This window comes from Micromonospora sp. ABR4_055 (assembly GCF_056160425.1).
Window position 1 is genome coordinate 1 of record NZ_JBSWXD010000037.1, and the last position, 44,445, is coordinate 44,445.

47 protein-coding genes and 1 pseudogene are annotated in these 44,445 nt (G+C 70.8%); 12 read left to right on the plus strand and 36 right to left on the minus strand.

What is annotated here, in order from left to right; genetic code table 11:
* Positions 1-505: cellulose binding domain-containing protein (locus ACXAHD_RS11390; protein ID WP_475050295.1), on the minus strand; the 505-nt coding region annotated here is incomplete at its 3' end.
* Between the two features lie 323 nt (positions 506-828).
* Between ACXAHD_RS11390 and ACXAHD_RS11395 the strand changes: the two genes are divergently transcribed.
* The 3 genes from ACXAHD_RS11395 (at position 829) to ACXAHD_RS11405 (ending at position 4,654) form a co-directional block, all read left to right on the plus strand.
* Complete coding sequence (locus ACXAHD_RS11395; protein WP_281554317.1) at positions 829-1,560, plus strand: DUF7873 family protein; 732 nt, start codon at positions 829-831, stop codon at positions 1,558-1,560.
* Between the two features lie 866 nt (positions 1,561-2,426).
* Positions 2,427-4,031, plus strand: coding sequence for a glycoside hydrolase domain-containing protein (locus tag ACXAHD_RS11400; RefSeq protein WP_475050298.1), 1,605 nt, complete (start codon positions 2,427-2,429; stop codon positions 4,029-4,031).
* Between the two features lie 14 nt (positions 4,032-4,045).
* Positions 4,046-4,654 (plus strand): hypothetical protein, encoded by a 609-nt coding sequence (locus ACXAHD_RS11405; protein ID WP_289212614.1) that lies wholly within the window; start codon positions 4,046-4,048, stop codon positions 4,652-4,654.
* Positions 4,655-4,730: 76 nt separating this feature from the next.
* On the opposite strand, the gene ACXAHD_RS11410 is transcribed toward ACXAHD_RS11405, so the two are convergent.
* On the minus strand, positions 4,731-5,378 hold the full coding sequence (locus ACXAHD_RS11410; RefSeq protein ID WP_281554314.1) for a DUF4360 domain-containing protein: 648 nt from the start codon (positions 5,376-5,378) through the stop codon (positions 4,731-4,733).
* 478 nt (positions 5,379-5,856) lie between these two features.
* Here ACXAHD_RS11410 and ACXAHD_RS11415 point away from each other — a divergent pair, with 478 nt between their 5' ends.
* Positions 5,857-6,507, plus strand: coding sequence for a DUF4360 domain-containing protein (locus tag ACXAHD_RS11415; protein WP_281554313.1), 651 nt, complete (start codon positions 5,857-5,859; stop codon positions 6,505-6,507).
* Positions 6,508-6,527: 20 nt separating this feature from the next.
* On the opposite strand, the gene ACXAHD_RS11420 is transcribed toward ACXAHD_RS11415, so the two are convergent.
* The gene (locus tag ACXAHD_RS11420) at positions 6,528-7,757 is read right to left on the minus strand and encodes a glycosyltransferase (RefSeq protein WP_281554312.1); all 1,230 of its coding nucleotides are present in this window, start codon (positions 7,755-7,757) and stop codon (positions 6,528-6,530) included.
* Positions 7,758-7,892: 135 nt separating this feature from the next.
* A complete protein-coding gene (locus tag ACXAHD_RS11425) occupies positions 7,893-8,342 on the minus strand; it encodes a type II toxin-antitoxin system PemK/MazF family toxin (RefSeq protein ID WP_475050335.1) in 450 nt (149 codons plus the stop codon).
* Positions 8,343-8,713: 371 nt separating this feature from the next.
* On the opposite strand from ACXAHD_RS11425, the gene ACXAHD_RS11430 reads away from it, so the two are divergent.
* Genes ACXAHD_RS11430 through ACXAHD_RS11450 form a run of 5 tightly spaced genes read left to right on the plus strand, consistent with a single transcriptional unit; the run spans position 8,714 to position 14,031 of the window.
* Positions 8,714-10,219: an ABC transporter substrate-binding protein gene (locus ACXAHD_RS11430; RefSeq protein WP_475050338.1), complete on the plus strand. Its 1,506-nt coding sequence runs from the start codon at positions 8,714-8,716 to the stop codon at positions 10,217-10,219.
* 9 nt (positions 10,220-10,228) lie between these two features.
* Positions 10,229-11,173: an ABC transporter permease gene (locus ACXAHD_RS11435; protein ID WP_281554309.1), complete on the plus strand. Its 945-nt coding sequence runs from the start codon at positions 10,229-10,231 to the stop codon at positions 11,171-11,173.
* Positions 11,170-12,030 carry an ABC transporter permease gene (locus tag ACXAHD_RS11440; RefSeq protein WP_281554308.1) on the plus strand — a complete coding sequence of 287 codons (861 nt, stop codon included), beginning with the start codon at positions 11,170-11,172 and terminating at the stop codon, positions 12,028-12,030. The genes ACXAHD_RS11435 and ACXAHD_RS11440 overlap by 4 nt, the downstream gene beginning before the upstream one ends.
* Positions 12,027-13,049, plus strand: coding sequence for an ABC transporter ATP-binding protein (locus ACXAHD_RS11445; protein ID WP_281554307.1), 1,023 nt, complete (start codon positions 12,027-12,029; stop codon positions 13,047-13,049). Before ACXAHD_RS11440 ends, ACXAHD_RS11445 begins: the two co-directional genes overlap by 4 nt.
* Complete coding sequence (locus tag ACXAHD_RS11450) at positions 13,042-14,031, plus strand: ABC transporter ATP-binding protein (RefSeq protein ID WP_421357035.1); 990 nt, start codon at positions 13,042-13,044, stop codon at positions 14,029-14,031. Before ACXAHD_RS11445 ends, ACXAHD_RS11450 begins: the two co-directional genes overlap by 8 nt.
* Before the next feature lies 1 nt (position 14,032).
* Here the strand turns inward: ACXAHD_RS11450 and ACXAHD_RS11455 are convergent, their stop codons facing one another.
* Positions 14,033-14,233 carry a DUF397 domain-containing protein gene (locus ACXAHD_RS11455; protein ID WP_281554306.1) on the minus strand — a complete coding sequence of 67 codons (201 nt, stop codon included), beginning with the start codon at positions 14,231-14,233 and terminating at the stop codon, positions 14,033-14,035.
* The gene (locus ACXAHD_RS11460) at positions 14,220-15,077 is read right to left on the minus strand and encodes a helix-turn-helix domain-containing protein (protein WP_281554305.1); all 858 of its coding nucleotides are present in this window, start codon (positions 15,075-15,077) and stop codon (positions 14,220-14,222) included. The genes ACXAHD_RS11455 and ACXAHD_RS11460 overlap by 14 nt, the downstream gene beginning before the upstream one ends.
* Before the next feature lie 166 nt (positions 15,078-15,243).
* Here ACXAHD_RS11460 and ACXAHD_RS11465 point away from each other — a divergent pair.
* Positions 15,244-15,474: pseudogene (locus ACXAHD_RS11465) on the plus strand (helix-turn-helix domain-containing protein); the annotation flags it as partial.
* Positions 15,475-15,903: a helix-turn-helix domain-containing protein gene (locus ACXAHD_RS11470; RefSeq protein WP_281554304.1), complete on the plus strand. Its 429-nt coding sequence runs from the start codon at positions 15,475-15,477 to the stop codon at positions 15,901-15,903.
* 31 nt (positions 15,904-15,934) lie between these two features.
* Here ACXAHD_RS11470 and ACXAHD_RS11475 read toward each other — a convergent pair whose 3' ends face one another.
* The 25 genes from ACXAHD_RS11475 to ACXAHD_RS11595 all read right to left on the minus strand — a co-directional run bounded on the left by ACXAHD_RS11475 (position 15,935) and on the right by ACXAHD_RS11595 (position 38,481).
* A complete protein-coding gene (locus ACXAHD_RS11475) occupies positions 15,935-17,107 on the minus strand; it encodes an acyl-CoA dehydrogenase family protein (protein ID WP_281554303.1) in 1,173 nt (390 codons plus the stop codon).
* Positions 17,097-17,894: a thioesterase family protein gene (locus ACXAHD_RS11480; protein WP_281554302.1), complete on the minus strand. Its 798-nt coding sequence runs from the start codon at positions 17,892-17,894 to the stop codon at positions 17,097-17,099. Before ACXAHD_RS11480 ends, ACXAHD_RS11475 begins: the two co-directional genes overlap by 11 nt.
* A 4-nt stretch (positions 17,895-17,898) precedes the next feature.
* Positions 17,899-18,489 (minus strand): hypothetical protein, encoded by a 591-nt coding sequence (locus tag ACXAHD_RS11485; protein ID WP_289206801.1) that lies wholly within the window; start codon positions 18,487-18,489, stop codon positions 17,899-17,901.
* Complete coding sequence (locus ACXAHD_RS11490; RefSeq protein ID WP_281554300.1) at positions 18,486-19,346, minus strand: HpcH/HpaI aldolase/citrate lyase family protein; 861 nt, start codon at positions 19,344-19,346, stop codon at positions 18,486-18,488. Before ACXAHD_RS11490 ends, ACXAHD_RS11485 begins: the two co-directional genes overlap by 4 nt.
* A complete protein-coding gene (locus ACXAHD_RS11495; protein ID WP_281554299.1) occupies positions 19,346-20,503 on the minus strand; it encodes an acyl-CoA dehydrogenase family protein in 1,158 nt (385 codons plus the stop codon). Before ACXAHD_RS11495 ends, ACXAHD_RS11490 begins: the two co-directional genes overlap by 1 nt.
* Before the next feature lie 26 nt (positions 20,504-20,529).
* On the minus strand, positions 20,530-20,994 hold the full coding sequence (locus ACXAHD_RS11500) for a Zn-ribbon domain-containing OB-fold protein (RefSeq protein WP_281554298.1): 465 nt from the start codon (positions 20,992-20,994) through the stop codon (positions 20,530-20,532).
* Positions 20,994-22,151, minus strand: a complete 1,158-nt coding sequence (locus tag ACXAHD_RS11505; RefSeq protein WP_475050307.1) for an acetyl-CoA acetyltransferase — start codon at positions 22,149-22,151, stop codon at positions 20,994-20,996. Before ACXAHD_RS11505 ends, ACXAHD_RS11500 begins: the two co-directional genes overlap by 1 nt.
* Positions 22,148-22,597 carry a MaoC/PaaZ C-terminal domain-containing protein gene (locus ACXAHD_RS11510; protein ID WP_281554296.1) on the minus strand — a complete coding sequence of 150 codons (450 nt, stop codon included), beginning with the start codon at positions 22,595-22,597 and terminating at the stop codon, positions 22,148-22,150. The genes ACXAHD_RS11505 and ACXAHD_RS11510 overlap by 4 nt, the downstream gene beginning before the upstream one ends.
* Positions 22,594-23,097, minus strand: a complete 504-nt coding sequence (locus tag ACXAHD_RS11515) for an FAS1-like dehydratase domain-containing protein (RefSeq protein WP_281554295.1) — start codon at positions 23,095-23,097, stop codon at positions 22,594-22,596. The genes ACXAHD_RS11510 and ACXAHD_RS11515 overlap by 4 nt, the downstream gene beginning before the upstream one ends.
* Complete coding sequence (locus ACXAHD_RS11520; protein ID WP_281554294.1) at positions 23,097-24,374, minus strand: RidA family protein; 1,278 nt, start codon at positions 24,372-24,374, stop codon at positions 23,097-23,099. Before ACXAHD_RS11520 ends, ACXAHD_RS11515 begins: the two co-directional genes overlap by 1 nt.
* A gap of 14 nt (positions 24,375-24,388) precedes the next feature.
* Entirely contained in the window at positions 24,389-25,747 is a 1,359-nt protein-coding gene (locus tag ACXAHD_RS11525) for an MmgE/PrpD family protein (RefSeq protein WP_281554293.1), read from the minus strand.
* A gap of 10 nt (positions 25,748-25,757) precedes the next feature.
* On the minus strand, positions 25,758-27,005 hold the full coding sequence (locus ACXAHD_RS11530) for a CaiB/BaiF CoA transferase family protein (RefSeq protein ID WP_475050314.1): 1,248 nt from the start codon (positions 27,003-27,005) through the stop codon (positions 25,758-25,760).
* On the minus strand, positions 27,002-28,039 hold the full coding sequence (locus tag ACXAHD_RS11535) for an LLM class flavin-dependent oxidoreductase (RefSeq protein ID WP_281554291.1): 1,038 nt from the start codon (positions 28,037-28,039) through the stop codon (positions 27,002-27,004). The genes ACXAHD_RS11530 and ACXAHD_RS11535 overlap by 4 nt, the downstream gene beginning before the upstream one ends.
* A complete protein-coding gene (locus ACXAHD_RS11540) occupies positions 28,036-28,569 on the minus strand; it encodes a MaoC family dehydratase (RefSeq protein WP_281554290.1) in 534 nt (177 codons plus the stop codon). The genes ACXAHD_RS11535 and ACXAHD_RS11540 overlap by 4 nt, the downstream gene beginning before the upstream one ends.
* Positions 28,570-28,729: 160 nt before the next feature.
* Entirely contained in the window at positions 28,730-29,506 is a 777-nt protein-coding gene (locus ACXAHD_RS11545; protein WP_281555537.1) for a FadR/GntR family transcriptional regulator, read from the minus strand.
* 94 nt (positions 29,507-29,600) lie between these two features.
* Complete coding sequence (locus tag ACXAHD_RS11550; RefSeq protein ID WP_281554289.1) at positions 29,601-30,527, minus strand: TIGR03564 family F420-dependent LLM class oxidoreductase; 927 nt, start codon at positions 30,525-30,527, stop codon at positions 29,601-29,603.
* Positions 30,528-30,535: 8 nt separating this feature from the next.
* Positions 30,536-31,306 (minus strand): enoyl-CoA hydratase/isomerase family protein, encoded by a 771-nt coding sequence (locus tag ACXAHD_RS11555; RefSeq protein WP_281554288.1) that lies wholly within the window; start codon positions 31,304-31,306, stop codon positions 30,536-30,538.
* On the minus strand, positions 31,303-31,842 hold the full coding sequence (locus ACXAHD_RS11560) for a MaoC/PaaZ C-terminal domain-containing protein (protein ID WP_281554287.1): 540 nt from the start codon (positions 31,840-31,842) through the stop codon (positions 31,303-31,305). Before ACXAHD_RS11560 ends, ACXAHD_RS11555 begins: the two co-directional genes overlap by 4 nt.
* Positions 31,839-32,660, minus strand: coding sequence for an ABC transporter ATP-binding protein (locus tag ACXAHD_RS11565; RefSeq protein WP_281554286.1), 822 nt, complete (start codon positions 32,658-32,660; stop codon positions 31,839-31,841). Before ACXAHD_RS11565 ends, ACXAHD_RS11560 begins: the two co-directional genes overlap by 4 nt.
* Positions 32,657-33,520: an ABC transporter permease gene (locus tag ACXAHD_RS11570; RefSeq protein WP_281554285.1), complete on the minus strand. Its 864-nt coding sequence runs from the start codon at positions 33,518-33,520 to the stop codon at positions 32,657-32,659. The genes ACXAHD_RS11565 and ACXAHD_RS11570 overlap by 4 nt, the downstream gene beginning before the upstream one ends.
* A 35-nt stretch (positions 33,521-33,555) precedes the next feature.
* Entirely contained in the window at positions 33,556-34,590 is a 1,035-nt protein-coding gene (locus ACXAHD_RS11575) for an ABC transporter substrate-binding protein (RefSeq protein WP_281554284.1), read from the minus strand.
* A gap of 250 nt (positions 34,591-34,840) precedes the next feature.
* Positions 34,841-36,376: a class I adenylate-forming enzyme family protein gene (locus tag ACXAHD_RS11580; protein ID WP_281554283.1), complete on the minus strand. Its 1,536-nt coding sequence runs from the start codon at positions 36,374-36,376 to the stop codon at positions 34,841-34,843.
* Entirely contained in the window at positions 36,373-36,810 is a 438-nt protein-coding gene (locus ACXAHD_RS11585; protein WP_281567382.1) for a hypothetical protein, read from the minus strand. Before ACXAHD_RS11585 ends, ACXAHD_RS11580 begins: the two co-directional genes overlap by 4 nt.
* The gene (locus ACXAHD_RS11590) at positions 36,803-37,609 is read right to left on the minus strand and encodes an enoyl-CoA hydratase/isomerase family protein (protein ID WP_281554281.1); all 807 of its coding nucleotides are present in this window, start codon (positions 37,607-37,609) and stop codon (positions 36,803-36,805) included. Before ACXAHD_RS11590 ends, ACXAHD_RS11585 begins: the two co-directional genes overlap by 8 nt.
* The gene (locus ACXAHD_RS11595; protein ID WP_281554280.1) at positions 37,606-38,481 is read right to left on the minus strand and encodes a cupin domain-containing protein; all 876 of its coding nucleotides are present in this window, start codon (positions 38,479-38,481) and stop codon (positions 37,606-37,608) included. Before ACXAHD_RS11595 ends, ACXAHD_RS11590 begins: the two co-directional genes overlap by 4 nt.
* Positions 38,482-38,730: 249 nt before the next feature.
* Between ACXAHD_RS11595 and ACXAHD_RS11600 the strand changes: the two genes are divergently transcribed.
* Complete coding sequence (locus ACXAHD_RS11600) at positions 38,731-39,936, plus strand: MFS transporter (RefSeq protein ID WP_281554279.1); 1,206 nt, start codon at positions 38,731-38,733, stop codon at positions 39,934-39,936.
* Positions 39,937-39,979: 43 nt separating this feature from the next.
* On the opposite strand, the gene ACXAHD_RS11605 is transcribed toward ACXAHD_RS11600, so the two are convergent.
* From ACXAHD_RS11605 to ACXAHD_RS11625, 5 genes are all read right to left on the minus strand, one after another.
* Complete coding sequence (locus tag ACXAHD_RS11605; protein WP_475050326.1) at positions 39,980-41,131, minus strand: NAD(P)H-dependent flavin oxidoreductase; 1,152 nt, start codon at positions 41,129-41,131, stop codon at positions 39,980-39,982.
* Entirely contained in the window at positions 41,128-41,952 is an 825-nt protein-coding gene (locus ACXAHD_RS11610; RefSeq protein ID WP_281554277.1) for an aspartate/glutamate racemase family protein, read from the minus strand. The genes ACXAHD_RS11605 and ACXAHD_RS11610 overlap by 4 nt, the downstream gene beginning before the upstream one ends.
* A 164-nt stretch (positions 41,953-42,116) precedes the next feature.
* Positions 42,117-43,478 (minus strand): RNA polymerase sigma factor, encoded by a 1,362-nt coding sequence (locus tag ACXAHD_RS11615; protein ID WP_281554276.1) that lies wholly within the window; start codon positions 43,476-43,478, stop codon positions 42,117-42,119.
* 7 nt (positions 43,479-43,485) lie between these two features.
* Entirely contained in the window at positions 43,486-43,839 is a 354-nt protein-coding gene (locus tag ACXAHD_RS11620; RefSeq protein ID WP_475050329.1) for a YciI family protein, read from the minus strand.
* Between the two features lie 103 nt (positions 43,840-43,942).
* The coding region (locus ACXAHD_RS11625) for a PadR family transcriptional regulator (protein ID WP_475050332.1) at positions 43,943-44,445 on the minus strand (503 nt) is incomplete at its 5' end.

Genomic DNA, 44,445 nt, shown 5'->3' on the forward strand with positions numbered 1-44,445 from the left:
GCGGCGCGGTGGTAGGCGGGGCGGTCGTCGGCGGCGCCGTGGTGGGCGGGGCGGTCGTCGGCGTGGTGCCACCGTTGCACGCCACCCCGTTCAGGGTGAACGCGGTAGGGCTGGAGTAGCTGCCGGTCCACCGCCCGTTGAAGCCGATCGAGGTGGACGACCCCGTGCCCAGGTTGCCGTTCCACGAGGCGTTCGTCGCGGTAATCGCGCCAGAGCTGCCGCTCCAGTTCGCCGACCAGCCCTGAGTCAGGGTCTGACCGGACGGCAGGGTGAAGCGCAGGCTCCAGCCGTTGACCGGATCCTGCCGATTGCTGATGGTGATGTTGGCGGTGAATCCGCCGGCGCCGGAGCCTTCGTTCCAGGTGTTGGCCTGGTAGGTGACGTTGCAGACAACTGCGGCGTGGGCAGCGGTGGTCGGGATGATCAAGGCTGCGGCGACCAGCGCGGTAGCGCCACCGACGGCCAGCAATTTACGGTGTACGGTGCGTTTCGGGACGGATGACATCGCATTCTCCTACAGATCCGCAGGGCTACCACCACGGGCCGGAGTGTCGACCTGGACCGGTTGCCGGCCGAATCCGCCGCGGACGGTGCGGCCGCACGGTCGAGGCCGGTGGACGTGGTGGGCTGGAGAGGAGTGCCCGGCGCCGGACGGTGGTCACCCGGCTGTCCCCTCGGTCTGAACGAGCCGCTCGCGTTGGCTCCCGGTGCGGCTGAGGCGAATTCTGGCACGTGAAGATGATCGATACAATCATCGGTTCAGCCGGCCTGGACGGACGGGGTGAAATCCGGTCGATCGGGTTGACATGGTCTGCGAGCATGATCGCCGTGACCAAGCTGAACCAGATCATCGCGGTGGAGAAGGGCGTCAAGAGCAAGTCCTTCGCGGAGTTGACCGAGGCGCACCACGTGGTGCAGAAGCAGCCGCTGTTGTCCGGCATCTCCCGCACCTACCAGCCGAAGGACGAGGAGGGTGAACAGTTCCCGCCCGAGTCGACCCGGGTGCAGGTGCACGCCGAGCAGGTGCTGCGGGACGTGGCAAAGACGCTGACCCGGCTGTTCGACGTGACCGCCACCAAGGACTGGGCGAACACCCGGGCCACCGCCGACGTGGTGGTTGACGGCCGGACCCTGGTCACCGCCGCGCCGGTGTCGTACCTGCTGTTCTTGGAGAAACAGTTGGTCGACCTGCACACCTTCGTCAAGAAACTGCCCGTGCTGGACGCAGCCGAGTCGTGGAACCGCGACGAATCAACCGACTCCTGGCGTACCGAACCGGTGCGTACGGTCAAGACGAAGAAAGTGCCCCGCAACCATGTCAAGGCCGAGGCGACCGACAAACACCCGGCGCAGGTCGAGGTCTACTACGAGGACGTACCGGTCGGCTACTGGACGACGGTGAAGTTCTCCGGTGCGCTGCCGGCCCGGCGGGTCAACGAGTTGCTGGACCGGATCGCTGCGCTGCAGACCGCGGTCAAGTTCGCCCGCGAGGAGGCCAACGGCGCCGAGGTCACCGACCAGCGCATCGGCGACGCGGTCTTCGGCTACCTGTTCGGGTAGTCGCAGAACACCTGCTGCCGGGTAGCATCACAGTCTCCCCCGGGCTGAAGCCCCGGGGGTGGCCGTCAGCCGGGTTAGCGCCGGCTGACGGCGGAGGAGCACCAAGCTGAAGCTGACGACGAATCTGACGAAGCGGTCCCAGTGCGGGTTCGAGTCCCGCCCCCGGCACCATCCACACCGGGGTGGCCCAACTGGCAGAGGCAGCCGCCACACATTCAGGCTCTCGCTCCACGCTCAGCATTCGCCGCCGGTCGTCAGGTCGAGAAGGGACGGACAGGGACAGCTGGATGCTGGTTCGAATCCAGCTCGCGCCTCCAACGCGGCGCGGTAGTTTAAGGGCAAAACCCGGCGTCATGAAGAGTGATCTGTCCCTTTTAAATGTGCTGACGGCAGCAAATGGGCGGCAGCCCAGAGGCCCGGAGACAGGACAGCTCTCCGGGCCTCGCCATGCCCGGACCGGTCTGGGTCGGTCACCGGTAGACCCAGCGGTGATAGGCGCCCAGATCGACGTTGCCGCCGCAGACGACCGCCACGACGCGCCGCCCAGCAAAGCGGTCGCGGTCCTCGAGCACGGCGGCGACGCCGAGTGCGGCTGACGGCTCGCCAGCCGAGCCGGCGTCCCAACGCGTCGCACCGGTACATCGGCGTATCGAGGAACACGGGGTCGATCACCCGGCGTGCGGCGTGAATCCGGTCGAGGTCGAGGCGTGTCCTGGGCACGCTGGGACGGTACCCGCAGCAGGACCCGGGGACCTTCCCCTCAGCTCACGTCCGGCCGACATGTTGATCGACGACAGACAATTTACAACCCGGTCGGTGCGCCGTATCGTCCTCTCCATCGGACGACAACACGGGGGATGTCTGAAATGGTCGATTCCGGCACGCCACGGACCAGCTTGGCGGACAGCCACGTACTCGCGGCCCAGCAGTGGGTCAACGCCACCTATGCCGGCGCGCCGGGATACCTCAGTTGCCCGGAGGACGGTCGCACCGGCTGGCCGACCGTGCTGTCGCTGACCCAGGGGCTGCAGTACGAGCTCGGTATCTCGCCGACGGTGCAGAACTTCGGGCCCGGCACTTTCGCCGCGGTCCGCACCCGCAACCGGCTGCCGGCCGAGGAGACCAACACCAACCTGGTCCGCATCTACAACGCCGCGCTGTGGTGCAAGGGCTACTGGGCCGCCACCGATCAAGGAGTCTGGACCACCGATTCGGAGGGCTCGTTCAGTCAGCTCTACACCGACGCCGGGCTCGCGTACGCCAGTCTGTCGGCCCGTCGGGCGATGTGGCCGCACGTCGCGCGGGCGATGCTGCGGATGGACCAGTTCCGTCTGGTGCCGCAGGGTGACAGCGTCATCCGGGGCATCCAGCAGCGGTTGAACTCACGCTACGTGGCCGGCGTCGGCATCCCGGCGATGAGCCTGGTGCCCTGCGACGGGTTCTACTCCCGGGACGTGCAGCAAGGGCTGATGATGGCCATCCAGTACGAGGTCGGCATCCCGCTGGGCTCGATCAACGGCAACTTCGGGCCGGGCACCCAGGCCGGGCTGCGTGGCGTCGGCTCCGGCCCACTCACCGGCGACCTGCGGCACCTGTTCCGGTCGGCCTGCTACGCCAACTCACCGACCATGCTGCCAGGCGACCCGCAGCTGCCGCTGGCGTACCAGCCGCAGGACATCGACACCGACGTGGAGACCGCCACCCACCTGGCGTGGCTGCGCGCCTTCCAGCGTTTCTCGCAGATCCCCGAGAGCGGCACCAACGACTACACCACCTGGGCCCAGCTGCTCGTCTCCTGCGGCGACACCGGCCGGCCCGCCACCGGCTGCGACTGCATCACCGAGATCACCGCGGCCCGTGGCGCACAGCTCGTCGCGGCCGGCTACCGGATCGTCGGGCGGTACCTCGACGAGCATCTGCCACCGTCGGACCCGTACTTTCTGGACAAGGCACTCAAGCCCGGCGAGCCGCAGACCATCCTGGACGCCGGGCTACGGTTCTTCCCGATCTTCCAGTACAACGGCACCCAGCTGGTCAACTTCACCTACCCGAAGGGGTACGACCAGGGGCGGATCGCCCATCAAAAGGCCGTAGCGCACCGGATTCCCGCCGGTACCTGCATCTACTTCGCCGTCGACTTCGACGCTCTGGACGTCGACATCGACAGCGGAGTCAAGCCGTACTTCCAAGGGGTGAAGGCGGCGCTCGCCGAGTTGGGCGGCCACTACCAGTTCGGAGTCTACGGCTCGCGCAACGTCTGCAGCCGCGTCTCGCAGGAGGTCGGCGCCCGGTGGTCGCTGGTTTCCGGGATGTCCTGGGGCTACTCCGGCAATCTCGGCTTCCCGCTGCCGGCGAACTGGTCGTTCAACCAGATCCGGGAGTACGAGTTCGCGCCCGGCTGGGGGCTGGACCACGACGTCTGGCGGGACGGAGCCGATCCGGGTGTCGCCGCGCTCGTAGCTGGCCAGTGAGTGAGGAGCCCGAGATGATCACCAGACGTATCCTGCTCGGCGGCGCTGTCGGCACCGGTGTGCTCGCCCTGACGCCCACTGGCGCCGCCCGCGCGACCGGTGCGGCCGAGGCGCGGAACGGAATCCACGAGGTATCCGCAACCGGCTGGCGGATCGATCCGGCCACCATCGGTGTCCACCGGATCGAGGGTTCCACCGCCTCGGTGGCGTTGCGTCACGGCCCCACCGCCGTGGTGCTGCTGCACGTCGCCCGCCGCTGGCACTACGAGATCGGCCCGGTCGACACCGGCGAAGGCGGCGGCGTCGCCGGTTACGTTGCCGACCGCGCGGAACACATCGCCTTCGAGTCCAACTATCTCTCCGGCACCGCGATCGCCCTGCACCCGACCGCCTATCCACTGGGCGGTAGCGAGCCACTGTGGCCGCATCAGGAGGCGGTCGTGCGGGACATTCTCGCCGACTGCGAGGGCACCGTGGCCTGGGGTGGTGACCTGTCGCCGGTGACCTCCTCGCACTTTCACATCACGGCCCGACCCGGTGACCGGGCCCTGACCCGGGTAGCCGCCCGGCTGGGATCCGGCGTCCATGTGCCGCGCCGGACACCAACGGTCGTCGCCGGGTAGGCCGGCGCCGACACGCCCGGCCGAGGGTGGCCGGTCGTGCCGGCCACCCTCTGTCCTCCGGTAGGGGTCAGTCAGTTCACGGGCAGGGCTGCCAGGCCAGGTGGTACATCGTCTCGATGCTGCCGTCCGTCGAGTCCATGGTCAGGAAGCTGACGTCCGTCGACGATCCCTTGCTCAGGCGCAACTCGGTGTTGATGTTGAGGTTGCGGATCTCGCCACACGGATGCCAGACCACGGAGGCGATCGGCACCTCGTCGCTCACCATCCAGTTGTCGTCCAGCGGAGCCGGAATCGGATGGCTGCTGAAGGTGCCCTGAGTCATTCCCTGGAAGTAGTAGTTGGCCCGCTGCGTGGCGATGGCACCTGGGCTGAGCAGCCCGTAGCCACGGTAGTCCACCTTCACGATCGCGAAGGTGTAGCCCGCCGGCGCGTGCACCAGCACGTTGAGCTGGCAGTTCCGGCGACCGTCGGTGACCGAGATACCCGGACCCGCCTGTACCAGGTAGTCGCTGTAGATGGTGGTGAAGGCGGTGTTGTCCGGCGAGACGGCGACGTCGGCGGTACCTGGTCGACAACCGGAACCCGCCATCGCGACGAGATCGATCACGACGTGGTCGTCCGGTGGGTCATCCAGGATCCCCTTGGCGGACGCGGGTGCACCCGAGATCAAAGATGAGGCGAGCAATGCAAGCACCACGCCGCCACGCGTCAGCAGTTTGCGCATGAAACCTCCTCCGTAGGGTGATGCGACGATGCGTGCGCAACAATCTACGTACAGCATTGATCGTTGTCAACGTAAATTCAATTGCTCGGAGTGGTTCCAGAAATTGATCGTACGCCATCTCGCCGCCAACCCGCCAACCGAACAGACGGAGTAGGCAGCGACCACGCAAGGCAGGCAAACCACCCATAACATGCCTAGAGGTCGATCAATTTGCCTCCAATGACTGACTAGTTGATCCCACCCAAACGGGCCCACCACGTGCGACCTGGGCGGAATCAATATCAACATATCGACGTTGGAAGATGCTTGCATGAATCGACGCTCATCGCTATCATCCTTTCGCAGGACGCCTGGCCGAAACACTCTGGACCCAATCCACCATGATCCACGGGTCCAGCAGACAAAGATCCACGGCCCGGTTGTTCTGCAAAGTCGTGTGTGCCCCAGCCGTCATAACCTGAGCCCCGAGGGGAACGGAATGAAAAGAAGCCTCACCGGCGCGAGACACGGAATGTTCGCCGCACTCGGCATGGTTCTCGCGCTGACCCTGACCGCTCCGGCCCATGCCTCCCCGGCGACGCCGAGTGCCGTGCCGGACAGCGACATCACCGTGGAGGTGGTGGCCGCCAGTGGTTCAGGCTGCGCGCCCGGCACGGCCAGGGTCGTCGCCAACTCCGACAACACCGGCTTCCGGATCCGCTACTACGATTTCCTCGCTACCGTCGGTGACGGGGCCGACCCGACGGACAGCCGGAAGAACTGCCAGCTCGGCGTGCTCGTCAAGGTGCCGGCGGGCTGGACCTTCGCGGTCGCCACCGCGGACTACCGAGGTCGGGCCCGGATCCCCAGTGGGGCGACCGGCCGACAGCGGACGAACTACTACTGGCAGGGCTCGTCCGACAACAGCCGTACCGACGCCACGTTCGGCGGACCATACAACGGCTTCTGGGCCACCGCGGATCACGCACCGGTGCTGGTGTACGTCCCCTGTGGGCAACAGCGGGTGCTGAACATCAACACCGAGCTGCGAGTGGACGCAGGCACCTCCAGCGGCCAGGCCAGCATGTCGATGATCACGACCGAGGGCAACGTCGACACCCTGTTCAACCTGGACTGGGTCAGGTGCTGACCACCTGATCCGCCGGCAGATCAGCGCCGGGCGCGGGCAGATCGATGCCCACGCCCGGCGCTGTCGCACGCGGTGCCGGACTCGGACCGGGAGCGAGCAGCGCCGGCGAACTGGTCAGCGCCAGCGCCGCCTCGGTGCGCGCGGAGAAAGCCGTCAACCGCCGCCGACCAGGGAAAGCCCTCCGCCCGGCGACGGGCCGCCGGGCGTCGCGCCGCCGCCGGTCGGCCGGCCAGTTCGCAGATCGCGTCCGCGTACTCCTGCCCGCCGCCGGCCACCGCCAGCCCGGCGTCACCGATCACCTCCGGTAGCGCGCTCTCCGCGGCGACCACCACCGGGGTGCCACTGGCCAGTGACTCCAGGGCCGCCAGGCCGAAGGTCTCCACCGGCCCGGGTGCGATCACCACGTCGGCGCTGGCCAGCAGCCGGGCGACCTCGTCGCGGTCGCCGACGTAGTTGGCGAAGTGCACGGTCAGCCCGGCCTCGACGGCGTGTGCGCGCAGACCCGCCTGACGAGGGCCGGTGCCGACTATCACCCCGACGGCGGGTACGCCCCGGTCGCGCAGCGCGGCCAGCGCCGCGAGGACCCGCTCGGGGCACTTCTCGGCGGACAGCCGGGCGCAGTGCAGCACCAGCAGTTCCCCGTCGGGCGTGTACTGCTCGCGTACCGTCTCGTCGTAGCGACGGGGATGGAACTGGTCGAGATCCACACCGAGCGGCACCCGGACCAGGTTGTCCGCCCCGATGCGGGCGAACTCGCGCGCGGCCCAGTCGGTGGTGCACACCACCCGGTCGTACGCGGCGGCGGTCGCCGCGTTGAGCCGATCGGCGATCCGCTCGGTCTGCTTCGCCGGGCCGGCGGATCGGGCACCGAACGGCAACCGCAACAGGCCGTCGAGCGTCTCGTGGGAGACCATCAACGCGGGTACGCCGTGCCGCCGCGCCCACTGCCCGGTCCACCGCAGCGTGGTGCGGTCGGAGACCTCCAGGCGATCCGGGGCGAGCTCGGCGAGCAACCGGCGTACCCGGGAGCGGCCCAGCAGCACCCGGTAGCCGCCGGTGCCGGGCACCACAGGACCAGCGACGGTGATCACCCGGCCCTGTGCCGTGTCCTCGTCCGCATCGGCCGCACCCGGCACCACCAGCACCGGCTCGTGGCCGGCGGCCAGGTAGCCGGTGCCGAGTTCCCGCAGCGCGGTCCGTAACCCACCGGAGCTGCCGGTGATGAAATTCGCCAGCCGAACGATCCTCATGATGCCGTCACCATCACCATCCGGCCAGCATGGCAACCGCCCGGTGGCGGGCAGGGCACGCTGTCGTGACGTGTCGGCGAACTGTCCCCGACGGCAATCTTCGTCGTCGCCGGCCACCGGCGGGCGGTGACCCGGTCAGGACCAGCCGTAACCGGCCCGCAACGCCTGGCACACCCGGTCGAACCGGCCCCGGTCGAGGATGGCACCCTCACGCCGGATGCTGTCCTCCCGCATGGTGAGCACCCGGTCGAGCCGGATCCAACTCGGCCGGCCGTCGTCACCCCAGGTGCCCAGCGACAGCCAGTGCCGCTGCCCGTCGCGGTCGGACTGGCTGGACAGCATCAGCCCGAACAGGGTACGGCTGCGCCGGCCCACCACCAGGACCGGGCGGTCCTTGCCCTGCCGGGGGTCCTCCTCGTACGACACCCAGGTCCAGACGATCTCGCCGGGATCGGCGTGCCCGTCCAGCTCGGGTGCGTACGACAGCTGTCGGCGCTGCAACGCGGCCACCTGCCGGCGCCGGGCCAGCTTTGCCGGTGTCGGGCTCCGTTGCGCCGGTACGCGTTGACCGGCCAGCCGGCCCACGGTCGCGGTGACGCCCTGCCACAGTCTTCCCACGACCGACGACCCTATCGTTACCTGTTACCACCGGCCCGCCCGGCGTGGCCACGGTCACCTGCGGACACGGTCACCTGCGGACGCAGTCACCTGCGGTCATCGAGTTGTGACCCCTGCAGCGATCGACTAGGGTCGGTGCACCGATCCGCAGCCAGTCGCGGCATCATCAGGCGGCACCACGCAGTTGGCGATGTGCACCAGCCCCGACGTGCACCATCCCGTCGACGCAACCCGGCCCGTCAAGCCCGTAACGGCGACAACGAGGTAGGAGACAGACGGTGAATCCCTCCCCAGCGTTCCCGTACCGGCGGCGATCCGCGCGTACCGCCCGGTCTGCCGTGCGCGCGACGAGCCTCGCCGCCGTCACGGCGCTCACGCTGGCCGCCTGCACGACCGGCGAATCCCTGGAGACCGACGACGGAGCCGGCACCCTGGTCGTGGCGATCTCCAGTGAACCCGACAGTCTGGACGTGCACGTCTCCACCGCCTCACCGACGTTCCTGGTGCTGGAAAACGTCTACGACACCCTCGTCGAGCCGGCCCCCGACCTCAGCTTCCAACCCGCCCTGGCCACCGAGTGGGAGGTCAGCGACGACCTGCTGACCTGGACCTTCCACCTGCGTGAGGGCGTCACCTGGCACAACGGACGCGAGTTCGTCGCCGACGACGTGGTGGCCAGCTTCGACCGGATCACCGACGCGGAGACCGCCGCGAACGCGTGGCGCTTCGAAACCGTCGACGAGGTACGCGCGGTCGACGACCGTACCGTCGAATTCGTCCTCACCCAGCCGACGCCGAACCTGCTGGCCAACGTCGGCGGGTTCAAGGGGATGGCGATCGTCGCACCCGAGCTGATCGACGGTGACGGGCTGACCACCAACGCGATCGGCACCGGGCCGTTCCGGTTCGTCAGCTACACCCCCGGCGACCGGATCATCCTGGAGGCCAACCAGGACTACTGGGGCGACGGACCGCACGTCGACCGGGTCGAGTTCCGGTTCATCTCCGAGCCGACGACCGCGCTGACCAACCTGCGCACCGGCGCGGTGCACCTGACAAACAACGTGCCGCCGCAGGAGGTCGCCACCCTGCGCGACGACCCGGCGGTCGAGCTGGGCCAACTGGCCAGCAACGACTACTGGTACTTCACCTGCAACTTCGACCGGGCGCCGTTCGACGACATCGACGTGCGGCGGGCGCTGTCCTTCGCCATCGACCGGGAGCAGGTCGCCCAGGCCGCGTACTTCGACGCCGCCACACCGGTGCAGTCGGCGATGCCGCCGGGCAACTTCTGGGCCACCGACTACGCCCCGTTCAGCTACGACCCGGACCAGGCCCGCGAGCTGCTCGCCGAGGCCGGCGTGACCGACCTGAGCATGGACCTGATGCTCACCAACGAGTTCCCACACACTCTTGCGGCCGCCGAGGTGCTCGCCAGCCAGTGGGGCGACGTCGGCGTCGACGTCGAGATCCGCACCCTGGACTTCGCCAGCTGGCTCGACGAGCAGGGCGCCGGCAGCTACGACTGCTACGTCCTGGGCTGGTTGAACAACCTCGACGGCGAGTACGCCTACTACGGCCAGCACCACTCGACCGGCTCGTTCAACTTCCACGGGTACGCCAACCCGCAGGTGGACCAGCTGCTCGACCAGGCACGGGCCACCGTCGCCGACGCGGACCGCAAGCCGCTGTACGACCAGGCCGCCCGGTTCATCATCGACGACGTCAGCTACGGCTACCTCTACAGTCCACAGGCCTCGCTGGCCTGGGTGCCGCAGGTGTCCGGGGTCGAGATGCACCCCGACGGCAAGACCCGGCTGCGCACCGTACGGCTCGGCGGCTGAGCCGGCGCGATGGCGCGCTTCCTGCTGTGGCGGGCACTGCAGGCGGTGATCGCGATGCTCGGGGTGAGCGTCGCGGTGTTCCTCATCGTGCATCTGGTGCCCGGCGACCCGATCCGGCTGGCCCTGGGCACCCGCTTCGACGAAAGCCTGTACCAGGCGATGCGGGCCCGGGCCGGGCTGGACCAGCCGATCGTCGTCCAGTACTTCCGGTGGCTGGGCCGGGCGCTCACCGGTGACCTGGGGGTCAGCTTCCGCAGCGGTGAGCCGGTGACCCTGCTGCTGCTGGCCCGGCTCGGCCCGACCAGCCTGCTCGCCGGTGCCGCGCTGACCGTCGCGCTGGCGATCGCCCTGCCGCTGGGGATCGTCTCGGCGATGCGCTCCGGATCGCTGATCGACCGGCTCGCCACCGCGTTCAGCCAGCTCTGGGTCTCGGTGCCGGATTTCTGGAGCGGGATCATGTACATCCTGCTCTTCGCCCTGGTGCTGGGCTGGCTGCCGGCGTCGGGCTACGTGTCGCCGTTGGACGATCCGGTGCGGGCGCTGCGGCACCTGGTGCTGCCGGCGCTGACCGTCGGGCTGATCTCCGGCTCGGTGCTGACCCGGTTCGTCCGCTCGGCGGTGCTGGAGGCGCTGCACCAGGACTACGCGCGTACCGCCCGGGCCAAGGGGCTGTCCCGCTGGCAGACGGTCCGCCGGCACGTGCTGCCCAACGCCTGGATCCCGATCGTCACCGCAGTCGGCCTGCAGCTCGGCTTCCTGCTCGGCGGCGTCGTCATCGTCGAGGTGATCTTCGAGTGGCCGGGGCTGGGCCGGCTGGCGTACGACGCGGTGGTGCGCCGCGACTACAGCCTGTTGCAGGGCGCGGTGCTGGCCGTCGCGCTGATGTTCCTCGTCGTCAACTTCCTGGTGGACCTGCTCTACAGCTACCTCGACCCCCGGGTGCGCCACCGGTGACCCGCCGACTGTTCACCCTGCTGCTGGGCAACCGGCTGGCACTGGCCGGGCTGCTGGTGCTCACCGGGCTGGCCGTGGTCGCCGCGTTCGGTCCGTGGCTGGCCCCGTACGACCCGAACGCCATCGACGTGCCCGGCCGGTTGGCCGCACCGTCGCCCGCCCATCCGTTCGGCACCGACAACCTGGGCCGCGACGTGCTCAGCCGGGTGCTGGTCGGTGCCCGGGTGTCGCTGCAGGTGGGGATGGTCGCGGTCGGCATCTCGCTCGCCGCCGGGTTGGCGATCGGCCTGGTCGCCGGCTACTACGCGGGCGCGGCCGACGCGGTGCTGATGCGCACCATGGACGTCCTGTTCGCGTTCCCGGCGATCCTGCTCGCCATCGCCGTTCTGGCGATCCTCGGGCCCGGCATCACCAACGCGATGATCGCGATCGGCATCGTCTACACCCCGATCTTCGCCCGGATCGTGCGGGCCGCGACCATGGTCGCCACCACCCAGCTGTACGTTCTGGCGGCCCGCGCCGTCGGTGCCGGTGATCTGCGAATCCTCGTCCGGCACGTGCTGCCGAACATCGCCGCGCCGGTGATCGTGCAGACCTCGCTGAGCCTGGCCTTCGCCATCCTGGCCGAGGCGGCACTGTCGTTCCTCGGCCTCGGGGTGCAGCGCCCCGACCCGGCCTGGGGCCGGATGCTCGCCGAGGGCCGCGACTTCGTCAGCCTGGCCCCGTGGATGGGCATCTTCCCCGGCCTGGCGATCCTGCTGACCGTGTTGGCGTTCAACGTGGTCGGCGACGGGCTGCGCGACGCGCTCGACCCACGGCAGCGCTCCGTCATCGAGTCGAGAGGGCAGGGCGGATGAGCGGCGACCCGACGGGCGACGCCCCGGCCACCGGAGACCCGGTGCTGTCGGTACGCGACCTGACGGTGCGCATCGGCACCCGACGCGGCGTCGCCCGGGTGGTCAATGGGGTCAGCTACGACGTGCACGCCGGCGAGACCCTCGCCATCGTCGGCGAATCCGGTTCCGGCAAGACGGTCGCCGCGCTGGCGGTGATGGGGCTGCTCGACGAGCCGGCCCGGGTCGGTGGGCAGGCCCTGCTGGACGGCACCGACCTGCTGGCCCTCGACGAACGGCAGTTGCGCCGGGTCCGGGGCAACCAGATCGCGATGGTCTTCCAGGACCCGATGACGTCGCTGAATCCGGTAAAGACCATCGGGTCGCAGCTGGTCGAGCCGATCGTGCTGCACGGCCACGCCACCGGTGCCGCCGCCCGGGACCGGGCGGCCGACCTGCTCGACCAGGTCGGCCTGCCGGACGCCCGCCGCCGGCTCGACGACTACCCACACCAGTTCTCCGGCGGCATGCGCCAACGGGTCATGATCGCCATGGCGTTGGCCTGCGAGCCACGGGTGCTGCTCGCCGACGAGGCGACCACCGCGCTGGACGTCACCACCCAGGCACAGATCCTCGACGTCGTCGCCGGGCTGCAGCAACGGCTCGGGCTCGCCGTCGTGTGGATCACCCACGATCTCGGGGTGGTGGCCGGCATCGCCGACCGGGTCGCGGTGATGTACGCCGGCCGGATCCTGGAGGAGGCCGGCGTCGACAACCTGTACGCCGCACCCCGGCACCCGTACACCATCGGGTTGCTGTCGGCGGTGCCGCGCGTCGGCGTCGAGCGGCCACGTCGGCTGGCGACCATCGGCGGCCAGCCACCGGACCCGACGGCGTTGCCGCCCGGATGCGCGTTCCACCCGCGCTGCGGCTACCGGCACGACGAGCGGGCGGCCAGCGAGGTGCCGCCGCTGCGTACCGTTGCCGCCGGCGGGCACCGGGTGGCCTGCTTCTACGACGTACCGGCAGGCCAGGATGGCTGAGCATGGGCCGCTGCTGCGGGTGACCGACCTGCAGGTGCACTTTCCGCAGCGCGGCATGGGCCGGTCGGCCCAGCCGATTCGGGCCGTCGACGGGGTCAGTTTCGACATCGCCGCCGGCGAGACCCTCGGCCTGGTCGGCGAGTCCGGCTGCGGCAAGAGCACCACCGGGCTGGCGGTGCTGCGGCTGGTCGAGCCCACCTTCGGCACGGTCACCCTGGGCGACGTCGAGCTGACCGCGCTCGGTCTGCGCCGGATGCGGGCGATGCGCCGGCACCTGACGATGATCTTTCAGGATCCGTACGCCTCACTCGACCCACGGATGTCGGTCGGTGCGATCATCGCCGAGCCGTTGGACGTGCACGGCCTGCACAAGGGCGCGACGGCCCGCCGGCACCGGGTCGGTGAGCTGCTGGAACTGGTCGGCCTGGACCCCGACCACGCCAACCGGCATCCGCACGAGTTCTCCGGCGGGCAGCGCCAGCGCATCGGGATCGCCCGTGCGCTGGCCGGGGAGCCGGACCTGATCGTCGCCGACGAACCGATCGCCGCCCTGGACGTGTCGATCCAGGCGCAGATCATCAACCTGCTGGAGGACCTGCGCGACTCGCTCGGGCTGGCGTACCTGTTCGTCGCCCACGACCTGGCCGCCGTCGGGCACCTCAGCGACCGGATCGCGGTGATGTACCTGGGTCGGATCGTCGAGATCGCCGACCGGGCCACCCTGTTCACCCGGGCGGCCCACCCGTACACCCGGGCGCTGTTGTCGGCGGTGCCGGTGCCGGACCCGGTCGCCGAACGCTCCCGCCAGCGGATCATCCTGCAGGGCGCTGTCCCCTCCCCCGCCGATCCGCCGAGCGGCTGCCGGTTCCGGACCCGCTGCCCGGCCGCGTTCGACCGCTGCGCCGTCGACGATCCGGCCCTGACCGTACGCGGCGACGGTCACCTGGCCGCCTGCCATCTCGTCGACGAGCGTCGCGGTTGAGTCAGTCGGTCAAGTCGAACGCCCCGAGCTTCGCGCCACCGATGAACGCCTGCCACTCAACCTGTGTGAACGTCAGGATCGGCCCCTGCCCCCGGGCCTTGGTGTCCCTTACCCCGACAGCGTTCCCGCCCAGGTCAGCGACCTCCACACACGACCCGTTGTTGCCGGATCGACTGGACTTGAACCACTTAACCGAGTCCATCCTTTTTCTCCTGAATCAATCGGATCGACTCCCTGGGCGACAGCGCCAGGGAGAGCAGGTGATCGAACACGCCCGTGAGCCGCCGAATCTCCTCTGGCGACTCCAGGAACAATTCTCCCGCCAGGGTCTCAATGTAGCCAAGAGGCGGATCACCATCCACGAACGTCAGGACCTCGAACCCACCGTGCACGGCGAGGTGGGCACCGGCGGCGAGCGTCAGGACCTGCACGGTGACGTTGGGTAGCGCGGAGACCTTGATGAGGTGGTCCAGTTGCTCGCGACGAAGATTGACGTCGCCGACCTCCAACATCAACGACTGCTCCGTGATGGTCGCCTGCAGCCGAAGCGGCGGCTGGCGCAGCGTCAGCACCTCCTGACGCTTGAGACGCGCCTCGACACGCTGAACGATCTCCTCTTGGTCGGTCTCCCGACCGATGCGGATCACCGATTCGGCGTACGCGCGGGTCTGGATGAGCCCAGGGATGAGGGTCGGCTGGAACTGCCGAAGATCCGTAGCCTCAGCCTCGTAGGCGATGAACGTGGCGTAGCGGGCCGGCAGCGTGTTGAGCCGCTGCCACCAGCCCTGTTCCCGCACCTGCTCGGCCATGTTACGGAGCGCCAGCCCGTGCTCTTCGTCGTGTGGGACGCCGTAGGCGACGAGGATCTCCAGCACATCGCGCGGACGCGGCTTGATGTCGCCGGACTCGATACGGGCGATCCGCTGCTGCGAGCACTTGAGCAGCTTGGCCGCGTCTCCCTGCGTGAGACTGCGTGCCTCGCGTAGTCGCCGCAGCTCCCTGCCGAGACGGCGAGACCGAGGCGTCGGTGGAGTGAAACCGGCCATGCGTTGATCCTCCCTTATGCGCCACCAGCGAGTCCACGTAGGCATCGCGGCCTGACACTTGCCTACATCGTACGATGCTGCAACACTATCGGACAGTAGGCCGCGACGCAAAACGGCGACAGGTCGCACTCGTACGCATTTCTCGGCAGACGAGACAGGTGATCAAATGGACTCGGCCCTCGGGACGGTTACTTCTGAACAGATTCGCGAGGTGCAAAAATCGTTGGGTCGTCGACTAGCTCACTGGCGCAAGGCAGCCGGCATGACCCAGGCTGCCCTCGCCAAGCGGACCGCCTACTCCCGAAGTGCAGTAGCTAATGTAGAGATCGGCCGAGAATCAATACCCCGTAGCTTCTGGGAACGAGCCGATCGCGAACTTGGCGCCGGAGGAACGCTGGTGGATGCGTTCGACAAGCTCCACACCCTGGTCAACACGCTCCGGGCACATCGAACGTGGGCCGCCGAACAGGACAGACTGCGACGCCGTCAGGCAGCCGCGCCGACGTATCCGGCTGACGGATGGATGGCCAGTTCAGCCGGCTGTGAATGCGCGCTCACGATCGCTCGATGGGGCAGGCAGGAAGTTCTCGCGTTGAGAGAGGCATTGCGGCTCAGCGTCGAAGCGTTCGCCGAACGGATTCGCGTCGCCACTTCGACCGTCACCGCGTGGGAGGACCACAGGCAGCCCACGCAGCCCAGTCTGGCGATGCAGGCGGCTCTCGACGACCTACTCAAGATCGCCGATCAGGATGTCCGCACCCGCTTCACCAAGATCCTTCGGATGCCGCCAGCATCCAGCGACCTTCTTGACGCGCCTGAAGTCTGATCGCCAGGTAGTGAGGACTGTGCGTGCCTGGTCAGAGCAGGCGGGCCACCTCGTCGCGCATCACCTCGGTGGAGCCGCCGCCGATGGCCAGGAACCGCACGTCGCGGGCGATCCGCTCCACCGGTCCGTCCTGCACGAACCCGGCACCGCCGAGAAACTGCACCGCACTGTACGCGATCTCGTTGGCCAGCTCCGGCAGCTGTGACTTGAGCACGGCGGCGTACGCCCGCGTGTCGGCACCCCGGTCGGCCTGCGTGGCGGCGTGGTACAGCAGCGTCTTGCCGGCGGCGAGCCGGCCGACGAGGTCGGCGACCCGGTGCCGGATCGCCTGCTTGTCCCAGAGCACCCCGCCGTACGCGGGTCGGAGCCGCACCGAGGCCAGGACCGCGGCCAACGCCGCCTCGGCCAGCCCGACCGCCTGCGCGGCCAGGCAGAGCCGCTCGTGGTCGAGGCCGGCCATCATCAGCGCGAAGCCGTCTCCTTCGGCGCCGATCCGGGCGTACGCCGGCACCCGGCAGCCGGTGAGGACCAGTTCGCCGGTGTCGGAGCTGTGCCAGCCGGACTTGTCGAAGGTGCGCCCGTTGGCCAGGCCGGGGGTGTCTCGTTCGACGGCGAACAGCGACAGTCCGTGCCGACCGGGTCCGCCGGTGCGGGCCACGACGAGGAAGATCCCGGCGATGTTGGCGTTGGTGATGAACGTCTTGGTGCCGTCGAGCTGATAGCTGTCCCCGTTGCGGCGGGCCCGTACCGCCAGCCGGGTCAGGTCGGAGCTCGCGTCCGGTTCGGTCACCGCGAGCGCGGCGACGGTACGCCCGGCCAGGATCCCCGGCAGCCAACGGTCGATCTGCCCGGCCGTGCCGGCGCGCGCCAGGTGCAGCGCCGAGAAGTCGGTGTGGGTACCGACCGAGCTGGCCACCCCGCCGAAGGTGGACCGGGCCAGTTCCTCGTTGAACACCACCGCGCCCCGGACGCCGGCACCCCCGCCGCCGAGCTCCGGCGGAAACGACAACCCGAGCAGGCCGAGCTCACCGAGGCGGGCGAAGGCTGCGGGTGGCACCCGCCGTTGCCGTTCCCAGTCGGGCGCGGCGGGCACGATGTCGCGGGTGACCACCTGGCGGGTGAGGGTGCGCAGCGCCCGATGCTCCTCCGCGAGAAACGTGGCGTCCAGGTCGAGGCCGGCGAGGATCCGGTTGTCACCGGCCATCGGCGGCTCCCGGCGACGCGGCGTCGGCCTGCACCCGGTCGGGGCGCGGATCCCGCCACTGGATCGCCCGACCTTGACGGAGCTGGGCGATCGGGTTACCGGCCCGGTCGTGCAGTGTCGACTCGTCGACGCAGAAGCCGGCCGTCGACCAGACCGTCCGGTTGGTCACGTGGTGCCATTGGCCGGCGACGTCACCGAGGTCGGGGGCGAAGTGGATGGTGAAGTCCACCGAGGGCACGAAGTGCGGCGGCTCGGCCAGGGCGAACAGCCCCGGCGGCAGCGCGTCGAGGTAGACCGAGGCGACGGCGTGCGGGCCGAGCGTCTCACCCAGATCGGTCTGCGGCGAGATGCGGACCCAGGCGGCGGTGCCGTCGGTGAGGCTCGGCGGGCCGGCGGCCCGCACGTCCAGTTGGGCGCTGTAGGCCAGCGGCCGGTGCCGGGGCGCGTACGCCGGCAACTGCTCGGGGTCGCCCCACGGTGCCGGATCCTCGCGACGACGCCAGCTGAACTCCTGCCCGACCGGCACCAGGGACGCCAACGCATGCACCCGGGCCCGGCCCTGCTGGGCCAGGGTGATCCGCAGGCTGGCGGTGGACCGGCCCCGGTGCAGCGTCTCGGTGATCAGCTCCACCGGACCGGGGCGCACCCCGGCCACGAAGTGCATGGTGACGGCCTGCGGGGCGAAGCCGTCGACGCTGTCGGCGGCCTCGACGACCCGGCCGAGGACGAAGCCGCCGAAGATGCCCTGCATGCCGAGCCACCGCTGGGTGAAGACCGGAGCGCCCATCCGGCTACTTCTCCACTCGGACGTAGTCGCCCGGCCGTGGTGCCGGTCCGGTGCCGAGTCGCCGCCAGCCGGACAGGTCGGCGCTGACCACGTCCCCGGTGGCCCCGCCGGGGATCTGATCGCCGGGCGTCCAGGTGGCACCGGGCAGGTCCGGCAGTGCGGCTCCCGGTCCGAGGTGGACGGTTTCGGCGACCGGCGCGGCACCGGCGGGCAGCGCGTCGGCGGGATGGAACACCGCCGGGCCGCCGAACCAGGCGAGCACGGTGGCACCGCCGGGTGCCGTCATCCGGGTCCGGACCGCGCCGGCCGGGATGTAGGTCAGGTCGCCACGCCGGTAGGTGGCGTCACCGAGGTGCAGCTCCCCGGCGAGCACGACGAACTCCTCGTCGACAAGGTAGCCGCCAGCGACGTCGCGGGAGAAACCGGGCGGGAAGTGGCCGTGCACGACGAACGCCCCCGACCGGGAGGCCAGCCGGGTGAGGTGGAAACCGAGGTTGGCACCGGGCATCGGCACCTCCTGCCACGGATGCCGCGCCGCGGTCAGGTCGACCTGCTCCGGCCGTGGAGCGCGTGGGGCACGGTTGCCGCCGCTCATCCCAGGCCCGCCCGTTCGGCCAGGGTCAGCGTACGGCGGGCGCCACGCAGCACCGCCGCGTCGACCAGCCGGCCGGCCGCGTCCAGCATCACGCCAGTGCCGTCGGCGGTGGCCGCCTCGAGCAGGGCGATGGTGTCGCGGGCCGCCCGGATCTCGGCGGCCGTCGGCGTGTAGACGTGATGCACCACCGGCAGCTGGTTCGGGTGGATGCAGGCCCGGCCGACGAAGCCCTGCCGGCGCAGCCGGCGGGTCGAGGCGTCCAGCGCCGCCTCGTCGGCGGTGATCCGGGAAACCGGGCCGACCGGCGGGTGGATGCCGGCGGCGGCGCTGGCCACCACGACCTGGCTGCGGGTCGGGGCGAGTTCGGCGTCGTCGGCGCCCGGTTCCAGGCCGAGTTCGCCGGCCAGGTCGACCTCACCGAGCTGCAGCTGGTACACCCGGGGCTGCCGGGCGATGGCCGCGATGTCGAGCAGCGCGGCGGCGGTCTCCACCATCGGCATCAGCAGCGTGTCGTGGTCGGCGGCGTCGGCGAGCACCCGGGCGGCGGCAGCGACCTCGCTGGCAGTGCCGACCTTGGCCAGTACCACGCCGGTGAGCCCCGGCTGGCCGGCGACGGCCCGTAGGTCCGTGTCGCGCAGCGGGCCGGAGTTGACCCGTACCCAGATCGGCAGGTCGCCGGGTCCGGCGGTGAGCCAGCCGACGACGGCCTCGCGGGCGGCGGCCTTGCCGGCCAGCGGCACCGCGTCCTCCAGGTCGACGATCAGCGCGTCGGCGCCGCGCCGCGCCGCCTTGGCCAGCTTGTCGGCGGCGTGGCCGGGCACGTACAGGTAGGACCGGGGGGGCACCGGGTCGCCCATCAGACGGTCACCTCGCCACGTACGAGGGCCTTCGCCACGACGGTACGCAGCACATCGTTGGTGCCTTCGCCGATGCTCATCAGGATCGCGTCGCGGTACAGCCGCTCCACTTCGAACTCGGTCGAGTAGCCGTAACCTCCGTGGATCTTCATCGCGTCGATGGCGGCCTCCAGGGCGACCTCCGAGCAGAAGATCTTCGCCATGCCGGTCTGCGCGTCGGCGCGACCCTGGCGGACCGCGTCGGCCGACCAGTACGCCATCAGCCGGGCCGCCTGCACCTGGGTCGCGATGGTGGCGAGCTTGAGCTGGATGGCCTGGAACTCGGCGATGTGCTTGCCGAACGCCTTACGTTGGCGGGCGTAACCGAGGGCCTCCTCGTGGGCCCGCTGGGCGATGCCGACCGACCGGGCGGCGATGTTGACCCGGCCCCATTCCAGGGCGGACAGCGCCTGCTTGAGACCGATCCCTTCGACGCCGCCGAGCAGCCGGTCGGCGGGCACCCGGACGTCGTCGAGCAGGATCTCGCAGGACTCGGTGCCCTTGTAGCCGAGTTTGGGGATGTCCTTGGTGACGGTGAAGCCGGGCAGGTCGGCGTCGATCAGCAGGATGCTCATGCCCTTGTGTGCCGGGCTGGCCTGCGGGTCGGTCTTGACCAGGACCGGCAGCGGGTCGGCGTACCGGGCATTGGTGATCCAGATCTTGGTGCCGTTGACCACGTAGTGGTCGCCGTCGCGGCGGGCGGTGGTGCGGATGCCCTGCAGGTCGGTGCCGGCGTCGGGTTCGGTCAGCCCGATGCCGGTGCGCCGTTCACCGGTGGCCAGAGCGGGCAGGTACGCCTGCTTCTGCTCCTCGGTGCCGTGCATGGCGATCATGCGGCAGGCCAGCGAGTGGCTGCCGAGGATGCCGGCGATGCCCATCCAGCCCCGGGAGATCTCCTCGAAGACCAGGGCGAACGACACCGGATCGAGGTCGAGGCCGCCGTAGGACTCGGGGACGGTGACGCCGAACAGGCCCATGTCGGCCATGCCTTTGACGATCTCCGTCGGGTAGCGGCCGGTCTGCTCCCATTCCCGGGCCACCGGGATTATCTCGCGGTCCACGAAGGAGCGCAGCAGCTGCTGGAACTCGCGCTGTTCCTCGGTGAGGGTGAAGTCCATCGGGGTCTCCTGGGTGGTCGGCGGGCTCAGCGGGGATCGGCCGGCGTGGGTCGGCGTGGCGTGGGTCGACGGAAGACCGGCAGGGCGCGGCCGTCGGGCAGGTCGACCCAGTCGACGGTGACCGGGTCGCCGATCCGCCAGCCGGCATCGTCGGCGTCATCGTCCGGCCCGGTGCCGGGGCTGAAGCCGTCGAGGCGGGTGAGTAGCAGCGGGCCTTCGGCGAGCCGGACCCGGGCGATGGTGTACGGCACCGCCAGGTCGCGGCGCGGCGCCCGGTGCACGACGGTGAACGTGTCGACGGTGCCGTCGCCGCTGGCTTCGGTGAAGCCGAGCCGCGTGGTGTCGCCGCAGCGGACGCAGACCGCGCGGGGCGGATGCTGATGGTGACCGCAGCCGGTGCAGGTCTGCAGCACGAGGCGGTGTTCACAGGTCGCCTGCCACCAGTCGGCGGTCAGGTCGTCGGCGGGTGGTACCTCGGGCAGCGGGTTCATCACGACACCCCCAGCACGACGGTGGCGTGGGTGGACAGGATCGCGCCGGTGCCGTGCGCGACGGCGATCCGCGCGCCCGGCACCTGCCGGGCACTGGCCTCGCCGCGCAGCTGGCGGACCGCCTCGACCAGCAGCAGCACCCCGAACTGGCCGGGGTGGCAGTACGACAACCCGCCGCCGGAGGTGTCCAGCGGCAGGTCACCGCCGGGGCGGATCCGGCCGCCGGCGATGTAGTCGAGCACCTCGCCCTCGCCGCAGAAACCGAGAGCTTCGACGCTGAGCGCGGCGGTGATGGTGAACGAGTCGTACACCTGCAGCACGTCGACGTCGGCGGCGGTGATCCCGGCCCGGGCGAACGCCTCCGCGCCGGCCTCGCGGGCCCCGGTGTCCAGGATGTCGTCGGCGGCGGTCATCGACGTGTTGGTGGAGCGTTCGCCGTAGCCGAGCACCGCGACCGGGACCCGGCGCAGGTCACGGGCCCGGTCCGCGCTGGTCAGGACGATCGCGCCGCCGCCGTCGGTGACCAGGCAGCAGTCGGCGACGGTCAGCGGGGTGCAGACCGTCGGGGCGGCCCGCACCTCGTCGACGGTCAGCGGCGGCGCACCGTGGCGGTAGGCGGCCGGGTTGAGCCGGGCCCATTCGCGGGCGGCGACGGCGATCTCGGCCAGCTGCTCCGGGCTGCCGCCGTAGCGGTGCAGGTACGCCTGGGCGGCCATCGCGTAGTAGGAGATCGGGAACAGCGGCGCGTACGGCGTCTCGAACTGCGCCTCCGGGGTGTGCTCCTCGATCACCCCGGCCAGGCTGCGCGACCGTGCCGACCGCTGGTTGGAGGCAAAGCTGACCACCACGACGCTGGCCTGGCCGGCGTCGATGGCCTGCACGGCGCGGGCCATCATCATCTCGGCGGCGCTGCCGCCGACGAAGCTGGCGTCGACCCAGCGGGGCCGCAGCCCGAGGTGGTCGGCGAGCGCGGTGGTCGAGAAGCGGGAGATGCCGGTGGTGGCCAGCCCGTCGACGTCGGCGAGGGTGAGCCCGGCGTCGGCCAACGCCCGGGTGACCGCCTGGGTCTGCAGGGTCAGCGTCGACGCGGTGGTGACCCCGAGGTCGGATTCGGCCGCCCCGACGATCGCCACCGCCGCCCGGTCCCGCCCGGTCACGGCACACCGTCGGCGGTGCCCGCGCCTGGTCCGTCGGCGGTGCCGAGCAGGACGACAGCCCGGGCCGGCCGGGCCGCCGGACGTTCGGGGCCGTAGTCGCTGGCGGCGATGACGGCGGCCAGTTCGACCTCGATCCGGTCGCCGTCGACCTTGACCACCGTGCCTGTGCAACGCACCGTCTCACCGGCGAACATCAGGTTGCGGAAGGTGAAGGAGAGCTGCCGCACGAAGCAGTACGGCCCGAAGGCGTCCTGTACCAGTTCGACGAAGAGCGCGCCGAAGACCTGGCCGTCGACGACCGGGCCGGGCACCTTGGCGGCCGCCACGAACTCCGGGTCGTAGTGCAGCCGGTACCAGTCCCAGGTGGCGCCGGCGTAGGCGACCATGTCGGCCAGGGCGATGGTGCGTTCCAGCCCCGGCAGGGTGTCACCGACCTGCGCGATCACGTCGGATCACCGCCCATCGCGACCAGGATGATGGTTTCCTCGTTGACCGCCAGCAGTTCGCCGTGCTGGTTGGTGTAGGTGGCCCGGGAGCCGACGACCAGCATGTCGCCGCCGCCCCGGGTGCGTTTCTCGGTCAGGTCGTGGATCTCCCAGGTCGCGGTGATCACGTCGTCGGGACGGACCCGCCGGTGGAAGGTGTACGTGTTGCCGCCGCGTACCTGCCGGGTGCCGGGCACGTCCAGGTGCCAGGAGTGGCCGGCGTAGCCGTCGGAGGCCATCGGCAGCCCGGTGTACTGGCCGGTCTCGCAGATCAGCGTCGGTGGGGCGGTCACCCCGGGCAGGCCGTGCGCCCGGGCGTAGTCGCCGTCGCGGTAGATCGGATTGTCGTCGCCGACCGCCATCGCGAAGTAGCGCCCGGCGGCGGCGCCGAGCGCCTCCGGCGCGGTGTAGACCTTGCGGGTGCCGAGCAGCGCCCGCAGCTCGTCGGTGAGCAGACCCATCAGCTACCTCCAGCGGTGCTCGGCCCGTCGGCGGGCTCGACCCGGTCGACGGCCAGCTCGGCCGGTTCGTCGGCGGGCTCGGGGTAGACGGCGGTCGGGAAGACCTCCAGCAGGAACTCGGGGCGCAGCAGCGCCGCGCAGATCGCCCCGGTCGACGCCGGCCAGGGCGGGCTGAGCAGCCGCTCGCGTACCCCGGCGACCGCCCGGTAGTCGCCGATCGCCGAGGCGACGCAGAATTCGGTGGTCTCCACCAGGTCCTGCGGGCCGAGCCCGGCGTGGTCGAGCAGTTCACGGATCGCCCCGTAGGTAACCTCGGCCTGCGCGCCGATGTCGTCGGGGTGCAGTGCCTGCTGGGTCCGCATGTCCAGGGCGGCGAAACCGGACATGTACAGGGTCCGGCCGGCCTTCACCCCGGGGGCGTAGGTCAGCGAGTCGTACCGCGACCAGCCGGGGTTGACCAGTTCCAGCGGATGCCGCGACGCGGTGACGTCGATCGCGACCAGCGCATCGGGATGGTGCAGCCGGCTCATCAGGATGCCACCGGCTCCCGGGTAGACGCCGGCACCGCCGAGCCGTTCGGCGCGGACCCGGTGGGTTCTGCGGTACACCTCTCGGGTCGCCGGGGTGGAGTAGTCGTAGGTGGTGACGGCGGCGTCGAGCGACAGACCGGCGGCGACGAGCAGGTCCTGCGCCCGGTCCAGGCAGTACGCGTACTGGCTGACGAAGTCGCCCGGGTGGACCACCTCGCCGGTGGCGTCGACCGGCAGCATGGTCGGCAGGTAGACGGCACCGTCGTGGCCGCCGCGCACCGGTGAGGGCACCCAGCTGCCGGCGGCTCGCGGTTCGCTGGCGACAAGCAACTGGCCGCCGCCGACGACGGCGTGCAGTTCGATCTCGATCAGCGCGGCCCGGCGGACCAGCCGCTCGACCACGACGGTACGGACCACCGGCTGGTGCTCGCCGAACACCTCGGCGCGCACGGCGGCCGCGGCGGCGTAGTCGTCGAGGCCGGCCACGGTGACGTTCTCGGTCACCCGGGTGACGTCGGCCGGTCCGTAGCCGGCGGCTTCCAGGATGGTCAGCACCTTGCGGTACGCGGTGGCGGTCTGGGTGGCCAGGTCACCGCCGACGGTCATCTTGCCGAGCGTGGTGTCGAGCGCGGCGGCGGTGTGCCCGGAGGTCCAGGCGGCGTCGCCGTCGGCCAGCCCGAGGCAGAAGGTGAACCCGTCGTACGGGAACCAGGGGAAGTCGGCGGGTCGGATCGCGGCGGGCGGCACGGGCGTCTCCCTGGTCAGTCACCGGCGGCGGCCAGCGCCGCCATGATCGGGTCGAGGTCGTCGAGGTCGTCGAGGCGGCGCAGCAGGTCGACGACGGGCGCGCCGGCCGGGCCGGCGTTGCCGAGGAACTTGGCGGCCAGTTCGTCGTCGGTCAGCGGGGTGTCCGGGCCGCCGCCGCTGCGCGGCACCGCGCCGCGTACGGTCGTGCCGTCGGCCAGGGTGACCACGACGGCACCGGGGGCGTCGGCGGCGTGCCCACCGGTGGCGACGATCCGCCAGTGCAGCCGGGCCGCGAGGGCGGTCACGTCGGCGCGGTCGATGACGTCGGGCCGGTAGCTGGCGGTGGTCAGGTCGCCGTCGAGCAGTGTCGCGGCGACGCTCCACGGCAGCGAGAACTTCGCCGCGTACGGGGTGGCCGGCCGGGTCAGGTCCCGGCCGGGCCCGCAGACCGTGGGTGCCGAGTCGGGGTGCACGTCGACGTCGATCCGGGCGATCGCGGCCGGGTCGGCGGGAAAACCGGGCTGGCGGCGGGCGGCGCGGGCGGCGTCGATCGCGGCGTGCGACAGCTGGCAGGCCGGGTAGGGCTTGATGCCGATCCGGAGGGTTTCCCAGCGTTGGCCGAGGCCGGCGATGATCGACGCCGGGTCGACGGGGCCGGCGGCCAGGGCGTCGAAGACGCCGTGCGGGCCGTCGAAGACGTTCGCCGGGCCGGCCGCGCCGGCGGCGGCGAGCCGGGCGGCGAGGATGCCGGCGTGCGAGGCGAAGCCGGGGTGCAGTTGTTTGGTGGCCGCCCCGGTGTGCAGGAAGGCGAGCAGCCCGCCGGCCTGGCTGCCGGCGATGCCGAGCGCGTCGGTGGCGCGGGCGGCGTCCAGCCGCAGCAGCCGGGCGGTGACCAGCGCGCTGGAGAAGACCCCGGCGACCATGGTGGCGTGCAGGCCGCGGGCGTGGAAGCCGTGCGGGGCGGCGGCGGCGACCCGGCAGACCGTCTCGTACCCGGCGATGGCGGCGTGCAGTACGTCGCGGCCGCTGGCGCCGACCTGCTCGCCGACGGCGAAGGCGGCGGGCAGCACCACGGCGGTGGCGTGCACCAGGCCGGCGGCGTGGGTGTCGTCGAAGTCGAGCGCGTGCACCATGGCGCCGGCGGCCAGCGCGGCGGCGGGGGCACCGATCGTGTCCCGGCCACCGAGCAGGGTGGCTTCCGGTGGGCCGCCGAGGTCGCGGGCGACGTGCAGCGCCGGGTCGACGGTGCCGCCGCGCCGGCCGGCCAGGGCGGTGCCAAGGCCGTCGAGCAGGTGCCGTAGCGCGGCCCGCCGGACCGCCGCCGGCGGGTCGAGCGGTCCGGTCGCCCAGTCGGCGAGCGCTGCGGCGATCATGGCGGGCCGGTCATCGGGCGGTGTCCTCGGAACCGGCGGCGGCCGGGCCGGGGCTACGGGGGGTGCCGAACGCGCCGGCGGCGGTCAACTCGGCCAGGGTCTGCGGGTCGAGCCCGAGGATGTCGCCGGTGACGGTGGCGAAGTCCTCGTTGCGTTGCGGCGCGCGGCGGTACGCGGGCGGTTCGGCGCCGACCCGCACCGGGCTGGCGAGCTGCGCCACGGTGCCGAACCGGGGGTGTTCGGTGGTGACCACGAGGTCCCGGGCGGCGGTGTGCTCCTCGGCCAGCGCCGCCGGCACGTCGTTGATCGGCCCGCAGGGGATCGCGGCAGCGTACAGCTGGGTCAGCCACTCCTCGACGGTGCGCTGCCGGAAGATCTGCTCCAGTTCGGCGAGCAGCTCGTCGCGGTTGTCGCGGCGGGTGCCGAAGGTCCCGTACGGCGATCCGGCGGCGGCCCATTCGGGGTGGCCGACGACGTCGGCGAGCCGGGTCCAGAACTTCTCCTTGGCACAGCCGACCACCATCCAGCCATCCTTGGCCTGGAAGGCCTGGAACGGCACCAGCGACGGGTGCGCCGAGTGGTGGGTGCGGGCCGGCTGGAAGCCGGCGTTGAGATGCCAGGTGGCCGGGTAGGTGAGCATCGAGATCGCGGTGTCGTAGAGACTGACGTCGCAGTCCATGCCGACGCCGTCGCGGCGGGCGGCGTGCACCCCGGCGAGCAGCGAGATGGCGGCGACGAACCCGCCGGAGTAGTCGACCAGGGACAGTCCGGACTTGGTCGGTGGTCCGTCGGGTTCACCGGTGAGCTCCATCCAGCCGGCGAGTCCCTGCAGGATGTAGTCGTAGCCGGGTTCGGCCCGACGCGGGCCGGTCATCCCGAAGCCGGTCAGCGAGACGCAGACGATCCGCGGGTTGATGTGCTTGAGGTCGTCGTAGCGAATTCGCATCTTCTCCGGCACGTCGCCACGCAGGTTGGAGTAGACGACGTCGGCGACGGCGACGAGCTTCTCGAACACCTCGCGGCCGGCGTCGGTGGTCAGGTCCAGTGACAGGCTGCGTTTGTTGCGGTTGAACGTCTCGAAGAACAGCGAGTCCTCGTCCTCGGCGTACGGCGGCACGTAGCGGCCGACGTCGCCGCCGGCCCGTGGATCCTCGATCTTGATCACTTCGGCGCCGAGGTCGGCCAGGTGTACGGTGCCGAACGGGCCGGCGCCGTACTGCTCCACGGCGATGATCCGGATGTCGGCCAGCGGCGTCATGCTGCGGCTCCCGTCAGCTCGGCGATCAGCGCGATGATCTCGTCCTGGGCGGCTCGGGTCTCGGCGGCGGGCAGCCCGTGGGTGGGTGGACTCAACTTGACCGAGTCGGCGATGCCCGCGTACCCGGCGATCCGCTCGGCAACCTCGGCGCGGTCACCCGCCAGGGTCAGCGTGTCGACCATCCGGTCGCTGACGGAGTCGGCGAGGTGGTCGGCGCCGGCGCCGGCCCGGAACGCGTCGATCACCTGTTGCTGGTCGTCGGCGAGGCCGTGGAAGGCGAAGAAGTCGGCGTAGGTGCGCACGGTGGCGTAGAAGCCGACCAGGCCGGCGGCGCGGCGGCGGGCCAACGCCCGGTCGTCGGCGACCGAGCAGCAGGCGGAGACGACGACGTCGAGGTCGGCGCGGGTCCGGCCGGCCCGGTCGATGCCGGCGGTCAGGTCGGGCAGGATCTGCCCGGCCAGGTACGCCGGAGAGCAGAGTTCGTGGCTGATCCAGCCATCGCCGATCTGCCCGGCCAGCCGGGTCATCAGCGGCCCCATCGCGGCCAGGTAGACCGGGATGCCGGCCGGCGGCACCGGGAACGGGCGTTCGTAGCCGCGGATGCGCATCGGCTCGTACTCGCCGTCGAGCATCATCGGTTCGCCGGTGGCGCAGTTGGCCCAGAAGTGCCGGATGTTGCGGACGGTCTCCCGCAGGTGGGCGACGGGTTTGCCGAAGTCGACGTGGTGCCAGTCCTCGTTGAGTCGCCGGACGCCGGAGCCGAGGCCGAGGATGAACCGTCCATCGGAGAGCTCGTCGAGGTCGAGCGCCTCCAAGGCGGTGATCATCGGGCTGCGGGTGAAGGCCAGCACGATCGAGGTGCCGATCCGGGCGGTCGTGGTGGTGCCGGCCAGCGCGGCGGCGGTGCCGGTTGCGCTACGGTGCAGTTCGGAGACCCAGAGCACCTCGGCGCCGGCCTGCTCGGCGCGACGGCCGGCGGCGGCGAGTTCGGCGAGGGTCTCTCCCCAGGGCTGGTAGGTCAGGCGCAGGCTCATCCGGTCGCCTCGTTCTCCAGCGACAGCGGGGTGGCGGCGGCCGGGAAGATTCCCTCGACCTGCTTGGCGCCACGCTTGTAGACGTAGAAGGTGCGTTTGAAGGCGCAGACCTGTGCGCCGTCCTGGTTGAGGGTGCGGGTGCGGACCGTCACGATCCCGGCGTACGGGCGGGACCCGGATTCACGCTTGTCGAGTACCAACGATTCACTGTAGAGGGTGTCGCCGGCGAACACCGGGTGCGGCAGGACGATCTCGTTCCAGCCGAGGTTGGCAAAGGCGTTCTGGGTGAGGTCGGTGACGCTCTGCCCGACCGCGATGGCCAGGGTCAGGGTGGAGACGACCAGTGGCCGCTCGAACTCCGACCGGGCGGCGTACTCGGTGTTGAAGTGCATCTGGCTGGTGTTCATCGTCAACAGGGTGAACCAGGTGTTGTCCGCCTCGGACACGGTGCGCCCGAGGGGATGCTGATAGACGTCGCCGACGCCAAAGTCTTCAAAGAAGCGTCCGGTCCACCCCTGCCGTACCGACATCGACCGATCCTCTCGCCCGCCCGTGAACTGCCACCAGCTTATTTGTCTGACTTTTACGAGTCAAGGGCCAGCAACTCAACCAGGCCAACGAAAACGCCCTGCTCAGCACGACAGCAGGGCGTAGTTCCGAAACATCAGGTATTTAGTTGTGAGTTTGTCTTCAGTGTCCGTCGTACGCCCGGCGGACGGTACCCAGGTGGGCCCGCATCGCCGCCTGCGCACCCTCGACATCACCGGCCTCGACATAGCCGCAGATCTCGGTGTGTTCGGCGTCGATCTGGCTCCAGTACTCCGCGGGCATGTCGCGGTCGGCGGTCCGCGCCTGCAGCACCCGGAAGACCGGCTCGGCCATCACCCCGAGCAGCTGGTTACCGGTCGCCTCGACCAGCACCCCGTGGAAGGTCCGGTGCTCACGGAACTTGCGGCCGCGGGCCCGGGTCGACTTCTCCCGCTCCACCGCTTGACGCATCAGCACCAGATGTTCGTCGGCGCGGCGCAGCGCGGCCAGCCCGGCCGCCGGCACCTCCAGGCACTCCCGCGCCTCCAGCAGGTTGTCCAACGTGATGTCCCGGGCCCCGGACATCAGCCCGAAGCTCATCTCCAGATACTCGCTCACCTGGTCGAACTGCACCCGGGCCACGAAGGTGCCGCCGGTGGTTCCCCGGGTGGTGCGGATCAGATCCTTGGACGCCAGCACCCGCAACGCCTCCCGTACCGTGCTACGGCTGACCCCGAAGATCTCCGACAGCTCGACCTCGGTCGGCAACCGGTCCCCCGCGGTCAGCGACCCGTCCAGGATCCGCTCCCGCAACTGGTCGGCGACCTGCTGGTACGCGGGTTGGACCCGGGTCACCCCGAGCACCCCAGGATCCCGGCGGTGCCCCGGGATCGCCTTTTCCGACCGGCTCGCCGGCTCGTGCGTCACGTCCTTGGCCATGGTCACTTCGGCTCCGCATCCTTTCGGACCCGCACACCGGAGTGCGGATTCGTCGCGAACCACCACGGTAGGGCATGGCGGACGCCGATCCGCGTCACTGTCGGCCATCCCCGGTCGAACGGGTGGTCCCGGCCAGCTCGCCGATCAGCGCCCGCGTTGCCGCCCGTTCCTCCGGGGTGCCGTAGAACTGGGCCGCGAAGGTGCTCGCCCCGGCCCGCGCATAGCGGTCGATCTCGGCCCGCACCTCGTCTGCGTCACCGACGATCGCCATCTGGTTGGCCCGCTGTAAACCTTCGCGGTCCAGCATCGCCCGGTAGGACGGCTTGTCGTCGTACCAGCCGAGCACCGGGTCGATCGCCGCGCGGGCCCGGGTCGGGTCGTCGGTGACGCAGACCGCGGCGGTCACCACGATCTCGGGGGCCGGCCGACCAGCCGTCCGCGCGGCGGCGGTGATCGCCGGTACGGTCAGCTCGGTCAGCGTGCGCGGGCCGACCATCCAGGTGATCGTGCCGGCGGCAAGGGCACCGGTCAGCTCCAGCATCTTCGGGCCCAGCGCGGAGACCATCACCGCCGGTGCCGGCGGGTCGCCGCTGATCGTCAGGTCACCCCGGGCGGTGATCACCTCACCGGTGTAGCGGACCCGCTGGGTCAGCGCGCCGGTCAGCGCGGTCAGGTACTCGCGCATGTAGCGCGCCGGCCGCTCGTAGGACATCCCCCAGCAGGGCTCGACCACCTGCGGGTGCGACGGCCCGACGCCGAGCACCAACCGGCCGCCGAGCAGCATGTTGGTGGTGAGCGCCTGCTGGGCCAGGGCCATCGGGTGACGCGGGTAGACCGGCACCACGGCGGTGCCGATCCGCAGCCGGCTCAGCTGCCGACCGTACGCGCCGATCACGGTCAGCGTGTCGTGCCCGAAGCCCTGCGTCAGCCAGTAGCTGGCGATCCCGTCGGCGTCGGCGGCCCGCAGGTCACGCTCGAGGTCGTCGAGCCGTTCGATGTGGCTGAAGATCCCGTAGTCCATCGTGCCCCTCAGTGCCGGAATTCCCGCATGGACTCGCCGCGCCGGGCGGTCGAGGCGTCGGAGCGGGCCAGCATCGCCAACCCGAACGCCTCGGCCGCGGACCGCTGCGCCTGCACCGCCGTCCACACCGTCTCCACCGTGGTGGTCAGCACGTCGAGCGGATGCTGGGCGATCTCGGTGGCGATGGCCAACGCCCGGTCCACCAGATCGGCGGGAGCGGTCACCTCGGTCACCAGACCGAGCTCCAGCGCCCGGCGGGCGTCGATGCGGTACGCGCGCCCGGTCAGCACCATCCGCATCAGCTCGCCGAGCGGCAGCCGCCCCAGCGCGCCGACCGCCTCGACCGGGTTGGCCAGGCCCACGTCGTGGTGGGTGTCGAAGAAGGTCGCCGTCTCGGTGCAGAGCACCACGTCGGCGTCGTTGACGAAGTGCCAACCACCGGCGCAGCAGTGCCCGTTGACCGCCGTCACCACCGGCTTGTAGACGCCCAGGTCGCGGGCGGTCAACGCGACCCGGCCGGCGTGGTCCAGCGACGGACTGGTGACCCCGGCGTCGAGGGTGTCGTCGACGTCGAAGCCGGTGCAGAAGCCGCGCTCGCCGGCTCCGGTCAGCACGGCGACGTGCAGGCCGTCGTCGGCACCGAACCAGCGCCAGGTACGCCGCAGTTCGTCGACCATCACCCGGTCGTAGGCGTTGAGCCGGTGCGGCCGGTCCAGGGTGACCAGCAGCACCCGCCCGTGCCGGGTCAGCGTGAGGGTGCTGGTCGACGGCGGTTTCACGGCTGCTCCGGGTTTGCCGCGCCGACGCCCGGCGCAGAATCGGACTCGGACTCCGGCTCGGGCTCGGGCAGTGGGCGCAGCAGGTAGGAACGCGTCATCCGCAGGACGGTCTCGTCCCGCTGGTTGCGTACGTCGTCGTGCACCACGCCCACGTACATCCGCCCGCCCGGGGTCGGCTCCAACCGCGTCACCTCGATACGCACGCGTAGCGTGTCACCGGCGGACACCGGCCCGGTGTAACGGATCTCGTCGATGCCGAGCGCGGCGTGGCAGTCCAGGCCGGCGGCGTACCAGGCGGCGTACATGGTGGTCGAGGTGAGCCCGGCGGCGAGCGCGATCAGGCACGGCCCGCCCAGGATCGGCCGGCCGAACCCGGTGCCGCGCATGTACTCGGCGTCGGTGTGCAGCGGGCCGTTCTCCCAGGAGACGTTGACGATCGCGGCGAAGTCTCCGTCGGTCAGCGTCCGGGCCGGGGTGAGCAGCACCGCCCCGGCCGCGAACGCGGTCGGCAGCCGGGGTCGCAGCGCGCCGGTCACGACGCACCCGGCCCGGCGAGTCGGGTGTGTGCCTCGTCGACGACGAGACCACCGTCGTCGGTGGCGGTCATCGTCGAGATGATCTCGTGGGTGAGTTCGCGGCTGACGTCGAACAGCCGGGGATCGTCGTAGCTGCGCGGCAACGGCACCTCGACGTCGACCACCCGGCGTACGGTCGACGGCCGGTTGGACATCAGCACCACCCGGTCGGAGAGCACCGCGGCCTCGAACACGTTGTGGGTGACGAAGACGAACGCCTTGCCCGCCGTCTGGGTACGCAGTTCCAGCAGCAGCTGACGCAGGCTGCGGGCGGTGAACTCGTCCAGCCCGCTGAACGGCTCGTCCATCAGCATCACCGGCGCGTCCAGCACGAACGCCCGGGCTAGCGCGGTGCGCTGCTGCATGCCGCCGGAGATCTGGTGCGGATAGTGGTTCTCGAAGCCGGCCAGTCCGACCCGACGCAGCACCGGCATCACCCGGTCGGACCACTGCGCCCGGTCCACCCCGGTCGCCTTCAGGGCGAACTCGACGTTCTGCCGGACTGTCTTCCAGGGCAGCAGCCGCGGCTCCTGGAACACGTAGCTGAACTGCACCCCCGGTGCCCCGCTGCGGATCTCGGCTGTGCCGGTGAAGTCGGTGTCCAGCCCGCTGAGCATGTTCAGCACGGTCGACTTGCCACAACCGGACGGTCCGACCAGCGCGACGAACTCGCCGTCGGCAATCTCCAGGTTCATCCGCTCGATGACCGTGATGAAGCCGTTGCGGGTGTGGAAGCCCTTGACCAGGTCGGATATGACGATCCGGGCGTCGGCGCTCATCGGGCCCCCTCCGGACGCCAGCGGAACAGCTTGGCCTCGATCGGTTTGAACACCGCCAACTCCAGCACCACCATCAGGATCGAGAAGAACAGCGTGAGTGCGAAGACCTGTTCCATCCGGAAGAGCTGGAACCAGTAGTTGAGCCGGTAGCCGATGCCGTCGGTGCGGCCGAGCAGCTCGGCGAGGACGACGACCTTCCACACGATGCCGAACCCGAACCGGGCCGAGGCCATCACCGCCGGCAGCACCTGGGGCAGGGTCACCTCCCGGGTACGCAGGCCCCGCGACGCACCGAGAGTGCGGGCCATCTGGCCGAGCCGGGGGTCGATCGCCTTGACCCCGGACCACATGTTGATCGCGATGATCGGAAAGGACGTCAGGGTGATCGCCACGACGGTGGCGGTGTCGTTGAGGCCGAACATGATGAACGCGACGATCACCCAGCAGAGGCTGGGGATGGTCTGGCCGACGGCGATCCAGATGTCCAGCAGCCCTTCGGCGATCCGGGACAGCCCCATCACCAGACCGACCAGCACACCGAGCACCATGGAGGCGGCGAAGCCGATCAGGATCCGGACCATGGTGACCTGCAGGTCGGTCCAGAAGACCGTCTCCTGCACGCTGGTCACCAACGCCGACGCGGTGGTCCACGGGGTCGGCAGGATCCGCTCACCGACGGCCAGTGAACCCAGCCACCAGATGACGATCAGCATGAACACGGAGGCGATCCGCAGCGAGACGCCGTGCCGCAGGAAGCGGTGGGCACCACCGCGCCCACCGCCACCGCGGCCACCCGCCGCGCCACGATCCGCCGCTCCGGCCGTCGCTTGCGCCGGCTGGGTGGTTTCGGACAGGGTCATCGTGCGTCTCCTCGCGAGGCGGGGGGTGGTCGACGTCAGACGAACAGCCCGTCGGGCACCTCGGGCAGGAACTCCGGCTCACCGTTGTCGCTCAGGAAGGTGAGCAGCTCGGCGGCCTGCTGCTTCTCCTGCTCGCCCCACTGCTCGACGAGCCGGCCGCGCTGGTTCTCCCAGATGACGTCGAGCACTGCCTGGTCGTCGATCTCGTACAACTCCCGCAGGGCGCTGTCCCACAGCGACTGGTCGCCGTTGAACCGGGTCTGGTACTCGAGGTTCACGTCGACGAAGGCCTGCACGGCCTCCTGGTTGGCGTCGATGAAGTCGGTGGCGAAGTCCCAGCCGGCGGTGAACGCCTGCAGCCCGGTGGCCTCCTCCAGCAGCACGCCGAGGTCGCCCAGCGACCGGTACTCGCCGCTGACCACCCGGTCCGCACCGGCCGGGTCGATCACCAGTGCCATGTCCACGTCGCCCTGGCCGAGCAGTTCGGCCATCAGGTTCGGGGCGCCGTACTGCACCTCGCAGTCGGTGGTGGGGTTGAAGCCGTGGTATTCGCGGCAGAGTGCGAAGAACTGGTTGGTGGAGGAACCGATCGCACTGCCGAACAGACCAAGCTTGCGCCCACGCAGGTCACCGAGGGACTGGATGTCGCTGTCGGCGCGCACCAGGATGCCGTTGGTGGTGCGCTGCAGCGCGCAGACGACCTTGCGGTCGACGCCGGTGGCGACCAGGTTGGCGGTGGACGGGATGCCGCCGAGGCCACCGTCGACCTCGTTGGCCCGGTACGCGGTGTAGACGGCGGCCGCCTCGGCGTACTCCTCGTACTGGATGTCGAGGCCGGCGGCCTCGAAGGCACCGTCGGACATGGCGAGCTTGAACGCGGCGAGCGCCGAGGCCGGTAGTCCGGCGAGTCGGATCGTGGTGAGGTCGCCGTCGGCGGCGCCGGTGGAACCGGAGTCGGAGTCGTCGCTGCCGCAGGCGGTCAGCAGTACGCCGCCCATGAACGCGCCGCCGAGACCGGCGAGCACGGAGCGACGGGAGAGGGCGACACCGGAACTATTGAAGTGGGACACGATGGCCTCCTGATCACGAAGTCCGTGCGGTCGACAGGTGAGCCGCGAGCCGCATCGGGACCTTGGTGCGGATGACACTAACGGCCTCTGACCAGCCAGTCCACTAAAAGTCAGAGTTTTACCGTACTGACACAATCTCCACCGCTGGCAGCAGCGCAACAAGCGGGCAGCGCCGCGTTTCAATACGGGTACAGCGACGAAAACCGTCCCACCCACATTGGTCAGACATTGGAAGAGAAGGCGCCTACAATCAACCCTTACCAGGTTGACTGACGTACTCGTCGCGGATCGTCCGCTTGAGGATCTTCCCGCTCGGGTTGCGCGGCAACTGGTCGACCACGTGCCATTCCCGGGGAACCTTGTACCGCGCCACGTGCTCCCGTACGTAGCCATCCAGCGTGGAGACGTCGATCTGCTGGCCGGCACGGCTCACCACGAACGCGGCGATCCGCTCGCCGTACACCTCGTCCGGAACGCCGACCACCGCGACCTCGTCCACCGGCCCGTGCCGCGCGATGACCTCCTCGATCTCGCGGGGGAAGATGTTCACCCCACCCGCGATGATCATGTCCTTCTTCCGGTCGACGATCGAGATGAAGCCTTCCTCGTCACGGACCGCGATGTCGCCGACCGAGAAGAAGCCGTCGGCGTCGTACCCGGCCCGGGTCGCCTCCTCGTCGTTGAGATAGCCGGTCAGCAGCAGCGGCGAACGCGCGTACAGCTCGCCGGGCTCACCCGGGCCGACCTGCGCCCCGTCCTCGTCGACCAGCCGTACCTCGTTCCAGAACCACGGATGACCCACGCTGCCCGCCCGGTCCAGCGCGAACTCCGGCCGCAGGTTGGTCACGATCGAGCACTCCGTCGACCCGTAGAGCTCGTGCACCTCCACGCCGGGAAACGCCTCGATCACCCACTCCTTGAGCGCGACCGGCAACGCGGCGGCGTTGAAGTAGAGGGTCTTCAGCGCCGACAGGTCGTAGCGGGCCGCCGGCTCCGGACAGAACCGGCGGATGTGCTGGGCGTGGGTGGGCACCAGGAAGACCGTCTCCGCCCGGCTGCTCACCATCAGGTCGAGCAGCCGCTGCGGATCCCAGCTCGGCAGTACCGTGCAGGAGCCGCCGAGCATCGGTGCCGCGTACGCGAACTCGAAGCCGGCGCCGTGGTACATCGGCGCCACCGCGATCGTGCTGCGGTTCGGGCCCAGCCCGTAGTCCAGCCCCACCCCGAACGCGGTCAGCACCCGGCCCCGGTGGGTGAGCAGCACCCCCTTGGGTCGCCCGGTGGTGCCGGAGGTGTACGTGACACAGAACGGATCCAGCTCGTCGACCGGCACCTGCGGGTCGACCGCCCGCCCACCGTCGAGGAACGTCCCGTAGTGCTCGCCCACCCCGCCGTCGAAGCTGAGCACCAGCCGTAGCCCGTCGAGCAGCCCGTCGACCCGGTCGGCGAGGTCGTCGGCGACGATGATCCCCTGGACGGCCGAGTGGGCCAGGATGTACGCGTTGTCGGTCACGTTGTTGCGCGGGTTCAGCGGCACCGTCGGGATACCGGCCTTGGCCATCGCCGCGGAGATCTCGAAGTACTCGTACCGGTTGTTGCTCAGCACCGCGATCCGCTCCCCGGGCGCCAACCCCCGGTCCAGGGTCGCACTGGCCAGCTGGCTCGACCGCTGGTGCAGGGCACCGAAGGTGACCTCACGGTCGCCGTCGACCACCGCGATCCGGCGTGGCGTGGCGCGGCCGAACTCCCGGATCCCGGCCGCCATGTTGAGCTGCACACCCGTCACCTTGGGTCCGCCTTTCCCGATTCGTTCATCAGCATGACGGCTTCGGCCTCGGCCACGGGCGCACCGTCGGCGTCGACGGCGGTCCACCGCAGCTCGGCCACGACCTTGCCGCTGGAGGTGCTCCGGCTGGCGAGGCGCTCGATCCGCACCCGCAGCGTGGCGCCGGCCCGGACCAGCTGATGGAACCGCATCCGGCGCAGCTCCAGCAGCGCGATCGCGTCGTCGAGCTGGCCGGACTGCTCGGCCAGGCCGCCCATCAGCAGCAGCACCGCCTGGCCGGGCAGCGGCGGGCCACCGCCACTGCCCGGGTCCGGCGGGTTGAACAGCGGATGGGTGTAGCCGCCCCGACTGATCAGGGTGTCGACCAGCTCCGCGGTGACGGTGACCGACGGCGGATCCGCCGACGGCGAGGGCGGGGCCGGCGGTTCAGGCAAGGCCGCGGACATCGACGTCCCCCCAGACCGGCTCGCGCTTGTCGACGAACGCCCGGTAGCCCTCGGCCACCTCGGGCACCTCCTCGTGCAGCCGGGAGAACATCTCGCGCTCGTAGCGCAGGCCCTCCTCCAGCGTCATGGTGTGCACCGAGTTGAGCAGCCGCTTGGTGATCGCCATCGCCGGGCGGGACCGGCCGCGCAGCGACGACAGCAGCTTGCCGACCTCGTCGTCCAGCTGCGCCCGGGGTGCGCTGGCCAGCGCGACACCCCACTGCACCAGCTCCGGCCCGCGCAGCCACAGCGGGGTGAGCATCAGCGCCTTGGCCCGCTGGTCGCCGAGCTTGCGCGGCGCACGCTGGCTGGAGCCGGCACCGGGCGGCATGCCGAACTCCAGGTGGATGTCGCCGACCTTCGCCTCGTCGGCGGCGATCACGAAATCACAGGCCAGGATCAGCTCGAAGCCACCGGCGCGGGCGAGGCCGTTGACCCGGGCGACGACCGGTACGCCGAGCTGCTCGATGCGACGCAGTACCGCATGGTACGAGCGCAGGAACGGCAGGAAGATCCGCTGTGGGTCGTCGAAGCAGGATTCCAGGAAGTCGATGTCCATCCCGACGCTGAACGCCCGGTCCCCCACTCCGGTGATCACCACGGCCCGCAGGGTGTGATCGACCTCGGCGGCGGCCAGGGCGGCGTCCAGTCCGGCGATCGCCGCCGGCGTCAGGCTGTTCATCGTCTCCGGGCCGTCGAGGACGATCGTCATCACCTGGTCGTCGGTGGCGAACCGTACGTCGGTCACGCCGTCGCCTCCCCGATCTTGACGAACAGCTCGACGTCGGTGTCGGCGACGATGGGCGGCGGCGTGGCACCGGCCGGCAGGTGTATCAGCGAGCAGGCGGTCAGCGGCTGCCCCGCGACCGTCAGGGTCCCCGTGGTGGTGACGAGGAACCGTTCCCGGTCGACCGGCTGCGGCGTACCGGTGTAGCCGGCCGGCAGCCGGACCAGCGCACTGCACGCCCCGGTGACCACGTTGCGGCTCAGCGGCCGGCCCACCGGTGTCGGTCCGGTGTCGGGCGACGGCAGCCCGACCACCTCGGCGTCGACACCCGACCACCGGGCGGTCAACGGTGCCCAGGGCAGCTGCCGCGACTCGACCCGCCGCAGGTAGCCGCGCGGGCCGACGTCGTCGGCCGCCCCGGCTGCCCCGTTTGCCCGGGCCCGCACGCCGGCCTGGTCGTCCGGGCAGACCACCCGGGTCACCCGGTCACTGCCCTCGGTGGCGACCGCGCCCTCCATGCACAGGATCGCGGTGAAGCCCTCGTCGCTGCTGGCCTTGTGCACCCAGCCCGGCGGACGCCAGAAGTAGTCGCCGGCGATCAGCCGTCCCTCGGCGCTGAGGTCGACCACACCGTCGAGGAAGTACGCCTCCTCCACGCTGTCGTGGTAGGCCTCGCTGAGATCGCGGTAGCCGGCGACGGCCCGGATGTGGTCGATCCTGCGGGTGGTGTCCCGGTCCAGCCACAGCGACCGCATCCAGTACCGGGACAGCAGTTCACGCACCTGGTCGGGGTCGCCGCCGAAGTTGTCGCGGAAGGCGGGCTCCATCGAGTCGTAGACCTGCTCGCCGTTGACCCACGGCACGTTCCCGGCGTCGACGATCGTGACTGTCATCGGTGCACCTCCACCTCCCGCCACTGGCGGCGAGTACGCCCAGTGCCTCAACCTAATATGTCTGACGTTAGGCGTAAAGACACTGGACAACAGTCCTTGACGCCAACACTGTTTCCGCCGTGTAACCTCGTCGCCCGCCGAGCAAGCAGCAGTTCCAGGCCACACTCTGCAGGTGGGAACCCTCGTCTGGCAAGACCTTGACAGCCTCGGACCTCATTCATCAGACTTTTGTCCGGAAGGCGGTGGCCGGTGTCGACCTCTGCGCTGGAGGAAACCCCACGACGTCCGTCGGCGAGGATGGCTGCCGCCTCCGGCGCGCTGATCCTCGTCGCCGTGCTGGGCAGTTTCGCCGCCACCCCGCTGTTCGCGATCTACGCGGACCGGTGGCAGCTGACGCCGGCGCAGGTCGCCGTCGCGTTCGCCGGCTATCCCGTCGGGGTGATCCTGGTCGTGACGCTACTGGGCGGTCTGTCCGATCTGGTCGGTCGACGGGCGGTGATGTTCGGCGGGGTCGCGCTGGTCCTGGCGGCGTGCCTGGTGACCGCGACCGCGGCGTCGCTGCCGGCGCTGGTCGCCGGGCGGGTGGTGCAGGGCATGGCGACCGGGATGGTCAGCGCCACCACCGCCGCCGCGCTGCTGGACTTCCATCCTCGCGGCACCCGTGCGGGGAGCCTGACCCACTCGGTCTGCACCACCCTCGGCATGGGCCTGGCACCGCTGATGTCCGGGTTGCTGGCCGACCACACCCGCTACCCGCTGGTGCTGCCGTTCGTCGTCATCGGCGTGGCCGCCCTGGTGCCGTTGATCCTGCTGGTCCGCACCCCGGCCGACCGTCGGACGACGCGACGGATCCGGCTGGTCCGGCCGGTCCGGGTCCCCCGCGCCATCCTGCTGCCGTTCAGCGTCGCCACCTGCTCACTGATGACCCTCAACGGGTGCATGGCCCTGTTCGGCACCTTCGGCTCGCGGATCCTCGCCGAAGGTGCCGGCGTCACCGCCGCCGGCGGCACCGGCGGACTGCTCACCCTGCTGATCGGTATGACGCTGCTGTCCCAGTTGCTGTTCAACCGACTCGACTCGACCCGGTCGATCTGCCTGGGCGTAGTGGCGATCACCGGTGGCGCCGGGGCCACCGCGCTGGCCCTGCATCTTCAGGACCCGGCGGCCACCGTCACCGGCGCGGTGCTGGTCGGCTTCGGGGGCGGGCTGACGCTGCTCGGCGCCACCCGACTGATCGGCGAGTCGGCACCGACGCACCGGCGGGCGGAGATCTACGCGGCGTGGATGGTGGCCGCCTTCACCACGCTCGGCGGCAGCGCACTGCTCAGCGGCGCGGCGCTGACCGGCACCTCGCTGTCAGCGGTGCTGACCGTCGCGACCGGGATCATCGCCCTGCTCAGCACGTACACGCTGGGTGCCGCCGCCCTGGACGCCCGCCGCCGCCGTCGGCGGTGAAGGGCCGCGCGGCCGCCGGTCAGTCGCCGTCGCGCCCGCCGGGTCAGTCGCCGTCGCGGGCGGCAGCGTCACCGACGTCACTGGCGTCGTCATCGGCCAGGGCGGCGATGTCGCCGACCGCGTCGGCCATGCCGGTCCGCAGGTCGTCCAGCACACTGGCGACGGAGCGCACCCGGTCGACCAGGCCCACCGCCTGGCCCGCCGCCGAACCCATCACCGGGGTCACCTGATGCTCGAACGAGCTGACGACGGCGTCACGGGCGAGGAGCTGCTGCACCGGTGAGGCCAGCGGCGCCGGCGCCGGCGGCTGCTGCCAGGCCCGGGTCCACGCGGTGGTCAGCTGTCGGGTCGGCTTACCGGTGTACGACGTGGTCTTCGCGGTGTCGGTCGCCGCCGCCGTCACGATCTTGTCCTTGACCACCGGGTCGAGATCGCTCTCGGCGGTGGAGAGCCAGATGGAGCCGGTCCACACCGCCTGCGCGCCCAGTGCCAGTGCGGCGACCATCTGACGGCCGGTGGCGATGCCGCCGGCGGCGACCACCGGCACCTCACCGGCGGCCGCCACGACCTGCGGCACCAGCACCATCGTGGTGGTCTCGCCGGTGTGTCCGGCCGCCTCGTAGCCCTGGGCGACGATCACGTCGACGCCGGCGGCCAGCTGATGACGGACGTGTCGCTGGTCGCCGACCAGGCCGGCGACCAGCATGTCGCGCCGGGTCGCGACGGCCCGCACCGCGGCGGGCGGCGGCCCGAGGGCGCTGGCCACCAGCCGGACCGGGTGGGCCTGGACGACCTCCCACAACGCGTACGCGTTCGCGTGGGTCATCAGATGGTCGATCTCGGTCGGCATCCCACCCAGCCGGGTCCGCCCGGGCGCGCTGCGCCGCTGCGGGATGCCCAGCCGGGTCCGCAACCCGGCGACGAACTCCTGATGCCCGGCCGGGATCTGGGCGAGCAGGTCCGCCGGGTCGTCACCGGCCGTCGTGGCGGGAAAGAGCAGATCGACACCGTACGGCGTACGCCCGCACTCCCGGTCGAGCCAGGCGAGATCCTGCTCGAGATCCTCCGGGGACATCGAGGCCGCGCCGAGCACCCCGAGTCCACCACCCCGGCTCACCGCCGCCACCACGTCCCGGCAGTGGCTGAAAGCGATCACCGGCAGGTCGATGCCGACCCGCCGACACAGCGGCGTCACGACGCCGAGGCCGAGGTGACGGCGCAGACCTCGCAGCCGTCGGCGTCGACCGAACAACTGGCCCCGGCCGTCGCGTCCACACCCAGGTAGGCGTCTACCAGGGCGGTGACCGCGCCGAGCCGGCCGGTCCGCGCTGGCGCACCGGTGGCGGCGAGCGCGGCGGCGTGCCCGGCCCGCAGGCCGACGACGGACGGGTCGAGGATCTCGATCCCGGTCCGGTGCCCGACCTCCTCGACGACCGGGGTCATGCAGGTGCAGCCGAAGAAGATCAGGTCGGTGCCATCGGCGTCGGCGGCCCGCAGGCACGCCTCGGTGATGGCGGCGACCACGTCGGTCTCGCCCCGACCCATCCGGGCCTTGACCCCGCTGTCGGTGCCGACCAGGTCGAGCTCGGTCTCGTCGGAGAGGTAGTGCACGCCGGCGGCGAGCTCGCCACCGGGGCAGGTGGCCAGTCGTTGCGCGTAGAGGTAGTCCATCGAGGCCGGCCAGACGGTGACGATGCTGAACCGCCGACCGAGTGCGGCGGCCCAGGCCAGTGTCGCCTCGCCGGCACCGACGATCGGCACCGTGGTGGCCGCCCGCAGCCGGTCCACGCCGTAGTCGCCGAACGTGTCGATGTAGACGGCGTCGCAGCCGGCGGCGATCGCCGCCTCGGCGACGTCGACCGTGCCGACCTCGGTGAGCAGGTGTTCGTAGGGGGTACGGGCGAACCGCCGCAGGCGCGGGTCGAGCAGTTCGGTGACGAGTCCAGGTGGATCGGGCAGGACCGGGGCCCGTTTCGCGTCGGAGTTGATGACCGCCAGTCGTCGCAGCTCGCTCATGTCGACCTCCCGGCAAAAGTCTGACTTATCTCTTCGCAGAGTGTCAACGATCCACCGAACACGTATTCAGCTGCTTACTCGGCCGAGGAAGAAAGGTCTGCCGTCAGTCTCGGCGAACGGACCGACACCGTCGGGAGGTGACGGGACCGGGCGCCGGGACCGGCTCAGTCCGTCGCGGCGGTCGCCGCCCGTACCGCAGCCAACCGACTCCGCAGGTGCTCCCGGTCCGGCTCGGTGCCGGCCAGCTCCAGCGCCTGCCGGTAGGCGTCGGCCGCGTCGGCGTACCGGCCGAGACGCTGCAGCAGCTCGGCCCGGGCCGCCGGGAACGGGTGGTGCGAGCGCAGCCGAGGGTCGGCGGCCAGCTCGTCGAGAATGGCCAGCCCGGCGGCCGGGCCGTCGCGCATGGCCACCGCCACCGCCCGGTTCAGGTCGACCACCGGCGAGGGCGCGATCCGCGCCAGTACGTCGTACAGGGCGACGATCTGCGGCCAGTCGGTGCCGGCGACGTCGGCGGCCTCGTCGTGCAACGCGGCGATCGCGGCCTGCAGCCCGTACGGTCCGGGCGGGCCACCGGTCAACGCCGTACGGGCCAGCCCGCAGCCTTCGGCGATCATCGGTCGGTCCCACCGCCGCCGGTCCTGCTCGTCGAGGAGCACCAGCGCCCCGTCCGGGCCGGTCCGGGCGTGCCGACGGGCGTGGACCAGCAGCAGCAGCCCGAGCAGGCCGGCGGTCTCCCGTTGGGTCGGGAGCAGCCGGTGCAGGATGCGGGCCAGCCGGACGGCCTCCTCGGCCAGGTCGAGGCGCTGCAGGTGCGGACCGGAGCTCGCCGCGTAGCCCTCGGTGAAGATCGAGTACACCGCCTGCAGCACGCCGGGGAGTCGCTGCGGCAACTCGTCGACACCGGGCACCCGGAACGGAATGCGCGCGTCGCGGATCTTGCGTTTCGCCCGGACGATCCGCTGGGCCATCGTCGCCTCCGGCACGAGGAAGGCCCGGGCCACCTCGGCGGTGGTCAGCCCGCCGAGGTGGCGCAGGGTCAGCGCCACCCGGTCCGGCGCGGGCAACGCCGGGTGGGCGCAGGTGAAGAAGAGCGCGAGCCGGTCGTCGGGCAGGTCGGGGTCGATGTCGGCGGCCGGCGCCGGGTCGGCCCGGTCCGCCTCGGCCTGCAGCACCGCCAGGCGCAGCGCCAGCGTCCGGTCACGGCGGATCCGGTCCACCGCGCGACGCCGGGCGGTGGTCAGCAGCCACGCCCCGGGGCGGGTCGGCACGCCGGAGACCGGCCAGTGCGTCAGAGCCGCCTCGACGGCCTCGGCCGCCACCTCCTCGGCCAGGTGCAGGTCACCGAAGCGGCGGACCAGGGTGGCGAGCAGCCGGCCGTGCTCCTCGCGGAACACGGCCGCCACCGAGGTCCGCACCGTTTCCGGATCGGCACCCCGCACCGTTTCCGGATCGGCACCCCTCGCCGTTTCCGGATCGGCACCCCTCGCGGGCGCGGCGGGGTCGTCGGGCGATTCGACGCCGGCCATCGGGGGATCAGATCCCGAACTCGGCGACCGGACGCACCTGCACCGATCCCCCGTCCCGGGCACCGGGCGAGCGGGCCGCCCAGTTCAGCGCGACGTCCAGGTCCGGTACGTCGATGATGTCGTAGCCGCCGAGCACCTCGCGGCTCTCAGCGAACGGGCCGTCGGTGACGATCCGTTGACCGTCTGCGTCGACCTTGACCGAAGTGCAGGTGGTCAGGTCCGCCAGGGCGTTGCCGCTGACCCAGATGCCGGCGTCCTTCATCTGCTTGTCGTAGGCGATCCAGTCCTCGACCGTGCACTGCGCCCCGGCCTGCTCCGGGCCGTCGGTCGGCGGGCTGACGAACAACAGCATGTACTTCATGTCGGGCTCCTCGCAGGTAGTGGCGTTGCCGTACGCCATGACGACGATCGGCGGGCCGCCGGATCGACAGCCGATCCCTACGAATCCTGCGGTGACCGGCGACCTACTCGGAGTCGGCCAGGATGGCGTACAGCTTGCGGCGAGTCTCGTCGAGTACGGCCAGGGCCCGCTCCCGCTGCTCGGCGGTGCCGTTCATCATCACGTGGCGCAGCGCGTGCAACGTCTGCATACCGGATTCGCGCACGTCGTGCCAGCTCTCCACGGTTTCCGGGGCGAACTGCGTCCACGGCGCCTGCTCGGCGGCCTGCTCGGCCTCGGGGCGGCCGGCGTCGGTCAACGCGTACTGCCGGCGGCTGCCGCCGGCCGCGTCCACGGTCCCGACGACCAGCCCTTCGTCCTCGAGCAGTTGCAGGGTGGGGTAGATCGATCCCGGGCTCGGTCGCCAGGCACCGCCGGTGCGGGAGTCGAGTTCCCGGATCATCTCGTACCCGTGCATTGGTCCTTCGACGAGCAGGGCGAGCACGGCGGCACGCACGTTCGGCCGGGGGGGGGGGGGGGGGGAGAAAAGGGAGAGGGCAGAAAGGGAAGGGAAGGTTGAGAGAAGGG

Coding starts and splice junctions, on each gene's coding strand:
- ACXAHD_RS11535 (WP_281554291.1), bottom strand. CDS start 28,039: ATGAGCCTGCGCCTGACCTACCAGCCCTGGGGAGAGACCCTCGCCGAA.
- ACXAHD_RS11615 (WP_281554276.1), bottom strand. CDS start 43,478: ATGGCCGGCGTCGAATCGCCCGACGACCCCGCCGCGCCCGCGAGGGGT.
- ACXAHD_RS11595 (WP_281554280.1), bottom strand. CDS start 38,481: ATGACAGTCACGATCGTCGACGCCGGGAACGTGCCGTGGGTCAACGGC.
- ACXAHD_RS11460 (WP_281554305.1), bottom strand. CDS start 15,077: ATGGCCGGTTTCACTCCACCGACGCCTCGGTCTCGCCGTCTCGGCAGG.
- ACXAHD_RS11475 (WP_281554303.1), bottom strand. CDS start 17,107: ATGGCCGGTGACAACCGGATCCTCGCCGGCCTCGACCTGGACGCCACG.
- ACXAHD_RS11400 (WP_475050298.1), top strand. CDS start 2,427: ATGGTCGATTCCGGCACGCCACGGACCAGCTTGGCGGACAGCCACGTA.
- ACXAHD_RS11530 (WP_475050314.1), bottom strand. CDS start 27,005: ATGACGCCGCTGGCCGACATCCGGATCATCGCCGTGGAGCAGTACGGC.
- ACXAHD_RS11415 (WP_281554313.1), top strand. CDS start 5,857: ATGAAAAGAAGCCTCACCGGCGCGAGACACGGAATGTTCGCCGCACTC.
- ACXAHD_RS11455 (WP_281554306.1), bottom strand. CDS start 14,233: ATGGACTCGGTTAAGTGGTTCAAGTCCAGTCGATCCGGCAACAACGGG.
- ACXAHD_RS11565 (WP_281554286.1), bottom strand. CDS start 32,660: ATGAGCGCCGACGCCCGGATCGTCATATCCGACCTGGTCAAGGGCTTC.
- ACXAHD_RS11540 (WP_281554290.1), bottom strand. CDS start 28,569: ATGTCGGTACGGCAGGGGTGGACCGGACGCTTCTTTGAAGACTTTGGC.
- ACXAHD_RS11410 (WP_281554314.1), bottom strand. CDS start 5,378: ATGCGCAAACTGCTGACGCGTGGCGGCGTGGTGCTTGCATTGCTCGCC.
- ACXAHD_RS11480 (WP_281554302.1), bottom strand. CDS start 17,894: ATGGGCGCTCCGGTCTTCACCCAGCGGTGGCTCGGCATGCAGGGCATC.
- ACXAHD_RS11405 (WP_289212614.1), top strand. CDS start 4,046: ATGATCACCAGACGTATCCTGCTCGGCGGCGCTGTCGGCACCGGTGTG.
- ACXAHD_RS11545 (WP_281555537.1), bottom strand. CDS start 29,506: ATGGCCAAGGACGTGACGCACGAGCCGGCGAGCCGGTCGGAAAAGGCG.
- ACXAHD_RS11500 (WP_281554298.1), bottom strand. CDS start 20,994: ATGAACCCGCTGCCCGAGGTACCACCCGCCGACGACCTGACCGCCGAC.
- ACXAHD_RS11435 (WP_281554309.1), top strand. CDS start 10,229: ATGGCGCGCTTCCTGCTGTGGCGGGCACTGCAGGCGGTGATCGCGATG.
- ACXAHD_RS11525 (WP_281554293.1), bottom strand. CDS start 25,747: ATGATCGCCGCAGCGCTCGCCGACTGGGCGACCGGACCGCTCGACCCG.
- ACXAHD_RS11570 (WP_281554285.1), bottom strand. CDS start 33,520: ATGACCCTGTCCGAAACCACCCAGCCGGCGCAAGCGACGGCCGGAGCG.
- ACXAHD_RS11490 (WP_281554300.1), bottom strand. CDS start 19,346: ATGGGCGACCCGGTGCCCCCCCGGTCCTACCTGTACGTGCCCGGCCAC.
- ACXAHD_RS11420 (WP_281554312.1), bottom strand. CDS start 7,757: ATGAGGATCGTTCGGCTGGCGAATTTCATCACCGGCAGCTCCGGTGGG.
- ACXAHD_RS11485 (WP_289206801.1), bottom strand. CDS start 18,489: ATGAGCGGCGGCAACCGTGCCCCACGCGCTCCACGGCCGGAGCAGGTC.
- ACXAHD_RS11550 (WP_281554289.1), bottom strand. CDS start 30,527: ATGGACTACGGGATCTTCAGCCACATCGAACGGCTCGACGACCTCGAG.
- ACXAHD_RS11445 (WP_281554307.1), top strand. CDS start 12,027: ATGAGCGGCGACCCGACGGGCGACGCCCCGGCCACCGGAGACCCGGTG.
- ACXAHD_RS11620 (WP_475050329.1), bottom strand. CDS start 43,839: ATGAAGTACATGCTGTTGTTCGTCAGCCCGCCGACCGACGGCCCGGAG.
- ACXAHD_RS11495 (WP_281554299.1), bottom strand. CDS start 20,503: ATGGACTTCACCCTCACCGAGGAACAGCGCGAGTTCCAGCAGCTGCTG.
- ACXAHD_RS11610 (WP_281554277.1), bottom strand. CDS start 41,952: ATGAGCGAGCTGCGACGACTGGCGGTCATCAACTCCGACGCGAAACGG.
- ACXAHD_RS11515 (WP_281554295.1), bottom strand. CDS start 23,097: ATGGGTCTGCTCACCGACGAGCTGCGGGCGCTGCTCGGCACCCGCAAG.
- ACXAHD_RS11450 (WP_421357035.1), top strand. CDS start 13,042: ATGGCTGAGCATGGGCCGCTGCTGCGGGTGACCGACCTGCAGGTGCAC.